This is a genomic window from Brachybacterium phenoliresistens (genome assembly GCF_039530785.1).
In the GTDB taxonomy this organism is placed as follows: domain Bacteria; phylum Actinomycetota; class Actinomycetes; order Actinomycetales; family Dermabacteraceae; genus Brachybacterium; species Brachybacterium phenoliresistens.
Map to the genome: position 1 here is coordinate 229,442 of NZ_BAAAOW010000001.1, position 55,510 is coordinate 284,951.

The following is a 55,510-nucleotide window of genomic DNA, read 5'->3' on the forward strand; positions in this document are numbered from 1 at the left end:
TCGACGCGGGGTCCCCGGGATCCCATGCGGCGATCGTCGCCCGGGAGCAGGGGATCCCGTCGGTGACGGCCACCGGGACGGGGACCCGCCTCATCGAGGACGGAGCGCTGGTGACCGTCGACGGCACCCACGGCCGGGTCACCCCCGCCGCCGGGTCCTGACCGATGCCCCGCCCCTTCCCCCGGAGGCGCCGGCGGCGGAGAATGGGGACGGCGGAGCGAGGCGGAGGAGGAGCCATGGGGGCCGTGGTGTGCGACGTGACCGTGTCCCTGGACGGATTCGTGGCCGGACCGGAGCAGAGCCGGGAGGAGCCGCTGGGCATCGGCGGCGAGCGGCTGCACCGGTGGCAGTTCGAGCGCCCGGAGGACAGCCCCGTCGAGCGGGAGCGCATCGTCGCCGCGGGCGCGTTCATCATGGGGCGCAACATGTTCGGGCCGGTGCGCGGGGAGTGGGACGAGCCCTGGGAGGGCTGGTGGGGCCCCGAGCCCCCGTACCGCGCTCCGGTGTTCGTGCTCACCCATCACCCGCGCGAGCCGGTGCGCCTGGAGGGCGGCACGACCTTCCACTTCGTCACCGACGGCATCGAGCAGGCGCTGCGGCGGGCCCGGGAGGCGGCCGGCGAGGAGGATGTGGCGATCTGCGGCGGGGCGCAGACCATCGACCAGTTCCTGCGCGCCGGGCTGCTGGACGAGCTGCGGCTGCACGTGGCCCCGCTCGTCCTCGGGGGAGGGGAGCGGCTGTTCTCCCGCACGCCCCATCTCGCGGCCCGGCCCGTGAGCTCGCGCACGACACCCCTGGCCACCCACGTGACGTACCGCTTCGACGTCTGAGCGGACCGCGGCGTGCCGCCACCCGCGGCGGCCGCGCCGGGGACGAGAAAGCCCCGGCGAGAGGATCTCTCGCCGGGGCTCGCTGTCGGGCTGACAGGATTTGAACCTGCGACCCCCTGACCCCCAGTCAGGTGCGCTACCAAGCTGCGCCACAGCCCGAAACCCTTCGCGGCGGAAGGGCCGAGATGAATACTAGCCCGATCCCGACCGCGGACGCGAATCGAGACGGGCGTGACCTGCGGCACCATCGTCGCCGTGAGCGCACCGCGCGGCCGGGGCGAGGTCCGGCCCGCCCCCGGACTCCGGACCTCGCCCACCCGGACCGGGGTGCGCCGGCGACCCGGGGGGAGAGGCCCCGGGGCGCGGGGACGGTCGCGTCGCCGACGCCCACGGTCAAGTGATCGTCAAATCCTCCCCGTCCAACCGTCCGGCGGCGCTGTCCGCCCAGCTGGGCGTGGGAAGATGGACGCGCACGCGTGCGGCCTCCGCCCCTGGGGCGGTCGTCGGCAGACCAGGACCACGGAAGGACGCGATCACCATGAGCGACAGCCAGCACAGCGATCGGCTCGATCAGACGTCGAAGCTCACCGCCATCTCCTTCCCGGACGCCGTCGAGGACGCCGAGTACGGCCTCAGCCCCCAGGATCGTGCGGCGATCGACGCGCTCCCCGAGGGCAGCGCCCTGCTCATCGTCCGCAAGGGCCCCAACCTCGGCGCCCGCTTCCTGCTGGATGCCGAGAGCACCGTCGCCGGTCGCGACCCCAAGAGCGAGATCTTCCTCGACGACGTGACCGTCTCGCGCAAGCACGCCGCGTTCGTCCGCGTCGGGGACTCCTTCGTCGTGCGCGACCAGGGGTCGCTCAACGGCACCTACGTCAGCAAGGCACGGGTCGAGGAGGCGACGCTCCAGGCCGGCCAGGAGGTCCAGATCGGGAAGTACCGCCTCACCTTCCACCCGTACCACGGGAAGGCCTGACCCGTGCCGGCCTCTGCATCCCGGCGGCAGGGTGCGGGCGGGGCGCGGCAGAGCATCGGTCAGGTCCTCGCGCAGCTCCAGGAGGAGTTCCCGGATCTGTCCCACTCCAAGCTCCACTACCTGGAGGCCGAGGGGCTGATCAGCCCCGAGCGCACCCCGAGCGGCTACCGGAAGTACTCCCGCGCGGACATCGACACCCTCGTGTTCGTCCTGCGGGCGCAGCGGGACCGGTTCTGGCCCCTCAAGGTCATCAAGGAGCATCTGCTCGAGCACGGCGCGGAGGGCTCCGAGGTCACCTCCATCGCCACGCGGCCCGGCCCCTCGGCCCAGCTGCGCCCGGTGCGCCTGGATCGTCGCGGTCTGGCGCACGAGGCGCAGGTCGACGACGCCTTCCTCGAGGAGCTCGAGCAGTTCGGCATGCTCGAGGACGGCCTGCTGTTCTACGGTCCGGCCGAGCTCGAGATCGTCCGGGCCGCGCGGACCCTGGCCGATGTGGGCCTGCACCCCCGCCATCTGGTCATGCTGCGCACCTCGGCCGAGCGCGAGGCGCACATGATCGACTCGGTGGCACGTCCGCGCACCCGCCACGGCGACGCCGCCTCGCGCGGAGGCGCCGAGGACCTCGCCCGGGACCTCGGCGAATCGATGAACGCCCTGCACAACGCGCTGCTGCGGACGGCGCTGCGACGATCCTGACCGCGCGACCGATACCTGTTCGTGATGTGACCTCGGCGCGCCACGGGACCGGCGGGGCCGTTCGGGGTTAGGCTGTCCATGCGCTCTCATCCTTCCCCCCGGAGAGCCGACACCTGGAGGCCATCGTGACCCACGAATCCCGAGAGGACCGCACCGCGCAGTCCACCGTGCCCGCCGAACCGGCGCAGGGCGTGCTCTTCGACGACGTCGTCGACACCCCCGGCGAGTTCGGCTACCGCGGCCCGGCCGCATGCAAGGCCGCCGGGATCACCTACCGCCAGCTGGACTACTGGGCGCGCACCGGTCTGGTCGAGCCCAGCGTCCGCGGCGCCTCCGGCTCCGGCAGCCAGCGGCTGTACGGCTTCCGCGACGTGCTCGTGCTGAAGGTCGTCAAGCGCCTGCTCGACACCGGCGTCTCCCTCCAGCAGATCCGCGTGGCCGTCGGCGCGCTGCGCGACCGCGGCATCGACGATCTCGCCGAGATCACCCTCATGAGCGACGGCGCCTCCGTCTACGAGTGCACCAGCGCCCAGGACATGTTCGACCTCATCCAGGGCGGCCAGGGCGTCTTCGGCATCGCCGTCGGGCGCGTGTGGCGCGAGGTCGAGACGGAGCTGTCGGTGCTGCCCAGCGTCGACCCGGCCGACGAGCAGGCCCTGTCCCTGCACGACGAGCTGGCGGCGCGGCGCCGCTCCCGCCAGGCGGGCTGACCCGCCGCCCCGGCATCGACGGGGCCCCGAGACCGGACGAGGCGAGCACCTGGGGAAGGGTGCTCGCCTCGTTCTTCGTCATGCGCGGTGCATCGGGCCCGCGCCGATCAGGCCGGAAGCAGGCCCGGCCCGAAGCAGACCGGCAGGCCCGGCCCGATGCGGACGGGCAGCCGGATCAGGACTGCTCGGGAACCATCTCGCGCGAGTCCAGGACCACCTTCAGCAGGGCGTCGAAGTCCTCGGTGAGCCGCTTGCCGCTGGCCCCCTCGTAGCGGTGCAGCGGCACCGCGCCGCCCTGCGCCTGCTGCAGACCCACGCGCTCCTCGATGACCGGCTCCAGAACCTTGTCGCCGAACAGCTCCCGCAGCTCGGCGAGGCGGTACTGGTGCTCGACCGAGCGCGGCCGGTAGCGGTTGACGACCAGGCCCAGCGGCTGCAGCGTCGGGGCGAGCTTCTCCTCGCGCATCTCGTAGGCGAGCTTCAGGGCGCGATCGGCCGCGGTCACGGCGAAGAAGCCGGGCTCGGCGACCACGAGGGAGCGGTCAGATGCCGCGAGGGCCATCTGCGTGAGCCCGTTCAACGAGGGCGGGCAGTCGATGATGACGAGGTCCCACTGGTGGGTGCGCTTGTCCAGCGCCTCCCGCAGCCGGCGGATGTCCTTGGGGCCCGGGGCCGGGGTATCGACCAGCACCGAGCGGTGACCGCCCGGGATGATGTCGAGATGGGAGGCGGCGCCCTGCGACCACGGGGTCGGGATGATCGCCCGGTCCACCGTCTCGGTGCGGGGCGAGGAGAGGACATCGGCGATGTCCGTCGTCGTCGCCGGCTCGCCCAGCAGCCCGAGCGTGGTGTCGCCCTGCGGGTCGAGGTCGATCACCAGAGTGTTGACACCCTGGTGGAGGGCGGCCGAGGCGAGCCCAAGAGTCACGGACGTCTTGCCGACGCCGCCCTTCAGGGAACAGACACTCACAGTGAACACGCTCGTCAGTCTACCGATACGCGAGCCCGGATCTGTGCCGCGCCGGGGAGCGGCGCGCCACACCGGTATCCTGGGGCGTCGGACGCCGCCCTGCGGCGCCTCGCCGCGTCCCGCAGCCGCCGGCGACCACCGCCAGCCCGCCCCGGACCGGAGGACCTGTGCCCCCTGACGACCTCGTGCTCGAGACCCTCGACGGATGCGGTCCCTTCGCCTCGCGGGAGGCCGCGGAGCTGGGGGAGGTGCGCACGGTCTCGCCCACCGAGCTGCGCGTGCGCACGGACGACCTCGCCGGCGCACGGCGCCTGCGGCGCACGGTCGCCGCCTATGCCACGCTCGGGGTCCCGGCCCGGAGGCCGCGCGAGCTGCTGGAGACCTCGGTGATGCAGCGCGTGGACGCCCTGGTCGGCGAGATCCGCCGGGCGAGGCCGAAGGTCGCCTTCACCGGGCTGCGGCTGGCCGCCGCCGGCGCCGACAGCGCCGACATGCGCCGCATCGCCGCGCGGATCGCCGAGGGCGCCGGCGTTCCGGTGGACGAGGAGGGGGATCTCCTGGTGCGGGTGCGTCGCGGCACCGCGGCCGATGCGCCCGGGGCCGGCCCGGGCGCGGGCTGGGAGATCCTCGTGCGCATCACCCCGAGGCCCCTGTCGACCCGGGCATGGCGCACCGTGGACTATCCCGGCGCGGTGAACGCGACCATCGCCGCCAGCGTGATGGACCTGCTCGAGGTCGGTCCGCAGGACGCCCTGCTGGACATGACCTGCGGCTCCGGCACGCTGCTCATCGAGCAGCTGCACTCCGCGATCCCCGCCCGTGCGGTGGGCGTGGACCTGTCCGCCGCCGCGATCGAGGCGGCCCGTGCCCATCAGCGGGCGGCACGTCGCCGAGGCCGCATCGACTGGCTCCAGGGCGACGTGCGCGAGCTCCCCCTCGAGGGCGGGTTCACGCGGATCGTCACGAACCCGCCGTGGGGCACCCTCCACGGCGAGCACGCGTCCAACGAGGCGCTGCTCGAGGATCTGCTGGCCCGGGCCCACGCGCTCGGCGTCCCGGGCGCCCGCATGGGCGTGCTCACCCACGAGATCACCCGGATGCACGCGGTGCTGGAGCGGACCGCGCAGTGGCGGCCGCTGCAGGAGCACCGCTTCTTCCAGAAGGGGCATCACCCCCGGCTCTTCCTCCTCGAGCGCCGCGAGGGCTGAGGCCGCGGGACGGCCTCGGGCGGCCGACCGCGCACCGGCCCGTGCGAGGGCCTCAGAATCCGCGGTCGGCCTCGCGCAGGGCCAGCAGCGCATCTGCCTCGCCCTCGAGGCGCACCCGGGCGACGCGGTCGCGGCCGAACGCCCACAGCAGCAGCTCGGTCGGTGCACCGTGCACGCGCACCGAGCCGTGGGACTGCCCGCCCCGGGCGGGGACCCGCAGGCCGCCGGACGGCCCCACCAGCACCACGTCCACGCCCGCTCGGATCAGCAGGCGCGACATCAGGCCCAGATACTTCCAGACCGTGCGCTCATCGGCCTCCGGCAGGGCGCGGGGCTCCCAGCCGGGCCGGGCGCGGCGCAGGTCCTCGTGATGGACGAGGTACTCGACGGTGTTCAAGGCGCGATCGGCCGCGTGCAGCGGAGAGAACCGGCGGTGCCCGGCCCGGAAGATCGCCACCTGCTGCGCCCAGGTCAGCTCGCCGAAGGATGCCAGCGCCTCCTGACCGCGGCGGCGCAGCGGCGCGAGGGGCGATCGGGCCGCGGCGGCGGCGAGGACCCCGTGCTCGCGCACCAGCAGGTGCTCGAGGAGCTCCGCCGCGCTCCAGCCGTCGAGGATCGTCGGGGCATCGGGCCCGAAGCCGACGAGGTCATCGGCCAGGGCCTCGCGCTCGCGCCGGACGAAGGGAGCAGGGGCGTCGATGCCGGGGGCGGGGGAGTCCATGGGGACATCCTAGGGAGCGCCCCCGGCACGCCGCTGGGAGGATCCCGGGGTCAGTCGCCCGCGGAGAACGCCGCGTCGAAGGACGTCTCCGAGGCCGGGTAGTCGAAGCGGCGGAGCAGCTCGATGGCCTCCGCCGCGCCGTGGAGGCGGTCCATCCCCGCGTCCTCCCATTCGATGGAGATCGGACCCTCGTAGCCGATGGAGCGCAGGGCCCGGAAGGCGGCGTCCCAGGGGACGTCGCCCCGGCCGAAGGAGACGAAGTCCCAGCCGCGGCGCGGATCGCCCCACGGCAGGTGGGAGCCGAGCCGGGTGTTGCGGCCCGTGGTGCGGACCCGGATGTCCTTGCAGTCCACGTGGTAGATCCGGTCGGCGAAGTCGGTGATGAAGGAGACCGGATCGATCTCCTGCCACATGAAGTGCGACGGGTCCCAGTTCAGGCCGAAGGCCTCGCGGTGGCCGATGGCCTCGAGGGTGCGCTGGGTGGTCCAGTAGTCGTAGGCGATCTCGGAGGGGTGGACCTCGTGGGCGAAGCGCACCCCGCACTCGTCGAAGACGTCCAGGATGGGGTTCCAGCGGTCGGCGAAGTCCTGGTAGCCCTCGTCGATGACCTCCTGCGGCACCGGCGGGAACATCGCCACGTACTTCCAGATCTTCGAGCCGGTGAAGCCGATGACGGTCTCCACCCCGAGCTTCCGGGCCAGGCGGGCGGTGTTCTTCATGTCCTCGGCGGCGCGCTGCCGCACGCCCTCGGGGTCGCCGTCGCCCCACACCGCGGACCCGACGATGGCCTGGTGGCGGAAGTCGATGGGGTCGTCGCAGATGGCCTGGCCCTTGAGGTGGTTGGAGATGGCCCAGCACTTCAGGCCGTGCTTCTCCAGGATGCCGAGGCGCTCGGCGATGTACTCCTCGTCGTCCCAGCGGGCGGCGTCCAGGTGCTCGCCGGACACGGCGATCTCGAGGCCGTCGTAGCCCCAGCCGGCGGCGAGCTCGGCCACCTCCTCGAGCGTGAGATCGGCCCATTGTCCGGTGAACAGGGTGTGCGGGTGAGGCATCGTGCTCTCCTTGTCAGCTGCAGGGGATCGGTCGATGGTCGGAAGGTCTGCGGAGGGTCGGGGCGCGGACGACGGGTCAGAGCGCGACGGTGCGGCCGTCCTGGGCGTCCGAGGCGATCACGGCGTCCAGCACGCGCTGCAGGGCCAGCCCGTCCTCGAAGGCGGGGGAGAAGGCTCCGGGGTGCCCGGCGGCGACCGCCTGCAGGAGGTCGCGCGCCTGGTGGGTGAAGGTGTGCTCCCATCCCAGCACGTGGCCCTGCGGCCACCAGCCGGCGAGATAGGGGTGCTCGGGCTCGGTGACGAGGATCCGGGTGTAGCCCTGCTCGGCGATCGGAGCGGTCGCGTCGAGGAACCACAGCTCGTTGGGGCTCTCGAGGTCGAAGCGCAGCGCCCCGCGGTTCCCGAACAGCTCGATGCGCAGCTGGTTCTTGCAGCCGGTGGCCACGCGGCTGGCCTCCACCGAGGCGAAGGCGCCGCCCTCGAGCTCGAGGGTCGCCCAGGCGGCGTCGTCGACGGTGACCGGTTCGGGGCCGTCCTCGCCGGGACGCTCGGGCACGAGGGTCGCCAGGCGTCCGCGCACGGCAAGGGTCCGCGCACCGGTGAGGTACTGCACCTGGTCGATGGCGTGGGAGGCGATGTCGCCCAGCGCCCCGGATCCGGCGGTCTCGCGACGCAGGCGCCAGGTCATCGGCGCCTCCTCGTCGACCAGCCAGTCCTGGAGGTAGGAGGCGCGCACCTGCCGGATCGTGCCCAGGCGACCGGCGGCGACGAGGTCGCGGGCATGGGCCAGGGCCGGGACGCGCCGGTAGTTGAAGCCCAGCGCTGCGACCTGGCCGCGCTCGGCGGCGGCGCGGGCGGCGGCGACCATGGCCTCGGCCTCGGCCGGATCGTTCGCCAGGGGCTTCTCGCACAGCACGTGCTTGCCGGCCTCGAGAGCCGCGATCGCGATCTCGGCATGGAGGAAGCCGGGGGTGCAGATGTCGACGATGTCGATGTCGTCCCGGGCGATGACGTCTCGCCAGTCGGTGGCGGACTCCTCCCAGCCCAGGCGCTGCGCCGCGGCGCCGACCCGCTCCTGGTCCCGGCCGACGATGACGCGGCGGATGACCGGTGGGGTCTCGAAGGCGGCGTTGACGGTGCGCCAGGCCTGGGAATGGGCGCGGCCCATGAACTCGTAGCCGATCAGGGCGACGGCGAGGGGGCGGTCGGCGGGATGGGGCACGGGATCCTCCGGAGCAGGACGAGGTCAGGACACGGGACGGATGGGGACGAGGGGACGGGGGCGGAGCAGGGGAGCGGACGGATCTGGGGCGCGTGCTGCCGGGTGCCCGGCCCCGCGGGATGCAGGGCCGGGCACCCGGCGGGCGGTGTCAGAGCGTCGCGACCGCGGGGTCGAAGTCCGCCGGCAGCGGCTCGGGGACGGTCGCGGTCGAGGCGACCTCGACGACGGCGCCGGACTCGACGGCCTCGCCCACGGAGACCATGACGTCCAGCACGTGCGCGGCGAGCTCGCCGGTGAGGCGATGGGGGACGCCCGCGCGGATCGCCCGGCCCATCTCGAGCAGACCGAGACCGCGGCCGAAGACGGGGCCGGTGGCCTCCTGCTCGCTCCAGGCGGGCTCCTCGGTGTTCTCCCGCAGCGCGACCTTGCTGGGGCCGTCGAACACGTTGGGGTCGGGCAGGGCGATGGTGCCCCGGGATCCCTGCACCTCGAGCACGTGCGGGTAGTTGGTGCCCGCGTCGAAGGAGAGCAGCACGCTCGCGTTGGACCCGTTCTCGAACTGCAGCAGGGCGGAGACCTGCGTGGGGACCTCGACCTCGAAGACGGTGCCGGCCTTGGGGCCGGAGCCGATGGTCCGCTCGGGCACGGACTGGGAGCCGACCGCGGAGACCCGGGCGACCGGACCGTGCGCGAGCACCAGGCTGGTGAAGTAGTACGGGCCGATGTCGAACAGCGGTCCGGCGCCGACCTGGAACAGGAACTCGGGGCTGGGGTGCCAGGACTCCGGGCCCGGGGTGCGGAACAGCGCCAGGCCCGAGCGGACCTCGCCGATCTCGCCGGAGGCCACGGCGCGCAGACCGCTCTGGATGCCGGCGCCGAGCACGGTGTCGGGCGCTCCGCCCACGCGCAGCCCCTTCTCCTCGGCGTAGCGCAGCAGCTCCTGCGCGCTCTCGCGATCCGTGGTCAGCGGCTTCTCGCTCCACACGTGCTTGCCGGCGTCGAGGATGGCCTTGGAGACCTCGAAGTGCGCGACCGGGATCGTCAGGTTGACGACGATCTCGATCTCCGGGTGCTCGAGGACGACCTCGACCCCGCCGTGCGCGGGCACCCCGAACTCCTCGGCGCGCGCGGCCGCGGCCTCGGGGACGATGTCCCCGATCGCGAGGACGCGCACGTCCGGGAAGGAGGAGAGGTGCTCGAGGTACTGGGTGCTGATGACCCCCGCGCCGATGATGCCGACGCCGAGGGGGCCGGTGGTGGTGGACTGGTTCATGTGCTTCTTATTCTCCGTTCGACTGAAGTCGTCCTAATGCTTCCCGGGACTGCCGGATTCCCTCCAGCACGTCTCCGGCGTAGTCATCGAACTCGATGACTCCGATCTCGAGCCACGGTGCGGCCTCGAGGATCGCGGGCACGTCCATCTCACCCTGTCCGATCGGCTTCTGCTGCGATGTCTCGCGATTCAGAGGGCCGTCCTTGAGGTGCGCGAGCTGGACCTGCTGGCCGAGGCGGCGCAGCAGCTGCGCCGGGTCCTGGCCGCCGACGGCGGCCCAGAAGGTGTCGACCTCGAGCACCACGCGCGGGTCGAGGTCCTCGGAGAGGACCTCCAGCCCCGTGCGGCCCTCGAAGTCCGTCTCGAGCTCGAACTCATGGTTGTGGTAGCCCAGGCGCACGCCCTCCTCGGCCGCGGTGCCGGCGAGGCCGTTGAGCAGATCGGCCGTGCGCCGGATGTCGTCGACCGACGTCCAGTGCGACCGGTCGCGGTGCGGCTCGATGACGGTGCGCACCCCGAGGTTCGCGGCCACGCCGAACAGCCGGGCGGGATCCGCCTCGGCGAGCACGCCGGCGTGCGTGGACGGGGCGGAGAGCCCGAGCTCGGGCAGGGCGGTGCGCAGGGTGTCGGCCCAATCGAGGATTCCGAAGGGCTCGACGCTCTCGAAGCCCATGTCGCGCAGGGACGAGAGGGTCGCGATCGGGTCGGCGGCCAGGGCCTCCCGGACGCTGTACAGCTGGACCGATATGAGCATCAGGGCTCCTTGGGGACGACGTTGTCGCGGTGCACGCGCGGAGGCACCAGCCTATGCCAGAACCCGTGGCGGTGGTCACCTCGACCAGGCTGCGCGTCCCGGGGCCGCATGCCCCAGACTGGTCGCATGACAGCACCCTGTTCTTCGGCAGCGCCGCTGCGCCGTTCGGTCTCCGCCCGCCTGCGTGCGCGGGTCGCCCAGGGCACCGATGTGGCGCTGCTCGTGGCCGCCGCGGCGCCGGGCTCCGCCCCGGAGACCCTCGAGGTCCTCGCCGGCGGCGTCCCCTGGGAGGTGGAGACGGGCAGCGATCCCTTCGGCAGCCGGGTGCACGTCCTGCGGGACCTCCCCGAGGGCACCGTCGAGATCGTGTACGCCGCGCAGGGCGTCGGCCCGGCCGCCGAGCCGGAGGTCTCGCCGATGGACGCGGTGACCTATCTGCGGCCCTCCCGCTACTGCGAGGTGGACGAGTTCGGGCGCATCGCCGAGGACATCGTCGACGGGCGCACCGGGGGCGAGGCCGCGCACGGCATCATCGACTGGGTCGCCTCGCACCTGGAGTACGTGCTCGGGGCGAGCACGGTGCAGGATTCGGCGCGCTCGACCTTCGTCTCGCGCCGCGGGGTGTGCCGGGACTATGCGCATCTGGCGACGACGCTGCTGCGCGCGGCAGGGATCCCCGCCCGCTGCGTGTCGGTCTACGCCCCGGGGCTGCACCCGATGGACTTCCATCTGGTGGTCGAGGCCCTCGTCGAGGGCCGCTGGCTGGTGCTGGACGCCACCCGGCTCGCGCCGCGCCGGTCGATGCTGCGCATCGCCACCGGCATGGACGCGGCCGACACGGCGTTCATGACGACGCTGACCGGGGACGTCCGCCTGGAGACGATGCAGGTCGTCGCGACGGTCGACCCGGTGCTCCCCGCGGAGGTCTGGGCCGAGGACGTCGCCCTGCGCTGATCCCGGGAGCGACCGGCGCGGGGACGGACCGCGTCTCAGGCGGGCGGCTCCATGTCCGGGCCGTCCTCCTGGCCCGTGTCCTTGTCGTCCTCGTCGCCGAGCCCCGCGAGGTACTGCTCGACCTCGGCGGCGATGTCCTCCGCGGTGGGCACCTCGACGCCGCCGCCCCCGGTGATCATGCGGTCGTACTGCTGCTCGAAGCCGGTGACGATCTGTCCCAGCTGCGGGGAGGCGGCGACCTGCGCGGCGACCGAGTCGCGGATGGGCCCGGCCTGAGCCTCGAGCGCGTCCACCGGGAGCTCCGGCCCCTGCTCCTCCTGCACCGCGCGCAGCAGCGAGATCGCGGCATCGGGGTAGGTGATGTCATGCAGGTACTGCGGCACGTGCGCGACCAGCCCGACGACGTCGTGGCCGGACTCGGCCAGACGCAGGGTGAGCAGCGCCGTGAAGGGAGCCCGGAGGCGGAAGACGCCCGGCATCGGCCGGCGCACCGAGATCACGTCGGGATCTCCGGCGAAGCGCGTGACCGGCAGCTCCCGGGTATGGGGGACGGGCGCGGGAAAGCTCTGCAGCATGAGCGTGCGCTCGATGCCCAGCTGCTCGACCACGATCTTCAGCGCGGCGGTCACGCGCTCCCACTGGAAGGACGGCTCCGGACCGGTGAGCAGGAAGAACGGCTCCCCGTCGGGTCCGGTCACCTCGTGCAGGAGGATCTGGGGGCGCTGGTAGTCCTGGAAGTGGTCCAGCTCGAGGGTGACCTCGGGGCGCCGGCCGGCGTAGTCGTAGATCTGGTCCATGTCCAGCCGACCGACCACGCGGCTGGGCAGCGAGTTGAGCAGATGGTCGTCGATGGTGGCCTGGGCGGCCGCCGCATCGCTGAAGGATCCCAGCGTCACCAGGAGGACGCGCGCCGACAGCGAGCGCGAGTCCACGTGGCGTTCGTAGCTGAAGAGCGTCGTCGGGTCCATGACTCCTCCTGGTGCCGGGGCCGCGCGCGGAGCGGGCGGCGACATGCTGATATCCCGAGGAACGCCCCGTGTCGCAGCGCTATTCCTGCGCACGGCGCGATGGGGGAGGCGCGCATCACATCGTCGCCGGGGGTGGGCAGGAGAGCCCGGCTGTGCCAGGGTCGGGGCCATGAGCACACACGGAAGCACACCGACAGGCCCGTCGCCCCGGGAGGCGATCTCCGGGGAGGCGCTGCGCGCCGCCCTCGCCGAGGCGGGGGCAGAGCAGTGGCGTGCGCAGGAGGACGGGCTGCGCGCCCGCTTCGCGACCGGCGACTTCGCCACCGGGCTGGACCTGGTCGCGCGGATCGGCCGGCTCGCGGAGGAGGCCGATCACCACCCCGACGTCCTGCTGACCTATCCCGCGGTCGAGGTCACGCTGATCAGCCATGACGTCGCCGCCGTGACGGGCCGCGACGTGATGCTGGCGGGCCGGATCGGCGACGCGGCCCGTGAGATGGGCGTCGCCCTCGACTGACGGCGCGCACAGCGGGACGAGCATGTACAGCGGGAATCCGCTGTGTCGATCAGATCAGCAGCTGCAGCGTGTCCCAGGCCAGACGCAGCGACAGCCCGCCGGTGACCACCAGGAACACCACCCGCACGAAGGCGGAGCCGAAGCGCAGCGCGAGGCGTGCGCCGAGGTAGCCGCCGGCGATGTTCGCGAGCGCCATCACGGCGCCCAGCAGCCACCACACATGTCCCTGCACGCCGAACACGAGCAGGGCCCCGAGGTTGGTGGTGAGGTTCGCGAGCTTCGCATGGACGCTGGCCTCGAGGAACCCGTACCCCAGCAGCGCGACCATGAGGATGATGAAGAAGCTGCCGGTCCCCGGGCCCAGCACCCCGTCGTAGACGCCCACGCCCAGACCGATCCCAGCGGTGCGCAGCACATGCGGCGCGCCGTGGTGGCGCGGTGAGTGCTCCAGGCCCATCACCGGACGGCGCAGCGTGTGGACGCCCACCGCCAGCAGCGCGACCAGCACGATGGGGGACATCCACGGCCTGGGGATGAAGCTCGCGATCATGGCGCCCGCAGCGCTGCCGAGCGCCGCGCAGACCACGAGGGGCACCACGGTGGCCAGCACCGGACGCACCCGCCTCATGTAGGTGAGGGAGGAGATCGCCGTCCCGGCGGCGCTGGCGACCTTGTTCGTCCCCAGCACCGTGCCGGTGCTCGTGCCCGCCGGCAGTCCGGTCAGCAGAGCGGGCAGCTGCACCAGGCCGCCTCCGCCCACGACCGCATCGACCCAGCCCGCCACGAAGGCGGCGCCGAGCAGGAACAGGAGGATCCAGGGGGAGAGGTCGTCGAGGACGGGCACGGATCCAGAGCCTACGGTCCGCGCGGCCCGCACTTCGCGGACACCCGGTGGTCGGCGCGCCGATAGTCTTCCCGGGTGGTCGATCGCACACTCACCCGCGCCCGCCTGGTCGCCCAGGGGCTCGTCGCGGCCGGCGCCGCGGACCCGGCGGAGCTGGCCGCCCGGTTCCTCGCCCTGCAGGGCCAGGACCTCCCCGGCGCCCTGTCCTCGGTGGCCCTGCGCCTGCGCTCCGGCACCGATCCGATCGGCCGCGTCCAGGACGCCTTCGCCCGGGGGGAGCTGGTGCGCGGCTACCCGATGCGCGGCACGATCTTCGTCATGGCCGCGCAGGACGCGCGCTGGCTCACCGAGCTCTGCGCGCCGGCCCAGGTGCGGGCCTCCCTCACCCGTCATCGGGAGCTGGGCATCGCGCAGCATCATCTCGAGCGCGCCCGCGCCCTCGTGCTGGAGGAGGCCGATGCCCCCGGCGGGATCGGCAGGGCGGGGCTGCTCGCGCTCTGGGAGGCGCACGGCATCCCGGTGGCCGCCGGCGCGGGGTACGCGGTCCTGCGCCATCTCATCCAGACCGGGGTGCTGGTGCACGGGCCGCTGGAGGAGGGGGAGAACCGGATCGTCCTGGCGCGGCGCGCCCTGCCGGAGGGCAGCGGGCTCGCGGAGCGCTTCGACGGGGACGAGGACGCCGCGGTCGCGGAGCTCCTGCTGCGCTACCTGCGCAGCCGGGGACCGGCGACGGTCCGCGATGCCGGCTGGTTCAGCAAGCTCCCGCTCTCGCGCCTGCGCGCCGCCCTGCCGCGGATCCGGGACCGGCTCGAGGAGGCCGGGACCGATGCCGCCGGGGAGATGCGCTTCCAGCGCCCGGGCCTGGCGGCCGAGATCGAGGAGGCGGGCGCCGCGGTCGATGCGACCTTCCTGCTGCCCGGCTTCGACGAGCTCGTGCTGGGCTACCCCGACCGCCGCAGCCTCATCGCCGAGGCGGACCATCCCCGCCTGGTGCCCGGCAACAACGGCATGTTCCAGCGGGGCGTGGTGCGTCGGGGGACGATGATCGGCCTCTGGCGGCGCGCCGGCAGGCCCGGTGCCCGCCGGCTGGAGACCGAGGAGTTCGCGCCCTGGCCCGCGATCGCGCGCCGCCAGGCCCGGGGCGCCTTCGCGCGATTCCCGTTCCCCGCGCCATGAGGGAGGATGTGCTCATGACCTCCTCCGCCGAGCTCACCGTCGCCCCGCTGTCCCTCGAGGACGCACCGCAGATCGCCGCGCTGCTGACCCATCTGGAGGCTGTCGACGGCATCGTCGAGACCTTCGACGAGGTCGATGTGCGCGAGATCCTCTCGAGCCCGGGCATGGACCCGGCCGCCGACTCCCGGGGCGTGCGGATCGGCGGCGACCTGGTGGCGATCGTCTGGGTCGGCGTGGGCTCCGCGGCCGATGCCGAGGGCTTCCACCGCGCCGAGGTCTCCGGCGGGGTCCACGCCGAGCATCGGCGCCGAGGGATCGGGGCGCGCCTGCTCGCCTTCGCCGAGGACCGCGCCGCGGCCCTCATGCGGGAGCGTCACCCGGGAGCTCCCCATCACCTGCGGATCAGCGGCGGAGTGGAGACGTCCACCGTGCGCCATCTCCTGCGCCGCGAGGGGTATGCGCCGGCGCGATCCTGGCTGGACCTGGCCCGTGACCTGCCGGGGGAGAGCCTGCCCGAGACGCTGCCGCCCGGCGTGGAGCTGGCGCCCGTCCGCCCGGAGGACAGTCGCGAGGTGCGCCTCGCCCACCTCGAGGCCTTCCGCGACCACTGGGGCAGCGCCCCCATCGACGAGGAGCGCTGGGCGAGCATGTGGGACTCGGCGAAGTCCCGGCACGATCTCGGCACGGTGGCCCGCGACGCCGCCGGGAAGGTGGTCGGCTACGTGCTCGCCGCGCAGTACGAGCCCGACAGCCTGTACGTCGCGCTGGTCGGGACGGTGCCGGCGGCCCGCGGGCGCGGGATCGCCCGGGCGATGCTGGCCAGCACGATCCGACGTGCCGCCGAGGTCGCAGGTCTGCACGAGGTGACCCTCGAGGTGGATTCCGAGAGCCTCACGGGCGCGACCCGGCTGTACGAGGGGCTCGGCTTCCGTCGCCGGCGCGAGCGCGTCACCTTCCAGAAGGACGTCCCGGCCTCGTCGGTCTGACGCGCCGCCGGGTGGCGGGGGAGAGGCCCGCGCCCGGGCCGAGGCGATAGCGTGGTCGCATGGCGATCATCCACCAGGCCCAGCTGACCCCGTCCAAGCCGGAGCTGCTCCGGTCCTTCCTGGACGCCCGTCCGTGGGGAGAGCCGGGGGAGATGGAGGTGCTCGGGGCGTACCGCTTCGACGATCCGGCGGGCGAGGTCGGCGTCGAATGCCATGTGGTCCGGGTGGGCGAGGTCGTGCTCCATGTGCCGCTGGCGTACCGGGGTGCACCGGTCGACGGCGCCGAGGAGCACCTGGTCGGCACGATGCAGCATTCCGTGCTCGGCGAGCGGTTCGTCTACGACGGCGCGCACGACGAGGTGGCGCTGGACTGCTTCCGCCGCGCGCTGTGCGGCGAGCAGGAGCAGGCACCGCTGGAGATCGTCGACGCCGAGGGCCGGCGCGTCGCCGCGCGGGAGCAGTCCGTCGTCCTGAGCCTGGAGGTGGACACGGGCGCCGAGCTCCCGAGCGCCGAGCAGATCCTGGGCGGCGAGCCGTTCAGCATCGCGCGCACCGTCGACCAGCTCGACGGCACGGTGCGCCTGCGGGCGACGTGGCACGACGGCGACGGCGTGGTCGCCGCCTTCGGGGACGGCTCGGAGAGCTGACGCGCCCGCCGCAGGGGTCCGGGCGCTCCGACGCCTCCGGATCCCGCGGCGCATCCCAGGGGAGTCCGCACCAGCGGCTCCGCCCTACTGACTTTACATAACGTACATTATCGGCGCAGTGCCCAGAAGCGCCCGGAGTGCGTCGCCCGCCCGGACCCGTCGCCGGCCGGGATGCGCCGTCGGCCCGGACGCGTCGCCTAGACGCTCATGACCGCAGCCGCTGCCGGGTCGCCTCGTAGAGCACGATGCTGGCCGCGTTCGCCGCGTTCAGGGAGCTCGCGGAACCGGTCATCGGGATGCTCACCATGAGGTCGACGGCTTCGCGCCAGGTCGTGCTGAGGCCGCTGGTCTCGTTGCCGATCACCAGCAGGGTGGGTCCGGTGAGATCGGCGTCGAAGACCTCGGCCTGGCCGTTCTCGTCGGTGCCGAGGATCTGGATGGGGTCGCCGTCCTCGCGGCGGGCACGCACCCAGGCCAGCACGTCCTTCGGCGAGGAGACGCGCACCGTCGGCGTGGCGAACAGCGACCCGGTGCTCGCCCGCACGGCGGCGCTGTCGTAGGGATCGGCCGCGTGTCCGGTCACGATCACGCCGGCGGCGCCGAAGGCATCGGCCGAGCGGATGATCGAGCCGAGGTTCCCGGGGCTCGACGGGCGGTCGAAGGCGACGCCCAGGAAGTCCGGGCCGACGCGGATCCGCGAGAGGTCGTCGCGCGGCATCCGCATCTCCACGATGAGCTCGGGGACGTCCTCGGTCTTCTCCCCCAGCTCCGCCATGAGCTCGGCCGACAGCGCGTAGCGGGGTGCGCCGGCGTCCTCGAGCACCTGGCGGGCCCACGACGAGAGCTCGCGCTCGGCGTCGTAGAGGACCGCCTCGGCGTACCAGCCGTGCTCGAGGGCGATCGTGATGGGACGCACCCCCTGGACCAGGAAGCCCCCCAGGCGCTGGCGCTTGGTGCGGTTGGCGAGCATCGCCTGCCACTGCTGGAAGCGGGCGTTTCGCGTGGTGACGGAGCGGGGTGCGGGCGACATGGGACCAGCGTAGTGCCTGGTCAGTCGGAGAAGGCGTGCCAGCAGATCGCATCGCGCCGGGCCTGGTCCTCCAGCACCAGCGCCCGGATCGCCGCGGGCAGCAGCTCCCGCTGCCAGTCGCGCTCGGCGCGGCCGGCCGACCGGTCCTCGCCGTGCGCGGCACGGACGGCCCGGATCGCGTAGGCGGCGGCGCCGAGGTCGTGCTCGGCGACATGCCCCACGCAGGCGGCCTGCCCTGCCGCGTACGCCGCGAAGCGGGCCGGACCGCGCAGGGGCCGGGCGGCGCCCATGGCGTGGCCGCCGGCGGCGCGGGCCCGCATCATGGGCAGCTCTCCCCCGGCCCAGGCGCGGGCGGCGGCTATCGCCTCGCGCGGGCGCGGATCCTCGGGCCGCTCGTCCTCGAACAGCGCGAGCACGTGCTCGGCGCAGTCGGCCGCCCACAGGGCCAGCAGGCGGTGGTCCTCGTCGCGCAGCGTCCCGCCGCGGCGGATCGTGATCAGGCGCGGGTCGCGCACGGCGGGCAGGATCACCTCAGGCCTCGTCCTCCCCGGCGACGAAGATGCAGAACGGATGGCCGGCCGGATCCGCGAAGACGTACAGGGGCTCCTCCTCGTCCTCGAAGCGGTCCAGCAGGACGGCGGCGCCCAGCGACAGAGCCCGGTCCCGCTGCCGGATCAGGGACTCGGGGTCCGGGACGGTCATGTCCAGGTGCAGCTGCTGGGGCACGGCATGGTCGGGCCAGGTGGAGCGGGCCATGCCGACGGCCTCCTGGATCGCCAGGCGGCGCACCCCGTCCTCGTCGACCAGGACCAGCCAGTCGGGATCGGGGAGGTCCGCGTCGCCGGGACGGTACCGCAGGCCCAGCAGCTGCCGGTAGAACTCGGCGAGGCCGCGGACATCGGGCGTGTCCAGGACGGTCTGCAGCAGGCGGGGATGCTCGCTCATCGGCCTCTCCCCTGCCTCAGATGCCGTTGGCGCCGTAGTCGACCTCGGCGACGAACCGGGCGAAGTCGTCCTCGCCGCTGTACCAGACGTTGGAGTCCCCGGCGAAGGGGCCGCTGGGCGAGTACTGCCACAGCTCCCAGCCCCACCAGCGGCCCGGGAGGGAGGCGATGGGGTCGTAGGAGTAGTTGGCGATGTGCAGCGGGGAGTTGCGCGGGGTCCAGCTGCCGACGTTGTCGTTCCACCAGTGGGCGTTGGTGTAGATCACGGGGCGCCGGCCGGTGTTCTCTCGGTAGTGCGAGGAGAACTGGGAGATCCAGGAGCGCAGGTCGCTGCGGCTGAGCCCGTAGTTCGCCGGGCGTCCGGGGCTGGTCTCGAAGTCGACCATGCCGGGCAGAGTGCGGCCGTCGGGCGTCCACCCTCCCCCGCCGTCGAGGAAGGCGTCGCACTGGGTGATCGGGTCCCCGGTGTCGGGCCGGGCGAAGTGGTATCCGCCGCGGGGCATGCCGACCCGGTCGGCGCCGCGGTACTGGGAGGAGAAGGTCGGGCTCTTCCAGGTGTTGCCCTCGGTCGCCTTGACCCAGGCGAAGCGGGAGCCCAGCTCCCACTGGCGGCCCCAGTCGACGTCGCCCTGCCAGGAGGAGACGTCCTGGCCATGGATCTCCTGATGCACGACGCCCTCGGCCATGGCCGAGGGCGCGGCGGCGAGGGCGGGGATGCCGACGGCGGCGGAGGCGCCGAAGGCTCCGGCGCGCAGCAGGTGGCGGCGGGTATGACCGCCTCCGGGGGCGGTCGAGGAGGTCTGCGGGGGCTCGGGCGTGCGGCGGTGCCGGGGACGGTACGGGGACACGGGATGCTCCTGGAGGTGGGGAAGACGCGACCTGGGAGCCGGCCGCACCTGCGCACACGCTAGCCTCCGGTGAGGCCGGGGTCACGCAGGTGCGGCCGCGTGTCGTCTCAGACGGCCTGCGCCGCGGGGTGCGAGATGCTGCGTCCGCTCCCCCGCCCGGCGATGACGAAGAAGACCATGGAGATGGTGCAGCCGACCACCATCGTGATCGCCATCGGCAGCGAGGAGTGGGTCCCGGCCAGGCCCACCAGCGGCGCCGCGAGCGACGCCGCGAAGGAGAAGCCCAGGCCCAGCATGGCGGAGCCGGTGCCGGCGATCTCGCGGGCCTGCTGCGAGGCCAGTGCCCCGCAGTTGCCGAAGATCATGCCCTGGGGAGCCACGGCCAGGAAGAAGGCCGGCAGCACGATCCAGGCCGGGGTGTCCAGGAAGAGGGCGCCGATCAGCAGGGCCACGCTGGCGCAGCTGACGATGATCAGGGCGACGCGGATCAGCGAGCGGGGATGGAAGGTGCGGGTCAGGCGCGCCGAGAGGAAGGACGCGGACATCATCCCCGCCGAGTTGATGGCGAAGCTGATCGAGTACTGCGTCGAGGTGAAGTGGAGCATCTCCTGGACCACGAAGGTCGATGCGGAGACGTATGCCATGACCGCGAACGCCGAGAACGCGTTGACCAGCAGGTACGCGACGAAGAGACGCCGTGAGAGCAGGGTGCGGCAGTTGTGCAGGAAGGTCCGGAACCCGCCTGCGTGCCGTCTCGAGGGCGGCAGCGATTCCGGGATGAGGAAGATCGTCCCCAGCAGGGACACCAGGGACATGGCCGCGATCACGAGGAAGATCTCGCGCCACTGCCCGAACACCAGGATGATGCCGCCCATCAGCGGCGCGACGATCGGGGCGATCCCGCCGATGCCCTGCATGATGTTCATGATCCGGAACAGCTCGGGGCCGTCGGTCATGTCGATCAGCACCGCGCGGCCCAGCACCATGCCGAAGCCGCCGCCGATGCCCTGCAGCACGCGCAGCACCATGAGCATCTCGGCGCTGGAGGCGAAGGCGCAGCCCAGGGAGCCCAGCAGGCAGAGCACGATGCCCAGCAGCAGCGGGGCGCGCCGTCCGAGCCGGTCCGAGAGGGGGCCGGCGACGACCTGCCCGCTCGCCGTGCCCAGGAAGAACGCGGTGAGGCTGAGCTGCATGCGCGCCGCGGTGGTGCCCAGCTCTCCGGCGACCTCGGGGAAGGCCGGCACGTACATGTCGGTGGCCAGCGGGCCGATCGCCCCCAGGGTGGTCAGGACCACGATGACGAGGATCGTGACCTTGCTGCGGGTGCCGGCGAGCTCGCGCTGCGAGGGCAGATGGGCGAGATCGCGGTCGGCGGCGTCCTCGAGGACGGGGATCGCCCCGGTGATGGTGGGGATGGCACCGGTGGTGGTGGGGATGTCGTCGCGTCCGGGGTCGGAGCGGTGGGGGTCGTGGGCGGCGGGGGCCACGGAGGTCCTCTCTGGATCGGCGGGGAACGAGCCGGGCGGACCCGCAGTGGGTCCGCCCGGCTCGTGCATCCCATCCTAGGGAGTGCCTCAGGGGGTTTGGGAAGGGGACAGGTCCGATCTCTCCGGAGAGCTGGACCACGTCCGTGCCGGATCCGCGGCGCGGCGACGCCGCTCGAGGAGCCAGACGATGCCGACGGCGGCCAGGTCCATGCCGATGAACACGAGCATGAACGGTCCGCCCGCCCCGGCCGAGCGGTCGATCACCAGGCCGCCGCCGCCCGAGAGCAGCGCCGCCAGCACCATGCTGATGAGGTTGTTCGTGACGTGGAAGGCGATCGGCGCCTCGAGCCCGCGGCTGATCAGCGCCATCAGCGCCATGGAGAGGCCGAAGGCGATGTAGTACGCGATCAGCCAGGGGTCGCCCGCGCCGTGGGCGAGGCCGAACAGCACGCTCGAGGCCGCGATGCCCACCGGAAGGGCCACGGCCGCGGGGCGGATCCACGAGGCCACGGCCGCGGTGGTGACGCCGCGGAAGACGACCTCCTCCGCGGCGGCCTGCAGCGGGGTGGTCAGCAGGGCGACCGCGATCAGCCCGAGGGTCGTGGCGGTGATCATCGGCGCGTGCTCCCCCATCGGCACCCAGATCGCCGAGATGCCGTAGACCGCCCCGATGAGCAGGGCGAACAGGCCGAAGTAGCCGGCCATGCGACCCCATCGGAAGCTCCGGCCCACGCGCAGCACCGCCCGCCACGGCACCCCGCCGATCCAGACCGCGAGCAGCAGCGCCAGGGGTGCGAGGACCGCGAGGGAGATGTTGGTCGACAGCAGCAGCAGGGGGCTGAGGCTCATGTCCGAGGGATCGCGGCCGAAGGCGACGGTCTCGAACACCACCACGACGATGGTCAGGGCGATCTGCAGGCCGAACATGGCCACGGCGAGGATCGGGAGGATCACCAGCGGGCGCCACCAGCGCATCCGCAGGTGCGCTCCGAAGGGCCGCGAGGGATCCACGGGCTCGGGGCGGGCGGCGGGACCGGGGGCGGGACCGGCGACCCGGTGGGCGACCGGTTCGGCGACCGGGCCGGCGGCGGGGAGGGGGACGGGATGCTCGCTCATGCTCCCATCGTGGCCCGGCCCGCCGCCGGGCGCCTCGGCCCATCGCCGCTGCCGCCCTCGACGTTCGTCGGGGCGCGGGGCGACGGAGGTCGTCAGGCCTGTGCGGGCAGGTTCCCCCGGCTCGCGCGCAGGCGCTCCTGGTAGGAGGGGTCGGTCCGCTTGATCCATCGGATCACTGCGGAGGTCACGGGGATCGCGGCGTACTGGACGAGCACCTTGTAGAGGAAGCCGAGCACGGTGTACTGGGCCCACTGCTCGACGGTGGTGATGCCGATCGCGGCCGCGGCGATCGAGCAGAAGACGATCGTGTCCACCAGCTCGCCGAGCCCGCTGGAGGTGAGCAGGCGGCCCACCAGGCCGCGCTCGCCGAAGCGGCGCTTCATGCGGCTCATGACGAGGGTGTTCAGGCTCTGCCCGGCGAGGAACCCGAGCAGTCCCGCGAGGACCACGATCCACACCGGCCCCAGCGCGAGCTCGAGGGCCTGCTGCTTGGCGGTGCCGAAGTCATCGGTGAAGCCGGGCAGCTCGATGACGATCTGGTAGGTGATGACCGCGAGGATGTTCATCGCGAAGGCGGTGATCAGGGCGCGGCGGGCGGCGCGGACGCCGTAGATCTCGGTGATGACGTCGCCGAGGATGTAGGCCAGGGGGAAGAGGAAGAAACCGGCGTCGGTGATGATCTCGAAGCCGATGCCGGGCACGGTGCCGAAGAAGACGCCCTTGGAGGCGCCGATCCCCGAGAGGATGACCACCACGGCCATGAGGACCGCGAGGATGTCGTAGTGGGAAGCACCCCGGTCGGCGTAGACCGGGCCGACCGGGCTTCCAGAGGCGAGGGGGACGGATGCTGGGGGTGCGCTGTGCGTAGTCACCCCGGAACCTTACAAGGGCTCAGGCGTCGGGCTCGACGAAGGCCCGCATGGTCCGCAGGATCGTCACGGAGGCGAGGTTCGAGGTGTCCGTGCCCTCGAGATGCTCGATCACCATGAGGTCCACGAAGCTGCCCACGAGCATCTGCGCGAGGTCGCTCACGGCGATCACGCTGTGCTCGCCCTTCGCGCGCATGCCGCTCTCGAGGATCTCGGCGATCACCTCCCGCAGCCGGGTGCGCTGCTCGGTGAGCTGCTCGCGGGCCGTCTCGTTGCGCAGGGAGTAGGCGACCGCCTCGGAGTACAGCAGGTACCACTGCCGGCCGTGGGGGCGGATCGCCTCGAACACGCGCAGCATCATGCCGGCGTCGTCGAGCGCGGCGGCGTCCCCGGGCGCGGCGGCGATCTCCTCGAGCATCTCCCCCACCGAGGCGGTGATGATCGCGATCACCTGGTCGGTGACGTCGGCGAACAGCTCGCCGAAGACCTCGAGCTTGGTCGAGAAGTTGGAGTAGAACGCCCCGCGCGTGTACCCGGCGGCGCTGACGAGGTCGTCGATGGTCGCGCCGTCGATACCCTTGTCCACGAACACGCCGAGGGAGGCGCGCACGAGGCGCTGACGGGTGTTCTCCTTGCGGCGGGTCGTCGAGTCCGGGAGGGGATCGAACAGCTGCTGCATCTCGCCTCCAGGTGCGGGTGGTCGCGTCCGGGCACCCCGCTGCTGTCCAGGGTGCTCGGATATCATCGCGCTCGATACGTTCGTGTATTGAGACTACCGCATGCGGCGCCGTCCGGGGAGACCCGCGGATGTCGGCCGTCGCACATCCGAGGGGAGACCGCGTGTCCTCGTCCCTGTACCGACTCGGCCGCGCCATGGCGCGGGCGCGCTGGAGAGCCGTGGGAGCCTGGGCGCTCCTCATGATCGTGATCGGCGGCCTCGCCCTCGGCCTCGGCGGCGCCTTCTCGACGCAGTTCGAGATCCCCGGCACCCCCTCGCAGGAGGGGCTGGACGAGCTCTCCACCCGCTTCCCGCAGATGAGCGGCACCTCGGGCCAGCTGGTCTTCGTCACCACCGACGGCAGCACCGTCGAGGCCCACCGCGAGGACATCGAGCAGGTGATGGAGCAGGCCGCCGAGGTCGACGGCGTCGAGGCCGCGCCCAGCCCCTTCGAGGACACCAGCCCCGGCACCCGCAACGACGAGGGCACCGCCCTCATCGGCACCGTGCAGATGGCCGGGGCCGTCGGCAGCTTCCCCGAGGGGTCGATCCAGACCCTGGAGCAGATCGCCGAGGATGCCTCCCACGGATCGCTCGAGGTGCACCTGGGCGGGCAGATCCTGCAGAGCTCGGAGGTGCCGATGGGCGCCTCCGAGGTGATCGGCGTCGTCGCCGCCCTGGTCATCCTGGCGCTCGCCTTCCGCTCGCTGATCCCCGCCTTCATCCCGATCGTCACGGCGATCATCGGCGTGGGCGTGTCCATGATGGCGGTGATGGCGCTCGCCGCCGGCATCGACATCCCCGAGGTGACGATCTCCCTGGGGGCGATGCTGGGCCTGGCGGTCGGCATCGACTACGCCCTGTTCATCCTGTCGCGGCATCGGGCGCAGCTGGCCCGCGGCGAGGACGTCGAGGAGTCCATCGGCGAGGCGATCGCGACCTCGGGCAGCGCCGTCATCTTCGCGGGCCTGACCGTCGTGATCGCCCTGGTGGGCCTGTTCGTCACCGGCATCCCCTTCCTGACCATGATGGGCCTGGCCTCGGCCGGGACCGTCGCGCTGGCCGTCGTGGTCGCGCTGACCCTGCTGCCGGCGATCATGGGGCTGCTGGGCGAGCGGCTGCGGCCCCGGAAGGTCCGCCGCGAGATGGCCCGCCACGGCGGCGTGCTGCCGCCCCCGGATCCGGACGCCCCGGTGCGCCGGCCCTTCGGGACCCGCTGGGTGCGCCTGGCCACCAGGGTCCCGGTGCTGACCGTCCTGGTGGTCGTGCTGGTGATGGGCGCCCTCGCCGTGCCGGTCAAGGACCTCCGCCTGGGACTGCCGGACCTCGGCACGGAGAAGCCCGACACCCTCGCCCGGCAGACCTACGACCTCGTCGCCCAGGAGTTCGGCCCCGGCTACAACGGCCCCCTGCTGGTGACCGCGGACATCATCAACAGCGACGATCCGCTCGGCGTGGTCGAGGATCTCGAGTCGCGGGTGGCCGGTCTCCAGGACGTCCAGGAGGTGCAGCTGGCGACTCCCAACGAGGGCGCGGACATGGCGGTGGTCGTGGTGATCCCCACCGGGGCGCAGACCGACGAGTCCACCGCCGACCTGGTCCGCCAGATGCGCTCCCTCGCCCCGGACTGGGAGTCCGAGCTGGGGATCTCCGACATCCGCGTCACCGGGCAGACGGCCGTGGCCATCGACATCACCGACCAGCTCTCGCGCGCGCTGCTGCCCTTCGCGATCTTCGTCGTCGGGCTCTCGCTGATCCTGCTGACGCTCGTCTTCCGCTCCCTGTGGGTGCCGCTCAAGGCCTCCCTGGGCTATCTCATCTCGGTGGGCGCCGCCTTCGGCGTGGTCGCCATGGTCTTCGAGTACGGCTGGGGCAACGCGGCGCTGAACGTGCACGTGGTCGGGCCGGTCATCTCGTTCATGCCGATCATGTGCATGGGCGTGCTGTTCGGGCTCGCGATGGACTACGAGGTCTTCCTCGTCTCGCGGATGCGCGAGGAGTACGTCCACTCCGGGCAGGCGCGGGCCTCCATCGAGCGCGGCTTCACCGGCAGCGCCCCCGTGGTGATCGCGGCGGCGCTGATCATGTTCGCGGTGTTCGCCTCCTTCATCCCCGAGGGCTCCTACATGCTGCAGCCGATCGCCGTCGCCCTCGCCGTCGGCGTGCTGGTGGACGCGTTCGTGGTGCGCATGACGCTGGTCCCGGCCGTGCTCGCGCTGCTCGGCGACCGGGCCTGGCGCCTGCCGGCCTGGCTGGACCGGATCCTCCCGCGCATCGACGTCGAGGGCGAGGGGCTGGTCCGCGTGCTCGAGCACCGCCGATGGACCCAGGCGCACGGACCGAGCGCGATCCGCCTCGAGGGCGCCGTGCTGCCGCTGCTGCCCACCGGCGCCGCCGGCGAGGACCTCGAGGGACGGCTGGGCCCGCTCACCGGCGCCGTCGCCCCCGGCACGCTGCTGCTGGTGCGCAGCGAGGACGCCCCGGCGCGTCGCGCCCTGCTCGCCGCCGTCGGCGGCCGCGCGCGCCCGCTCGCGGGCGTGCTCGCCGTCGGCGACCGCCTCTCCCCCGAGGACATCTCGGCCATCCAGTCCCGCACCCACTGGATCGGGCCCGATGCGGATGTCACCGCCCGGCTCGCCGGCATCTCCCCGCGCACCGCCCGCGGCCGCGTGATCGTGCTCGAGGACGCGACCGCCCTGCTGCGCGCCGGCGAGGACGCCGCGGCCCGGCTCGAGGAGCTGCTGGCATCCGGGGCCTGCGCCGTCGTCGGCGCCCCCGACCCCGATCCCTCGGCCGACCTCTCCGCCCGGCTCCGCGACCCCTCCGTGCTGCGGGCCCTGCGGGTCCACCGCACGCGCGGCGCCGAGGCGGCCCCGCCGGCGCAGCCCGACCGGCCCGACCCCCGCCCGTCGTCCGATCCCGCCCTGGAAGGAGCCCGGTCATGACGGCGCTTCGCAACATCCGATCCCTCCTCGTCGTCCTGCTGCTGCCCCTGCTCGTGGTGGGCGTGGGGATGTGGGCCCTCGCCGGCCGCGTCGACCGGCTGGACGCGGTGCCGGCCGCGGTCGTCAACCTCGACGAGGGCGCGACCATGGAGGTCGACGGCGAGGAGCAGACGGTGCCCTTCGGCCGCATGCTCGCCGGCGGCCTCACCCAGCCGACCACCGTCGCCGACGCCGAGCAGGATGCCACCGCCGGGCTCGACTGGCGCCTGACGGACCTCGAGGACGCGGAGTCCGGCCTGAAGGAGGGCACCTACGCGGCCGTGGTCGTCATCCCGGAGGACTTCTCCGCGAACCTGGTCACCCTCGGCACCCCCGAGGCGGCGCAGGCGCAGCTGACCGTGTACTCCGATGACGCCTCCGGCGCCCTGACCTCGCTGGTCTCCGCCTCGATCGCCGATGCCTCCGCGGCGACCATGAACACCGAGCTCACCCAGCAGTACCTCGACGGCATCTACGTCGGCTTCGGCGACATGAAGGACGGCTTCACCGAGGCCGCCGACGGCGCCGACGAGCTCGCCGACGGCACGGAGGAGCTCGCCGACGGCACCCGGCAGACCGCGGAGGGCGCCGGGCAGCTGGCCGAGGGCACGCAGCAGCTCTCCGGCGGCGCGGGCGAGCTGGCCGACGGCGCCGGGCAGCTCGCCGAGGGCACGGATGCGCTGGCCACGGGCACCGGAGACCTGGCCACCGGCCTCGATCAGCTGGCCACCGGCACCGAGGGCGTCGCCGGCGGCACCCAGGACCTCGCCACCGGCCTGGACCAGCTGGCCACCGGCACCGACGGGGTGGCCGGCGGCTCCCGCGACCTCGCCACGGGCCTGGACCAGCTGGCCACCGGCAGCGAGGGGGTCAGCAGCGGGATCATCGGCGTGCAGCAGGGTCTGCGCGGCACCGACGAGCAGCCCGGCCTCGTCGACGCCACCGGCGCGCTGCGCTCGGGCGTGGAGGGCGACGGCACGGCCGAGAACCCGGGCCTGGTCGCCGGCACCGAGCAGCTGGCGCAGGGCGCCGAGGACTATGCGGCCGGCATCGGCCAGGCGTCCCAGGCGGTCAGCGGCGACGGCACCGCGTCGAACCCGGGTCTCGTCACCGCCGCCGACCAGGTCGCCGGAGGGACGCAGCAGCTCAGCGACGCCCTCGAGGGATCGGGGACGATGGACGACCCGGGGATGCTCGCCCTCGCCCAGCAGATCGAGGACTACTGCGCCGGCAGCGGGGCGGCATCGGACGCGCAGGAGGAGCCCGCCGCCTCGGACGGCGGCGGTACCGCGGCATCGGACGGCGGCGGGCAGGAGGCTCCGGCCGCGGCCGGGCCCGATCCGCAGCTGTGCGCCATGGCCGGCGGCCTCTCCCAGTACGCCTACGGCGTGGACACCGCACTGCACGGCGACGAGGACTCCGGCCGGGCCGGCCTCGTCGAGGGGACGCAGGGCGTCTCCGCCTACGCCCACGGGGTCGAGACGGCCTTCACCGGCGACGGCACCGACCAGAACCCCGGCCTGGTCGCCGGGGCCGAGGACCTCGCCACCGGTGCCCGCACCCTCGCCGACGGCATCCCCGCCCTCGCCGAGGGCATCGCCCAGGTCGACGACGGGACGGTGGCCCTGGCCGGGGGCGTGGACCAGCTCGCCGACGGCTCCGGACAGCTCTCGACCGGGTTGCGGCAGAGCGCCGACGGCGCCGGGTCCCTCGCCGACGGCACCGGCCAGCTCGCCGACGGCGCACGACAGAGCGCCGACGGGGCAGGACTCCTCGCCGACGGCACGGGCGAGCTGGCCACGGGCACCCGCCAGAGCGCGGACGGCGCGGGGCAGCTGGCCGAGGGCGCCGACGAGCTCGCCACCGGCACCGACGGGCTCGCCACCGGCGCCGGGTCCCTCGCCGACGGCACCGAGGAGCTCGCCACCGGCGCCGGGGACCTCGCCGACGGCACCGACCAGCTGGCCGACGGCGCGGGCGAGCTGGCCGACGGCACCGACGAGCTCGCCTCCGGGCTGCGCGACGGCGCCGAGGACGTCCCCCGGTACACCGAGGCCGAGCGCACCCGCATGGCGCAGATGGCCGCGGAGCCGATCACGACCGTCGCCGAGCGGGAGAACGCGGCCGACGGTGCGGCGACGGCCACGTTCCCCTTCGTGGTGGGCCTGGCGCTGTGGCTCGGCGCGTTCAGCGTCTTCCTGCTGCTGCCCGCCCTCTCGCGCCGGCTGCTGGACGCGGCGATGCCCATGTGGCAGGTGGTGCTGCGCAGCCTGCTCCCGGCGTTCGCGGTCGGCATCGTGCAGGCCGTCGCGGTCCTGTCGATCGTGACGTTCCTGGGGGTCTCCCCGGTCTCGCCCCTCGCGGTGGGGGTGATCTCCCTGGCCGCGGCGCTCATGTTCGCCGCCTTCCATCAGGGGCTGCTGACGGTGCTCGGGGAGCGCGTCGGCCGGATCGTGTCGATCGTGGTGATGGTGCTGCAGGTGGTGGCACTGGTCGGGGTGCTGCCGCTGGAGACCGCTCCCCCGCTGCTGCAGTCGATCAGCGCGCTGATGCCGCTGTCGATCGTCTCGCAGGGGCTGGTGCACGCCTCCCTCGGCGGTTCGCTCGTATCGACGTCCAGCACGCTGCTCGGCATCGGCGCCTGGCTCGCGGCCTCGCTCGCGGCGACGCTGATCGCCTCCCGCGGGGCGCGCCTGGCCGATCCGCCGTCGATGCTGCGGCCGCTTCCCGCCTGACCGGCCGCCGGTCCCCCGTCGGAGGACCCGCCCGTGCCCTGTGCGCACGGCGCGGGTCCTTCGGCGTTCCGGGCCGGCTCCCGCGGCGTTCCGGACCGGCTCCCGCGGCGTTCCGGACCGGCTCCCGCGGCGTTCCGGACCGGCTCCCGCGGCGTGAGGTGCGAGTCGCGGGATGCGTCCGAAAAGGTCAATTCGGGTTCAGATCCGTTCCCGTGCGGGTCAAGGACGCCGTGGGCGACAAACCGTCGGTCAAGGTCCCTGCCCTGTGTGTTCAGGCCCCTGGGATCCGCCCTCGGCGCCTCCTAGCGTGGTGGTCGTGAGCGGATCCCGGACCTCCCCGGATCGCGGATCCGCATCGGACCAGACATCGCAGCACCGCCCGCTCCTGCGGACGGAACGGAAGGAATCACCGAGAATGGCGAAGCACAGCACCCACCGCGTCCCCGGCCGAGCAACCTACGGCGCGACCCGTCTCGCATTCCGCGGCCTGGGCGGCGCGGCGATGCTCGGCACGGTCGTGATCGGCTCGGCCTTCGCGGCGCAGAGCGCGACGGCGGCGCCCGCTGCCGAGACGGCCGCTCCCGCCGAGATCAGCGCCGTCGCCCCGGCCCATCCGGTCGCGACCGCGAACCAGCTCACGGCGGACGGCGGGACGCTCTACGAGGGCGTGCGCGGCGATCGGGTGGCGACCCTGCAGACCATGCTGAACACCCATGGCGCCGATCTCGAGGTCGACGGCAGCTTCGGCCCGCTGACCCTCGCCGCGGTCCTGGACTATCAGGAGAGCAACGGCCTTCAGGTCGACGGCCGGGTCGGCCCGGAGACGCGCGGCTCCCTCAACGGCGGCTCCGCCGAGGTCAGCGCCTCCGCCGGCACCGCGGTCGCGACGAGCTCCGAGGAGTCCTCGTCCTCGAGCGGCCAGGCGATCCTGGATGCCGCCCGCTCGCAGATCGGCGTGCACTACTCCTGGGGCGGCGAGTCCGCGAGCACGGGCTTCGACTGCTCCGGCCTGACCCAGTACGCGTACGCGCAGGCCGGGATCGATCTGCCGCGCACCTCGAGCGCGCAGGCCTCCGCCGGCACGCAGATCTCGCAGTCGGAGGCCCAGGTCGGCGATCTGGTCGTGTGGCCGGGCCACATCGGCATCTACGCCGGGGACAACACGGTCGTGGACGCGGGCTCCTCGAAGGGCTCCGTCTCCGAGCGCACCATCTGGGGCGACCCCACCTTCGTCACCTACCGCTGATGCTCGGCACCTGATCGTCCCCTGACCCGCGGCGCCGCCGCACCGGGGTCGACGTCGCGCAGGGCACCATCCTCCCGGGGATGGTGCCCTGCGCGTCGTCTGATGTCCTGGAGCCCGATGAGGTCCGCGGGCCTCAGGCGGTCCGAGCTGCGCGGCCCCGGGTCGCCGAGCCTCGGGCCGCTGAGCCCCGGGCGGCCGAGCCCCGGGCAGCACGCCGCCGGGCGGCGCGGGTGCGGCCGACGACGGCACGCTCCTTCGCCCGGGCGGAGAGGCGCTCGCGGCGTCGGGCGGTGCGGCGCTCGGCCCGATTGAGGGTCGGCGGCCGCTGCGAGGGCGGGGTGGGCGAGGAGCCGACCGCACCGTAGGGGCTGACCCAGACGACCCGGGTCGCGCCGGGCCGCTGCGCATCGGCGACCACCTCGACGCGCCAGCGCCCCGTCTCCTTGTCGTAGTTGCCTGCCGCGCACAGGCCCTGCCCGTTCGAGAAGGCCGTGGCCCCGCCCTGGGCGTGGGCGTGGATGTGGTCCAGGTGCCGCGGGCCCGCGTTGCAGTACGGGACGCGGCAGACCCGGTCGCGGCTCAGCAGCATCCTCCGGGTGTTCACGGGGAAGGCGCGCGAGGTCGAGTCCATGGCGACGAGCTCGCCGCTGGCGGGGTGGGTGTACAGCCGGCGGTACACCATGCGGGCCGCGAGCGCCTCGGCCCGGGCGTCGGCCTCGGCGTCGCTCGCGCCGAAGTCCCCGTAGGGCGAGCCGGCGAGGGCGTTGGTCACCGCGCGCGAGGGCGCGAGCCCGTACCCGGACAGGGCCGCGTGCTCGGTTCCGTCGTCGAGGTGGAACAGGGCACGGTCGGTGATGGTGACGAGCAGCTCGATCCGGGGTCCCCTCGGCGGCGCCGCCGGCCGGGCGATCCGGGACCGCCCCGGAGGGAACAGGCTGTCGGGCATCGGCCCGCCGCGCGGCGGGAGGGGACCCGGCGGCGCGGCCCCGAGGGGCGCCGGCGAGGAGAGCTGCGGCCCGCAGGCGGAGCCGAGCGGGCCCGGCGGCCAGGACGGCTCGCCGCGGGGCGCGTCCTGCCGGGATGCCGCGGGAGCGCCGACGACGGGCGCGATGATCTCGCCGGTGCCGAGGTCGAGGAGGGGGCTGTCCTCCTCGATCCATTCCGGCATGCAGGGGGCGACCTCCACGGGAGGATCCCCGCTCAGCGCGTCGCAGTAGTAGTTCACGGCCTCGACCAGCACGTCGACCCGCGCCGCGCCGACCGGGGCGCTGCCTCCGGCGGCGCGCGCGGATTCCGCCGCGGCCTGGACGACGGCTTCGATCTGCACCGCGCCGAGCGCAGGGAGCACCGCGGTCAGCCGCGCCATGCCGTGGCGCTGGGGCGTGATCTTCAGGTACCGCCTCCGGGCGGCGCGGACGGCGCGCTCACGGGAGGCGATCGGGTCGGACCGCTTCTGCACGATCTCCTCGACGTGCTCGCGCACCGCGGTGATCCCGAGGCCGTCCAGCTGGGCGAGGTCGCGGCCGATCTCGGCGTCGACGGCCTCGCACACGGCGGGCGGCTCGTCGGCGAGCACGGCGCTCACCGCGGCGACGGTCGCCTCGGGGAGGCGGGCCGTGGACTTCGCCTCCTGCAGCACCGGCATCGAGGTGCTGAGCCGGCGGGCGGCCGTGAGGGCGGCGGAGGCGGAATGGCGGCTGGTGCGGCGGGCGACGGCGATGTTCGCGGTGACGCCGGCGTCCAGCCGGCGCCCCGACGCCCCCGCGGTCCCGTTCTCCCGGCGGATCCTCGCGGCCGCCTCCAGCATCCACGCGTCCTCGACCGCGCCCAGGCTCGTGCGGGTCTGGGACAGCATGGCCAGCATCGCCAGCGCCTCGTCCGGCGTGCCCGGCTCGACGTCGACCACGGCCCGCTGCGTCGACCGGGAGAGCCCTGCGGCCCTCGCCGCACCGCCGACCAGGTCCACCACCGCCGACAGCGCCGGCGTCCCCGCCAGCGGCTCCAGCGCCGCACGGATCACGGCGACCGCGCCGTCGAGACCCGCGGGCGATGCCGCGTCCTGCTGCTCCGGAGCGGTGCGCTGCGGCACGGCCGGGACGGCGGCGCCGTCCTGGCCGATATGCTGCGGGACCCCTTCATCCATAGCCCATATCCTACCCCGGAAAACGGACATATGGGGGCTCCCGCCGGAGGTTCGGCGGATTCTGTGGATGATTCCGCCTTGGGGAGGAGAAGCAGGTCCGGGTGCAGTCCTCGGCCCGCTCCCTCGGACGTAGGACCTCGTCCCCCGAGCGTCTCCCGAGGTCTGCTCCGACCGTGCGCCGCTTGCAGGAGAGACGTGATGACCTGCCGCGACACATCGACGATGCTCGCCGCTCTCCCGGTGCCATGCGCGCGCCGCCGCGGCGGGGCACCGCCGGACCGGCATGGCGGGCAGGGGCGGGACATCGGCCGCAGACGTCCCGCAAAATTCCCGTCATCGGCCCGGGGATAGCCCGACCCGCATTTCCATGCCGCGTGTCATTGGAAATCCCGTGATCTCCCGGCGGCCGGCAGGGCGATCTGCCGGACACCGTCGGCGACCAGGTTGACCGCCCCGGTGCGGTTCTCGACCACGCCCCGCAGGACGACCGCCCGGCTGGTGCGCAGCACGGCGCGGTGGCGCATCCAGAACCCCTTCGAGCAGACGACGTTGAGGATCCCCGTCTCGTCCTCCACCCCGAGGAAGGTGATGCCGGTGGCCGTCGCCGGCCGCTGCCGATGGGTGATGACGCCGGCGACGTGCACGCGGGAGCAGTCCTCGGCGGTGCGCATCGAGGCGATCGTGCCGATCCCCTGCGCGGCGAGCTCCTCGCGCACCAGCGCCATCGGGTGCTCGCCCGGCGTGATGCCGGTGGCCCAGGAGTCCGCGGCGGCGAGCTCCGCATCGCTCATCCCCGGGAGCATCGGCGCATCGGCCCCGACGGCCAGGTGCGGCAGGGTGTCCGGGGACTCCTGGGCGGCGGCGCCCGCCGCCCACAGCGCCTGGCGCCGGGAGGAGGCGAGGCCGTCCAGCGCCCCGGCGGTCGCGAGGGCCTCGAGCTGGCGCGCGCTCAGCCGCACCCGCCGGGCGAGGTCCGGGATCGAGGCGAAGGGGCCCTCGCGCTCCCGGGTCTCGACGATCTTCTCCGCGACCTTGTCGCCGATGCCGCGCACCTGCGTCAGCCCCAGGCGGATCGCCGGGCCGGCGGCGGCCCGCTCCCCCTGCACCTGCGCCCCGGGCCGGTCGCCGATGCGGTAGGGCCGATGCTCCTCGTCGAGCTCGAGGGTGGTCTCCACGTCGCTCACGGCCACGTCGACCCCGCGGGTGAGGACGCCGTGGCGGCGGGCGTCGGCCACCAGGGACTGCGGCGAGTAGAAGCCCATCGGCTGGGAGCGCAGCAGGGCGGCGGTGAAGGCCGCCGGGTAGTGGCACTTGAGGTAGGAGCTCGCGTAGACGAGGTAGGCGAAGGAGTAGGCGTGGGACTCGGGGAAGCCGTAGTTGGCGAAGGCGAGCAGCTTGCGGTGGATGGCCTCGGCGTCCTCCCCCACGATCCCGTGGCGGGCCATGCCGGCGAAGAGGTCGTCGGACAGCGCCATCATCCGCTCGGTCGAGCGCTTGGCGCCCATGGCGCGGCGCAGCTGATCGGCCTGGGCGGGGGTGAAGTCGGCGACGTCCACGACCATCTGCATCAGCTGCTCCTGGAACAGCGGCACGCCGAGGGTGCGGTCCAGGGACTTCTCCAGCAGCGGGTGGATGTAGGTGACCTCCTCCTCCCCGTTGCGGCGGCGGATGTACGGGTGGACGGAGCCGCCCTGGATGGGGCCGGGGCGGATCAGGGCGACCTCGACGACGAGGTCGTAGAACTCGCGCGGCCGCAGCCGCGGAAGGGTGGAGATCTGGGCGCGGGACTCGACCTGGAAGACGCCCACGCTGTCGCCGGCGCACAGCATGTCGTAGACGGCGGGGTCCTCCTGCGGGAGGGTGCGCAGCTCGAAGTCCTCGCCGTGGTACTCGGCGACCAGGCGCAGGCAGTGGTCAAGGGCGGTGAGCATGCCCAGGCCCAGCAGGTCGAACTTCACCAGGCCCGCATCGGCGCAGTCCTCCTTGTCCCACTGCAGGACGGTGCGGTCCTCCATGGCGGCCCACTGCACGGGGCACAGCTCGATCACGGGCCGATCGGCCAGCACCATGCCGCCGGAGTGGATGCCCAGGTGGCGCGGGGCGTCGCGCAGCTGCATCGCGAGGTCGACGACGTCGGCGGGGATGTCGGTGCCCTGCAGGGAGGTGAAGGAGCGCTCGATCTGCTTGGACCAGGCGTCCTGGCGGCCCACGTCATGGCCCAGCGCCCGGGCGGCGTCACGCACGGCGAGCTTGGCGCGGTAGGTGATGACGTTGGCGACCTGCGCCGCGTTCTCACGGCCGTAGCGCTGGTAGACGTGCTGGATGACCTCCTCGCGGCGGTCGGAGGCGATGTCGAGGTCGATGTCCGGCGGGCCGTCCCGCTCCGGGGCGAGGAAGCGCTCGAACAGCAGGCCGTGCTGCACGGCGTCGACGGCGGTGATCCCCAGGGCGTAGCAGACGGCGCTGTTGGCGGCGGAGCCGCGGCCCTGGCACAGGATCCCCTCGCGGCGGCAGAAGTCGACGATCTCGTGGACGATGAGGAAGTAGCCCGGGAAGTGCAGGTCGATGATGACCTTCAGCTCGTGGTCGATCTGCGCCCAGGCGCCGGGCACCCGCTCGGGACGGCCCGGCGCGGGGCGGGGGCCGTAGCGCTCGCGCCCCTCGACCTCGACGAGCTCGACCAGCCAGCTCGCCTCGTCATGGCCGCCGGGCACCGGGAAGGGCGGCAGGTCGGGGGCGAGCAGCTGCAGGTCCAGGGCGCAGTCGCGGCCCAGGCGCGCGGCCTCGGCCACGGCGCGGGGGTAGCGCGGCAGCAGGCGCGCCATCTCCTCGCCGCTGCGCAGATGCGCCAGGCGAGCGGCGAGATGCGGATCGGCCTCCTCGAGGCTCACCCCGGCGCGCAGGGCGGCGTGGGCATCGGCCAGGCGCTTGTGGCCGGGATGGGCGTAATGGGCACCCGTGGTCGCCACCACCGGCAGGGTGATCTCGTCCAGGCCCGTCTCCTCGCGGACGATCCGCGCACCCTGGACCAGGGCGTCGTGCAGCTCGTCGTCCAGCGGCCCCTCCCCCGCGCCGAGCTCGACGGCGACGTTCCCGGCGCCGAACAGCTCGATCAGACGGCCGATGCCGGCTGCCGCGGCATGGGCGGCCTGCTCGAGATCGCCCTCCTCGAGCAGGGGGCGCACGGCGCGCTGCACGGCGCCCTTGCGGCAGCCGGTGAGGATCAGCCAGCGGCCCTCGCGGGCGATCCGCGAGAGCTCGGCGAGGCGGTAGCGGGGGGCGCCCTTGGTCCTCCCCTCGAGGTGGGCGCGGGCGATCGCGGCGGACAGCTCCCGGTAGCCGGTCTCGTCGCGCACGAGGACCAGCAGGTGCTCTCCCGCCGGATCGGGGACGCCGGTGCGGGCGGGGGTGAGCACGGGCGTCGCGCTCGCGATGTCGGCGCCGGGCTCGAGGCCCAGCGTGAGCTCGGCCCCGAAGACGGTGCCGATGCCGTGCTCGCGGGCGGCGCGGGAGAAGCGCACCGCCCCGGGCAGCCCGTCGTGGTCGACGATCGCGAGGGCCTGCAGGCCCAGCCGGGCGGCGGTGGCGACCATCTCCTCGGGGCTCGAGGCGCCGTCCAGGAAGCTGAAATGGGAATGAGAGTGCAGCTCCGCATAGGGGACCTCGGCGCGGGGGCGGTAGCCGTCCGTGGCGCGGCGGCCCGTGCGCACCACCTCGATGGGCGGGTCCACGAGCGCCGCGGGACGGTCCGACAGCACCGCCTCGAGGTCCTTCCAGGCCGGGGGACCCAGGAACCAGCGGCTCATGGCGCGGCACCTCCGGCCGCTCCGGGCATGCTCGCCTCAGTCATAGATCCCCTCCACCTCCCAGCGGCCCTCGCGGGACAGCGCCAGCAGCGCGATGTGATCGCCGCCCGCCGCGTCCTCCTCCCCGATCACCAGCTGCAGCCGGGCGGCGCGGCGGCCGTCGGGGCGCCACCAGCGCTCGTCCAGCAGCACGGGAGCGCCGTGCCCGAGCACCCGATGGCGCGACCCGGCCCGCAGCCCGCGCGCGACGAGCCCCTGCGCCCCCTCGGCGGGCACGCGCAGGAGCGCGGGGGCCTCGCTGAGCAGGCCGCGCGCGGTGACGACGACGGCCTCGCCGCGCGCGTCCTCGAGCAGCACCGGCGGCGGGGTGCGGAAGACGGTCGCGGGCAGGGGCCGGGGAAGGCTGCCGGGCCAGGGACCGGGGCGGGACGCGGGCTTCTCCGCGCGCCAGGGCACCAGGCGCACCTGATCGGCCAGCAGGCGCCCGCCCACGGGGGCGGGGACCAGCACCGCGCCCTCCCCCGCCAGGCCCTGGGCCCGGGCGAAGGCGCGCCCGGCGCGCTGGGCGGCCTCCCCGGCGCTGCCCCACAGGGCGGCGGCACCCTCCCCCGCGGGCATGAGCTGCAGCGGCTGCAGCAGCAGCTGGGTGATCGCGCCGGTCTCCCCGCGGCCCAGCCGTGCCCGGGTGAGCCAGCCGTCGCACTGCCAGCGCACGCGGTCCACGACATCGGCGGGCGTGAGCTCCCCGTCGTGGCGCCAGGTGCGCTCCATCTCCTCGCCCTGCTCGGTGCGGCCGATGATCCGCAGCCGGGTGCAGATCAGCCCGCGTGCGACGAGCATGCCGTGCAGCTCCTCGGCCATCGGCCGGGCGGCGAAGGCGGCCTGGTCCGAGCGCACCAGCGGAGGATCCAGGACGCGCAGCACCTCCACGGGCTGCTCGGGATGGTGCATGGCCGGCGGGGTGGACTCCCCGCCGCGGGCCAGCAGGTGCAGCTGGGCGACGTCGGGGCCGAAGCGGTCCTGCACGGAGGTCGCCGGCAGCGCGGCGAGCTCCCCGAGGGTCCGCACGCCCAGACGGGTGAGCAGGTCGATCACCTCGGCGAGATCGAGGCGGCCCGAGCCGACGGCGGCCGGGCGGTCGCGGTGCCCCCAGCCGGGGCCGACGGGCGCCTCGCGCAGGGCGGCGATGTCGTGGGGGGCTAGGTACTCGGCGCTGCGGCCGGGCCGCACGATCCGCCCGGCGCGGGCGGCCAGCAGGGCGGCGAAGGGGCCGTCGGCGATGCCGACCTGGGCCTCCCAGCCGGTGAGGTCGGCGACGGCGTCGAGGATCCGCTCGGCCAGGCGCTCCTCCCCGCCCTGGTGCCGGGCGGGACCGCGGGCGGCCATCAGCACCACGCCGGGGCGCAGCACGTCCACGCCCGCGGCGACGGTGTCCACCGCGGCGGAGACCAGCTCGAACAGCCCGGCCTCGTGCTCGCGGTCGGTCTCGAGCACGAGGGCGTCGGGGCAGGCGGCCTGGGCGGAGCGGCGGCGCATCCCCACGGCCACCCCGGCCGCGGCGGCCGCCGCATCGGCATGGACCACCCGATGGCGCTCGAGGAGGATCACGGCCGGGGCGTCCTGCGCGTCGTCGCGGCGGTCCAGCGCGGCCAGCAGGCTCCACCGCGGCACGAGCACCGCGGCGGTGCGGGTGGCCGCCGGGACCTCCTCCCCCGGCGGCAGCAGCGCCTGCGCGGGCATCGTCCCCGCGGCCATCAGACGGCCCTGCGCAGCGTGGGGAGGACGGACGCCTCGCGGGCGCCGCGGGCGGCCGGCGTCGTGGCGAGGGCGCCGCGCACGTCGGGCAGCAGCACCTCGACCTCGCGCCGCCCCGCGATGCCGCGGCCGGCGGAGCTCACCCGCACCCGCCGCCCGCGCAGGCGGCCCGAGCCGGCGCCGAGGCCGTGCCAGCGGGCGCCGTGCGCCTCCAGGCGCAGGTCCGCACGGTCCGGCGGGGAGGCGGCCAGCACCAGCGCGTCCCGGGTGCGGGCGCGACCGGTCAGGGTGCGCCACAGGGCCGGGGTCAGCCGCAGGTCCGGGCCGATGACCACCACTCCCACGCCGTCGACCAGGGCGGAGAGCACCTGCGGAAGCTGCGGGAGATCCTCGACGTCGGTGCCCGGGACGATCGCGAGGCGGCTCGGATCCGCCCCGGCGTCCAGCAGGCCGCGCAGGCCCAGGTCCGGCATGCCGGCCACGGCGCACCAGGAGTCCTCCCCCATGGCGGCGACGGCGAGGGCCAGCAGCAGGGAGGAGCTCGCCTCGCCGGTGACCGCGACGCTGCTGCCGGCGCGCAGCGTGCCGGAGGGGATCAGCGGGGCGAGGGCGGGCGGGACCGGGAGGCGGCCGGGGGCCTGCGCCGGGGCGACCTCGACGGGGTCGTCGGCCGGGGGCGCGGGGGCCCTCCCGGGAGCATCGGGCCGCCCGGGCGGCGGGAGCAGGCGCATCGGGGCCCGCACGGCGGCGCCCTCGGGCCCGGCGGCGCCCTCGGGCCCGGTGGGGCTCTCGGACGCGGTGGGGCTCTCCCGCAGGGCGGTGCGGTCGATCCGCCCGCCCCAGCGCGCGGCCGAGAGCTCTGCCGCGCCGAGCGCGCGGCGGGCGCGCGCGAGCCTGTCGGCCTTCTCCTCGCGCTTCTCCTCGAGCTGCACCGCGGTGCCCATGGTCCCCTCCGCCTCCTTCCGCGACCTCACCGCCGGGACCCCACGGACCCGAACCGTCGTCGAACGCGTGTTCGACTGTACGCCTGGATCCGGTGAGTCCGTCAAGCGGGCAGGTCACCGCTTCGAACATCTTTGCGAATCCTGTCGGAGGGGTCCGACAGATCTCCGGGGGATGCCGGGCGGGCGCGGCGTGCCGATCCCAGGCGATGCATGGAAGTATCAGAAAGTCGGACCGGGGAGGCTGGATCACGCCGTGGGGTTCCGGGCAGACTCGAGCCACCGTCGCCCCCGATCGTCGTCGCGTCGCAGAGGACGCGCCCGTACAGAAGGAGAAGCACCGCATGCGAGCACTCGTGCTGCAGGAGAAGGGTCGGATGTCCATCGAGGAGATCCCGGACCTGGGCTCCCCCGGCCCCGGCGAGGTGAGGATCGCGATGCACACCGTGGGCATCTGCGCCTCGGACGTGCACTACTACACCGACGGGAAGATCGGCCCCTTCGTCGTGAACGCCCCCATGGTGCTGGGCCACGAGGGCGCCGGCACCGTGGTCGAAGTCGGCGAGGGCGTCACGCACCTGGCTCCCGGGGACCGCGTGGCCATGGAGCCGGGCGTGCCGAACCCGGCCTCCCGCGCGGTGAAGGAGGGCAACTACAACGTCGACCCCGACGTGCGGTTCTGGGCGACCCCGCCGGTGCACGGCTGCCTGGCCGACGAGGTCATCCATCCCGCCGCGTACACCTATGCGCTGCCGGAGTCGCTGAGCTTCGCCGAGGGCGCGCTCATCGAGCCCTTCTCCGTGGGCATGTACGCCGCGACCACGGCGCAGATCTCCCCCGGCGACGTCGCCGCCGTGATCGGCAGCGGGACCATCGGCATCATGATCGCCCTCGCCGCCCGCGCCGGCGGGGCGAGCCGCGTCTACGTGAGCGACGTGCTGCCGCAGAAGCTGGGCCTGCTGGAGGGGCTCGAGGGGATCATCCCCGTGGACGCCACCCAGGAGGATCTGGGCGAGCGCGTGCGCGCCGAGACCGACGGCTGGGGTCCCCAGGTCGTCTTCGAGGCCTCCGGCGCCGCCCCCGCCTACAAGGGCCTGTGGTCGCTGCCCGCCCCCGGCGGGCGCATCGTCCTGGTGGGCATGCCCACCTCCGACGTGCCCTTCGACGTGTCCACCGCCGCCGCCCGGGGCCTCAGCATCGAGACGGTGTTCCGGTACAAGAACGTCTACCAGAAGGCCATCGACCTGGCCGCGACCGACGCCGTGGACCTGGGCCGCTTCGTCACCGACACCTTCGCCTTCGACGACTCCATCCAGGCCTTCGAGCGCTTCCTCGAGGGACGCCCGACGGATGTGAAGCTCCAGATCACGCTCTGAGCCGGACGGGCCTGCCGGCCCCGGAGCTCCCTGGTCTCCTGGGCCGGCGCCGTCTACCGTCGAGCCATGCGCGTCACCCTGCAGCCGCTGCGTCCCTCCGACGCGGCCGCCGTCGTCGCCGCCGAGGACGAGGCGACGGTGCGCTGGCTCAGCGGCGGCCGGAGCACCGTGGAGGGGACCGCCGACTTCGTGCGGCGCCTGGACCGGGAGGCGGAGCAGGGAGCCGCCAAGCGGGCGTTCGGGATCTGGCTCGACGGCGCATGCGTCGGGACCGTCGACTACGACCCCGATGTGACCGACGGCCTGGAGCCGGGGGACGTCAACATCGCCTACGGCGTCGCCCCGCGGGTCCGCGGGCGCGGGATCGCCGTCCGGGCGGTCGAGCTCCTCTGCGAGGTCGTCCGCGAGCGTGGGATCGGGGGCCGCGCGGTGATCCGGGCCGACGTCCGGAATCCTGCCTCGACCCGGGTCGCGGAGAAGGCCGGATTCACGTACCTGCGCGACGTGACGAGCTCGACGGAGCGGCAGGACGACGGGGCTCCCGTGACCCTGCGGGTCTACGGCCGAGAGCTGGTGCACGGGTCGCGGCCCGGCGGCGGTGCCACGGATCCCGAGGGCGTGTCATGTCGCCTCGCCGCCCCGGGCGATGACGAGATATTGAGGCGCGCGCTGCATATGGCATGGCGCTGGGACAGGGAGTGGGACGAGGCCGACTTCCGGCACCATGTGTCGCGAGATGCTCCCGATCTGTACGTGGATCATTTCGGGATGCGGGCCGGGGACACGGGCATCCTCGCCATGGCCACCGGCCCGGACGAACGCCCGATCGGAGCGGCCTGGTACCGCTACTTCTCGAACGACCGGCACCGTGAAGGGTTCGTGGACGAATGCACTCCCGAGATCGTCCTGGCGGTCGGGCCGGAGCATCGAGGACAGGGAATCGGCGGTCTGCTGCTCGAGCGCCTGCTCGACCTGGCTCGCCGACGCGGAGTCGCTCGCCTCAGTCTTCACGTCGATCTGGGCAACGACCGGGCGCTGTCCCTCTACCGATCCCGAGGCTTCGCTCCCGTATCGCAGACGAGGAAAGGACTCGTGATGAGTCTTCAGATGCAGCTCGACAGCGACGCGGGTGCGCACGACTCGGCGTAGCAGCCGCCCCGAGGACGAGCCCAGCCTAGGCATCCCCGTCCTCGCGCGCGTTGAACCCGAAGATCGCCTCCCCCACCACGGCCCACACCGAGAACAGGGCGACGCCCACACCGAACGCCCCCAGGTCCGCACGCTCCGGGGCGCCGCGGCGCCCCCGGCGTCCGATGATCAGGAGGCCGGCGGCGAGATTGGTCGCGCCCCAGAGGGCGTTGATCGTCGGGGGCGACTGGCGTCCCGCGAGCGGGGTGAGCATCCGCCGTCCTGCGGCTGCGGCGGCGAGATGGGGAAGGCTGTTCGCGCACAGCACCCCGGCCGCGACGGCGATCGCGATCGGGCCCGTCTCTCGGGTCTTCTCGGGCTCGGACATGGGGACCTCCTGGGGTCGAGGGGGACGGTCGCGGGCGACAGCGCCATCGAACCTGCGGCGCCGCGAGATCGGGAGAGACCTTCGTCGATCGGAAGGTCGGGGCCCGTCCGACCCCTGGGGACGACGCGTCCGGAGGCGTATCCTGAAAGGCGGGAGCGGCCCGGTGACGTGGTCGCGATCGGCGGGCCTGCTTCTGGTGCGCTCCACCTCGCGACCTCGACCTCGGAGGTCTGTCATGAAGGTTCTCGGAATCATCCTTCTCGTCGTGGCCGGGATCCTGCTGTTCCTCACGCTCAGCTCGTTCTACTCGACGACCATGACCGCGTACCGCAGCCATATCGCGCGATGGGCCCTCGTGATCGGCGCGGTCGCGGTGGGCCTCGGCATCGTCGGGATCGTGCTCCTGGTCTGAGCACCGGCCCGCGCCCGCATCCGCACGCGGCGCGCCACCCTCGCCCACGGCCAGCAGATAATCCGTGTTCCACCACGAACAGCATTCTTCTGCTGTCCGGCCAGCCGGGGCGGAGGCCTGCGGCGTCCGCCGCGCTGGTACCGTTCTTCGCGCGCGGAGCATGCCGAGCTCCCGCAGGGACATCGGCGGCGATCTGCGGATCGCGCGGTGAGGAGATGGGCATGAGGCCTCTCCCGGGAGCACCCCCGGAGGACCTGGGCGACGGCGTGGTGACGCTGCGCCTGCGCCGCGAGAGCGACGCCCCGCAGATCACGCGGGGGCGCCGCGACCAGGAGGCGCGGCGATGGCTCGGGGATGCCGGAGCCGTCGACGCCTCCCCGGCGGCCGCCGTCGAGAGGGCCCGGATGCAGTGGAGCACCGGCCGGAGCGCCCCGTTCGTGATCGCCGACGCCCGCACCGACGAGCCGCTCGGTCAGATCCGGCTCATGATCCACGACGATGCCGCGCGCCTGGTCTACATCGTCTATCCCGAGATCCGCGGGCTGGGGGTCGCGACCCGTGCGGTCCGGCTCATCACCCGCTGGGCGCTCCAGGAGCTGGGGCTGCGCACCATCGTGCTCGAGGCCGATGTCCGCAATGCCGCCTCGATCCGCGTCGCGGAGAAGGCGGGCTACCGGCGCCGCGCCGATCGTCCCGAGCCCCATGACCGGGACCGGGACGGGGACCGGTCGCCGGAGGCCGGCAGGTCCCCGGCCCCGGGGGATGCCCCCGTGGTGGCGGTCTTCGAGTCCGGGCCCGAGCCCTCGCTCGAACCGGAGGAGTGAGCGGATGAGACGCGCACGGCCGGGCTCCGGCGCAGGGGTGCCCGAGCCGGTGCGGGAGCACATCGTCCCGGATCACGCCAGCGCGATCCGCTGGTTCGAGCACGACTACCCGCATCCGCTGGCGCGCTGGCACCACCATCCCGAGATCGAGATCCATCGGATCCGCGCCTCGAGCGGCACCGCCCTGCTCGGCGGCGCCGCGCGGGCGTTCGGCCCGGGCGATCTCGCCTGGATCGGACCGGATGTGCCGCACGACTGGGTCAGCGTCCTGGACCCCGGGGAGACCGTCCCCGGCCGCGATGTGCTCATCCAGGTCGGTGCCGCGTCCCTGGACGGCCTGGTCTCCGCGCTCCCGGATCTCGCGGGGCTGGCCGGGCTGCTCGAGGACGGCCGCGGGGCGATCGTCTTCCACGGCCGCACTGCCGAGGCGGGCGGGGAGATGATCGAGCAGCTGGGGGCCCTGCACGGGACCCGGCGGGCGATCGGCGTGCTGCAGCTGCTGGAGGTCCTGGCCGCAGCCCCGCCGCACGAGGCGGAGCGCATCGACACCACCTCCGTGCAGCTGCCCGCGGAGGACGCGGACCGGTTCGCGGCCGTGCTCGCCCACATCCACGACCACCTCGCCGCGCGTCTCACCCTGGGCGACGTGGCCGCCGCCATCGACGTCTCCCCGTCCACGGCCTCGCGGCTGTTCACCCGCGCCACCGGGGCGGGGTTCTCCCGCACCCTGAACCGCCTGAGGATCTCGGAGGCGACCCGGCTGCTGCTGACCACGGAGCTGCGGGTCGCGGACATCGCCTGGCAGGTCGGCTACACCAACCTCTCGAGCTTCAACCGGCGCTTCCTCGAGGAGGTCGGCACCACTCCCCTGCGCTACCGGCGCACCCGGACGCGGCCGGGGCATGATGGGCGGCACGAGCACCCCCGGTCCCCGGCGCAGGAGGCACGATCATGACGGTCGACGAGGAGCAGAGCGTCCTGCTGCTGCGCGTCCCGGCGGCGGAGGCCGCCGTCGGAGAGCATCGGCGCCGCCTCGACGCCGCCGCGCAGGACGGCATCCCGGCGCACGTGACGATCCTGTTCCCGCTGCCCGCCCCGTCGCGGCTGCGGGAGGAGGACGAGGAGTCCCTGCGCACGATCTTCCGGCGCACGCCGCCGTTCGACCTCGCCGGGACGTCGACGGCCTGGTTCGCGCAGCGCGTCCTGTATGTCGCCCTCGAGGACGACGCGCCGGTCCGCGCTCTCACCGCCGAGGTCGCCGCGGCGTTCCCCGAGCATCCTCCCTACGCCGGGGCGGTCCCGCTGGCGGACGTCGTCCCGCACCTGACCATCGGCCATGACGCGCCGGCGCCGCAGCTGCGCGCCGCCGAGGCGGCGGTGCGCGAGCGGCTCCCGTTCTCCCAGAGGATCGATCACGCGGAGCTGTGGGCCGGGGCCGACGGGCCCTGGCGACACTGCCGCTCGTACCCTCTCGGCGGGAGCCGATGATGGCTTGCGCCGTCCGGGCCGTCCGGGCCGCTCGGGTCGTCGCGTCGTGCGCCGCGAGCGCCGTGCTCGTCGCCCTGCCGGCGTGCTCGATGCCCGCCGAGGAGCGCACCGTCGCGGCATGCCCCGGGTATGTCGCCTACGACTCGCCGGCCGACAGGGCTGCGGCCTCGGACCTGGTCGCCCGCGCGACCGTGCGCGCTCCGGGCAGCCCCTCCGAGGACGGCGAGCTCATCGCGCACGTCGAGGAGGTCGTGCGGGGTGAGGCGGAGCTCCTCGGCGCCGAGCTGGAGATCGATCTCAACGGCGAATGCGGCGACACCCCCAGCAGCGTGCTGCCCGCGGACTTCGACCCGGAGGATCCGATGATCGTCTTCCTCGTCGGCTCGCAGGAGACCGCCTGGCGCCTGCTCACCCCGGTCGACGGCGTCATGCCCTACGACCCGGCGATCGCGGACGAGCTCGAGCAGCCGTGACCGGCGGGCCCTCCTCCCGGCGCATCCACCTGCTGCGACATGCGATGCCTCTGACGGATCCGACCGTCGAGCCCTCACGGTGGGAGCTCAGCGGGCCGGGAAGGCAGGCGGCGCGCCGCATCGCGGGAGAGATCCCCGTCCACGCCCGGCTCCTCAGCAGCTCCGAGACGAAGGCGATCCAGACAGCTCGCCTCGCCGCGGCGCGGGAGCCGGTCATCGACGGCCGGTTCGACGAGGTCCGGCGGCCCGGCGAGCCGTTCGACGATCGTGCCCGAGAACGCCGACGGGCCTGGGTCCTGGGCGAGCTCGATGCCCGGCACACGGGATGGGAGAGCGTCACGGAGGCCGGTGCTCGGTTCGACAGCGCCGTCCGGGAGCACGACGCCGACGATCTGGTGATCGCCACCCACGGCATGGTCATCACCGCCTGGCTCATCACCACGAGGCGTCTGAGGAGCGGGGCCGAGGCTGCCGACTTCTGGGCCCGCCTCCCGTTCCCTGCGCTGATCAGCATCGACCCGAACGGCAGCTGAGCGCGCCGTCACGCTGCTCGGGCCCGGCAACTCCACGCCTGGCACGTTCTGCCACCGGCGCACGAGGTCGGATCGACCCCATCAGCTCGCAGCTCCGGCGAGAGAGCGCTCAGGCGGCCAGCGCCACCGGCGCGCGGAGATGCCGGTACCCGTCCCCGCGCTGGAGGACGGTGATGTGGCGGTGCCCGATGTGCTGGACGGTGCTGCGGGCGGTGGTGATGTTGCAGGAGCCGCTCGCCCGAACGGCGACGCGGCCCACGTGGGTCCCCGCTCTCCTGCCGCTGGGGACCACGGCGCGCACCAGGTCGCCGGTGATCAGCCCGTGGTGCATCTTGCGCCGGGTCAGGCGGAGCCGGGGGAAGCCGTACCGGTCCATGCGGGTGCGGGAATAGGAGCCGCGCCCCATGGAGACGGCGACATGCTGCAGCGCCGGCAGGGACGCGATCGCGTCGACGCGGCCCACGCACAGCGCATCGGTCACGTGGTCCCAGGGCAGGCCGGCCCGGGAGCGGTTCCACTTGGTGCGCCCTCCCGAGTGGGTGCGCACCTCGGGGCCGACGGACTGCAGCGCGCGGCAGAGGGCGCTGCGGGAGACGGACACCGAGAGGTCCTGCTGCACCACGGAGGCGAGGCTGCGGCGCACCCGGGCGAGCACGGCGGGCCGGCGGGCGAGGTACTCCTCCACCTCGCGGTCGCCCTTGTCGCGGTTGCAGGGGACGCAGGCGGCGACGAGGTTCGCCGGCGCGTCCGGCCCGCCGTGCGCCCGGGCACGCACATGGTCCAGCGTGAGCGGGACGGAGGCGGCGCCCAGGCCGCTCGCACCGCAGTACACGCAGGTCCGGCCGTCGCGCTCCAGGACGTATTCGCGCACCTCGGTGCCGTGCAGGGTGCCCTGGCCGCGGTCGCCCACGGCGGCGTCGGCCCGGTGCAGGGCACGGGCGTCGAAGCGCGGGACCTCGAGGTCGATCCGCGTCACGGGGGCCCAGGCGGCCAGGCGGCGCGCCCAGGTCACGGTGGTCTCCGCCCGATGGCGGATCGACGGGGCGAGCCAGCCCGCGGCACGGGCGCGGTTGTCGAAGCGCGGCGCCCGGTAGCGGAGCTTGCGCGAGCGCCGGCCGCGGCGCAGGGCGGAGCGTGCCGAGAGGCGGTCGCGGATCACGGCGCCGCGATGGTCCACCCGCAGGAGGAAGAGGCCGTGTCGGATCGTCGTCGCCCGGCCGCTGCGGGGGTCGGGGACCTCCTGCTCGCGCGCCAGGGCGACGCCGGTATGTCGGAATCCCGGGTCGATGCCCAGGACGAGGGGCTCTGTCTCCGAGTCCTCGACCCTGCGGTCGACGATCCGGAGGACGAAGGGCTGCACCCGATGCACTCGGGCGCGGCCGGAACGAAGCAGCTGACGCGCACGACGCGGAGTCGTGGGCATGAGCGGCTTCCCGCGCCGATCCAGGACGAGCACCCGTGCCTCGGCGCGGCGAGGCGCATCCGAGGTCCCACCCTCGGATGCCGGTTGCTCGTGGGTGACGGGATCACTCCCGCCGTCCGGGGGCGGGAACGAGCCCTTCCCCGGTGACGCCGCGGACGGAGCCGCGGTCTCCCCTCGCCCACGGTGCACACCCGTGTCCTGGATGGTCCCAGGCTCGACGCCCCGTTTCGTCCCTGCCCCGGGGTTGTCTGCTGACGTCGATTCCAGAGCAGGCCGCTGAGGAAGCACGGCCTGGTGGGTCTTCTCGCGTGTGTGCAACGTAGTCACCTCCCTCTGAGCGGTGTCTCGAGCTGGTCAGACTCGACATCCACCGATGTGCCCTGGGGCCCGTCGATGTCTGTGGTGGGGCGCCTGACTCACCACCATCAAGAGAACGCACCGGCCCGATCCTCGGATCGATGCGTTCGCCGCCCGCGGTTCTCCCGCGCGGACGGGCATGACGATTCGGTCAGACGTCCACGATATGACGTCAGCCTGGGGAAATCGCTGGACACGCCGCCCGGCGCGCGGGCTACTGTCGCGGGATGAGCACGCACGAGCACACCCGGCAGGCCTGGGACGAGGCCTCCCGCAAGCACGTCGACGAGTACGCGGAGCTGCGGGACGAGGCGCGCACGGCACGTCTGCTCCCCATCGAGGAGGAGCTGCTCGCGCCGCTGCTGCCGGGGGCGCGGGTGGTGCACCCGCAGAGCGGCCACGGGATCGACGACCACGCCCTCGTGCGTCTGGGCGCCGCCTCGGTGCACGGCCTGGACTACAGCCCGACGGCCGTCGATGCGGCGGCGCGCCGGGCCCGGGATCTCGCCGTCCCCTGCACCTACGAGGTCGCCGAGCTGCCGCACACGCCGGCGCCCGCGGGCATGGCGGATCTCGTCTACACCGGCAAGGGCGCGCTGATCTGGATGGAGGACCTCGACGCCTGGGCCGCGGAGATGCACCGCCTGCTGCGGCCCGGCGGGCACCTGTTCGTCTACGAGGCCCATCCGCTGGTCCCGCTGTGGACCTGGGACGCGGATGCGCCGCGCGTGCGCGAGGACCGCAGCTACTTCGGCGCCTCCCATGTCAACGACACCTTCCCCGCCCGGGGCGCCGTCGAGCACCAGAGCACGCTCGCGGGTCTGGTGATGACCGTGCTCGGGGCCGGGTTCGAGCTGCTGCACCTGGCCGAGCATCCCGAGCCGTTCTGGCGCCCCGAGGGCGAGGCCCCGGCCGCCGCCTGGGACGGACGGCTGCCCAACGCCCTCAGCCTGCTGGCCCGGCGCGGCTGAGCGCGCCCGTGCGCCTGCTCCTGGACCTCGACAACACCCTCGTCGACAGGGATGCCGCGTTCTCCCGCTGGGCGGCCGCGGCGATCGCGGCGGCCGGCGGCGGCGATGCGCAGCTGCAGCGGCTGCTGGCCGCCGATGCCCACGGCTATGCACCGCGGGCGCAGCTCCTGCCGGTTCTGCGGGAGGTCCTGCGGGCCGAGGAGCTCGACGATGCGGCGCTGCGGGAGATGCTGATGATGGATCACGTCGCCCAGGTGCGCCCGGCGCCGGGCGTGCTCGAGCAGCTCGACCGGGCGCGCCGCCGCGGCATCGGCCTCATCGCGGTCACCAACGGGATCTCCGCCCAGCAGCGGGCCAAGATCGCGCGCACCGGGCTGGAGCCGCTGCTGGACCGGGTCGTGATCTCCGAGGAGGTCGGGGTCGCCAAGCCCGACGAGGCGATCTTCCGCATCGCCCTGGAGGGGCCGGTGCCCGATGCCGCGACGTGGATGCTCGGCGACCATGCCCGCTCGGACATCGGCGGCGGTCGCGGCGCGGGGCTGCGCACGGGCTGGGTCGCGCACGGACGCCCCTGGGACCCGGCCGACGGGCCCGTGCCCGATGCGGTCGCACCGAGCTGCGCGGAGCTGCTGGCGCAGGTGATCGACGCCTGAGCGCCGGGCGGGTCAGCCGATGAGCATCCCGGCGATCGCGGCGCTCATGAGGTTGGCGAGGGTGCCGCCGAGGATGGCGCGCATGCCCAGCTCGGCGATCTCGGAGCGCCGCGAGGGGGCCATCCCGCCCAGCCCGCCCAGCAGGATGCCGAAGGAGCTGAGGTTCGCGAACCCGGTCAGGGCGAAGGTGATGATCGCGGCGGTCTTGGGGCTGAACGCCTCGACCTGGGGCCCGAAGTTCGCGAAGGCCACGAACTCGTTGAGCACGATCTTCTGGCCGATGAAGCTCCCGGCGGAGACGGCCTCGCTCGGCGGCACGCCCACCAGCATCATGAACGGCGCGAACACCCAGCCCAGGATCGCCTCGAAGGTGAGCCCGTCGGCGCCGAACCAGCCGCCGACCGTGCCGATCAGCAGGTTCAGCAGGGCGATGAGGGAGATGAAGGCCAGCAGCATCGCGCCGACGGTGACCGCCAGGCGCATGCCGTCGGCCGCGCCGGAGGCGGCGGCGTCCACGACGTTGCGGTGACGGGGCACGTCGGGATCCTCCGGGGCGGCGTCCCCGGAGGCGGCGTCCCCGGAGGCGTCGGCCGCGGGAGCATCGGCCGAGGTGGCATCGGCCGCGGCGGCATCGGCTCCCGAGCCGCCGCCGGCCATGCGCCGGAAGCGCTCGGCCAGAGGCAGGGACTCCCCCGCCCGGCGGTGCGCGGAGGCGTCCACCCGCTCGCGCTCGCGGGCGACCGCCTCCGGGTCGTCCTCGGGGACGAGGATCTTCGCCATCAGCAGCGCTCCGGGGGCCGCCATGAAGCTGGCGGCGATGAGGTACTCCAGCGGCACCCCCAGCAGCGAGTAGCCCACCAGCACGGAGCCGGCCACGGTCGACAGACCCCCGACCATCACCGCGAACAGGCCCGATCGGGACATGCCGCGGATGTAGGGGCGGATCACCAGGGGCGCCTCGGTCTGTCCGACGAAGATGTTCGCGGCCGCGTTGACCGATTCGGCGTGGCCCGTGCCGAGCACCTTCCCGAGGATGCCGCCCAGCAGCGCGACGACGCGCTGGAGGATGCCCCAGTGGTAGAGCACCGCGGTGAGGGAGGCGAAGAAGACGATCACCGGCAGCACCTGCAGCGCGAAGACGCTGCCGTCCTCGGGGATCAGCGGGCCGAACAGGAAGGAGATGCCGGCGCCCGAGGTGTCGATGACGGCCTGGAACGCGGCGGAGAGCTTCTGCAGCAGCCATCGGCCGGGGGCCCAGTACAGGACCAGCACCCCCAGGCCCAGCTGCAGGGCCAGCGCCCCGAGCACGGTGCGCAGGCGGATCGCCCGCCGGTCGCTGGACAGGGCCACGGCGATGACCAGGAGACCGAGGATCCCGCCGATCCCCCAGAGCACGTCGATCATCGCGCTCACCTCGCAGACGTTCTCGATTCCAGGGCGTGATCGCCGGTCAGTGTACGGGGCGCGGCCCGTGACCGGTCCGCCGCCCCGCCGCCGCCCAGAACGTCAAGAGCGGGCGTCCGGGACCTCCAGGATCTCCAGGAGCGCCCGTGCGGCGGGCGGGACGTGGAACGCGCTCCATGCCAGGTGCACGACCCGGGCCGGGCCGTCGCGGACCGGGATCGTGCGCAGCTCCTCGTCCGCGGGGACCACGGCGGGCGGCAGCAGCACGACGCCGAGGCCGTGCCGGACCAGCGCGAGCATGGTCTCCGGGCTCATCACCTCGAACGCGACCTCCCGGGAGATCCCGGCGGCGCGGAACGCCAGGTCCGAGGGCGCCCGGCCCGGCGCCCCCGCGGGGAAGTCGATGACGGCGGCCTCGGCCAGGTCCTCGAGGTCGAGCAGGCTCCGGCCGGCGAGCGGGTGGTCGGCGCGCATCACGGCGACCAGGTGCTCCCGTGCCAGGACCCGGGAGCGCACGCCGCGGGGAGGCGCCGTCTCCGGGAGGCCGAGGACCGCCACGTCCATCCCGCCCTGGCCGATGGCGGTCATGAACTCGTCGCTGCCGCCGCTGCGCAGCCGGATGCGCACCGCCGGGTGGGCCCGCCGGAGTGCCCCGAGCGCGGCCGGGAGGTCGATCGCGGTCACCGTGGGGATCATGCCGAGGGTCAGGACGCCGCGGATCTCCCCGTCCGCGGAGGCGGCATCGGCCGCGGCTCGATCGGCGGCCGCGAGGCTCTCCCGGGCGGCGACGAGGAAGGCCTCCCCCGCGGCCGTGATCTCGACGCGGCGGCTGCTGCGGGCGAACAGGGCAGTGCCCAGCTCCCGCTCCAGCGCCTTGATCTGGTGGCTGAGCGCGGACTGCACGACATGGCACCGCCGGGCGGCGCGCGTGAAGCTGCGCTCCTCGGCGACGGCCACGGCGTACCGCATCTGCTGGAGCTCCATGGATCCATGATCGCTGTGCATGCATGGGATGACAACGATGTGTTGGACTCATGAACGCGGGCCGATGAGGATCGGGCCATGACCACGACCACCATTCCGGGGACCGCCCCCGCCGCTCCGTCGCCGGTTCCCGCCGGGCCCGCGCGCTGGGGCCTGACGGCCCTGACCGCGATCGCCCCGGCCGTCTGGGGGACGACCTACGCCGTGACCACCCTGCTGCTCCCCGAGGGCCACCCCCTGTTCGCGGCGATGGTGCGTGCCCTGCCCGCCGGGCTGATCGCCCTGCTCATCGCCCGCCGCCTGCCGCGCGGGGCGTGGTGGTGGCGGAGCCTGGTGCTGGGCACGCTGAACATCGGCGCCTTCTTCCCGCTGCTGTTCCTCGCCGCCCAGAATCTGCCCGGCGGGGTCGCGGCGACGCTGGGGGCCTCGCAGCCGATCCTCGTCGCCCTGCTGGCCGTCGCGATCCTCCACGAGCGGCTGTCCGCCTGGCGGGTCGGCTGGGGAACGGTCGGCCTGCTGGGCGTCGCCCTGGTGGTGCTGGGCCCGGACGCCGCGCTCGACCCGATCGGCCTGCTCGCCGGCCTGGCCGGCGCCGCGTCGGTCGGCGCCGGCATCGTGCTCACCAGGAGATGGGGCCGACCCCCAGGGGTCTCCGCCATCGGCTTCGCCGGATGGCAGCTGACCGCCGCCGGCCTGGTGCTGCTGCCGCCGGCCCTGCTCCTGGACGGCGTGCCGGCGGGCATCGACGCAGCGGCCGTCGTCGGGTTCCTGTGGCTGGGGCTGGCCGGGGCGCTGCTGGCCTATGCCCTGTGGTTCTCCGGGGTGACCCGCCTGCCCGTGACCGCGACCGCGCCGCTGGTGCTGCTGTCGCCGCTGGTGGCCGCGGGCCTCGGGGCGGTCGTCGCCGACGAGGTCCTGGGCCCGGTGCAGCTGGCCGGCTTCGCCCTCGCCCTCGCGGCGATGGTCAGCGCGCAGCTGCCCGCACCGGCGCGCCGCACCCCGCCCGGCCGCCGCATGCACGCCGTCCCGTCCGCCGGGGCAGGCCGGGAGCGGTGACGCCGGCCACACCGACGGCGTAGGGTCTGCCCATGGCCATCGCACTCGAGAACGTCGGCATCGCGGTCCGTGACATCGACGCCGCCATCGCCTTCTTCACCGACCTGGGCCTGTCCCTCGTCGGCCGGGACACCGTCAGCGGGGAGTGGGCCGACACCGCCGTCGGCCTGGACGGCAACCACGCCCGCATCGCCGTGCTGCAGACGCCCGACGGGAACGGCCAGCTCGAGCTGTTCGAGTACATCCATCCGGAGGCGATCGAGACCGAGCCGACGCTCCCCCACGAGATCGGCATGCACCGGGTCGCCTTCTCCGTCGACGACCTGGACGCCGCCCTGGAGATCGCGGCCCGGCACGGCTGCCACCCGCTGCGCGGCGTCGCGACCTACGAGGACATCTACCGCCTGACGTACCTCCGCGGCCCCAGCGGGATCCTGGTGATGCTCGCGCAGGACCTGCGCACCCCCTGACGGGGGACGCTCCCCCGGTCAGCGCGGGGCGCGGCGGGTCCTCGGGCGGGGCCGCCGTCGTCGCGGGGCGTCCGGGGAATCCGCCGGCGAGGCCGCCATGGTCGGCGGGATCAGGTGGCGCCCCTGCGGCGGCCGGGAGACGAAGGCCTGGACGGCCGCCTCGATGCGCTGGTCCGCGGCGGTGAGACGGTCGCGGTGCTGGGCCTGGTGCTCCTCCCAGGTGTCGACCATGAAGGACTCGACGAAGACCTCCGGGGTCTCGGCGACGCGGTAGAGCTCCCACCGGCTGGCGCCGTTGCGCAGCCGGGAGCGGCGCAGATCGGCGGTGGTCGCGAGGAACGCGGCATCGTCGGCCGCGGGCACCCGGTACTCGACGCTGACCACGATCGGCCCGTGCGTGGGCTGGATCTCGATCGGGACGTTCACATCGCCCCAGAACGGCATGCTGCGCGGATCGGCGTCGCGGACGTCCGGCATCCGCAGCAGCACGCCGGAGACGGAGGTCAGCGCCAGCAGCACCCCGGCGGTGAGGAACGCGGCGACGACCCCGGTCCACGCGGCGAGCTGACCCCAGAGGATCGAGGCGATCGCCTGCGATCCCGTGAAGGTGACCAGGTAGACCGAGAGGCCGCGGGCCCGCACCCAGGACGGCAGCACGAACTGGAGCTCCGCGTTGAGCGTGGAGATCACGGCGGTCCAGGCGGCGCCGGCGAGGATCAGCGCGGCGAGGGCGACGACGAACACCGGCACCAGCACCAGGATCGCGAGCACCACGGCGTACAGCAGACCGGACAGGACCAGGAGTGTCCCGGTGGCCATCACCCCGCGCAGCCGGCCGACGGTCAGCGCCGCGAGGATCGCCCCGAGCCCGAGCGCCCCGAACAGCGCGCCGTAGGCTCCCGCGTCCACGCCCAGGCGCTCCGTCGCCACCAGCGGGATCAGCGCCCACAGGATCGTCGCCGGGGCGATGAACAGCACCGCGCGCAGCAGGATGCGACGGACCATCGCATCGTGCCGGACGTAGCGGACCCCGGCGCGCAGCGCCGGCAGGAACCGCTCCCGCGCCGGCGGGGCGAGGGTCCGCGCCGGGCGCCGCCAGGTCAGCAGGGTGCCGGCGAGGATCAGGGCCGTGGCCGCGGTGAGCACGAACACCCACGGGACCCCGGCCGCGCCGATGAGCACGCCGGCGATCGCCGGTCCTGCGGCCCGGCCGAAGTTGACCCCGACCATGTCCAGGCGCGTCGCCGCCCCGAGCTCGTCGCGCGGGACGATGTCCGGCAGCGAGGACTGCCAGGCGGGGATCTGGAACGCCGTGCCGATGGCGAGCAGGAAGGTGAAGGCGAGCACCACCGGCGGGGAGGCGAGACCCAGCGCCGTGACCACGGCCAGGCTGAACGCCCCCACCGCCATGTACGTCTGCACCACCACGATGATCCAGCGCTGGTCGAAGCGATCGGCGACCACCCCGCCGGGCAGGGTGAACAGCATCATCGGCAGCGTCGCGGCGGTCTGGATCAGGGCGACCGTGACGCTCGCGTTCGGGCCGTTGACCAGCAGCCACTGGGCGCCGACGGTCTGCCCCCAGAAGCCCACGTAGCTCACGACGATCGCGGGCCACAGCCAGCGGAATCCGGAACGGCGCAGCGGCGCGAAGGCGCCCGGCTCCCCCGATCCCGGGGATGGGTCCGTCGTCATGGTTCGGGTCGCCTCGGTCTCTCTCGGGCGCCGCGTCGGCGCGGCCGCCGATGGTCTGCTCCATCGTGAGCTGCAGGATAGGGCGCGACAGGGCCCGGTGGAAGCGGGCGCGACCGCTCCGCCCCCCGCACGTCGCGGCGCGGTGGGACAATCACCCTCGTATCCGCCTGACGATGCTCGCCTCCCCGGGGAAGGGGTCCGATGAGATTCACCGTCCGCCTCGAGATCGCTCTGCCCCGCGAAAAAGTCCTCGACCTGCTCACCGACCCGGCGCAGCGGCCGAAGTGGCTGCGCGGCCTGGTGCGGCACGAGCCGGTGCACGGGCGCGAGGGGCAGGTCGGGACGGTCTCCACGGTCGAGCTCCGCTCCGGGAAGGGGACCATGCAGTGCACCGAGACCATCACCCGTCGTGAGCCGGAGGACCTGGGCCAGGCCCGTCCGGAGCAGGTCGTCCGGTACGAGCGCGAGATCCTCGCCCCCGGCATGTGGAGCGCCGCCCGGGAGCGGCTGAGCGTGGCCGGGCCGGAGCGCACGCTGTGGGAGAGCGAGAACGAGTACCGGTTCACGGGAGCGATGCGATGGTTCGCGCCGTTCCTGCGCCGGGCCTTCATCGCGCAGACGCGCTCGCACATGGAGGACTTCCGGGCCTTCGCCGAGCACGGGACGGACGTCCGCGCCCAGGACCGCTGACCCTCGCCCCGGGGGACGGTCGGGTCGCGTGGGCCGGGCGCGCCGAGCGGGGCGATCCC

At 73.8% G+C, this 55,510-nt stretch carries 52 protein-coding genes and 1 tRNA gene (1 of these 53 only partly in view); 27 read left to right on the top strand and 26 right to left on the bottom strand.

Translation table 11 applies throughout. The annotated features are described in order from the left end of the window. A protein-coding gene (locus ABD234_RS01010) for a PEP/pyruvate-binding domain-containing protein (protein WP_038370245.1) crosses the window boundary here: on the top strand, positions 1 to 161 show its final stretch. Its footprint begins 2,314 nt before the window's first position; 161 of the gene's 2,475 nt are visible here — the last part of the coding sequence; the start codon falls outside the window, past its left edge; its stop codon occupies positions 159 to 161. 75 nt (positions 162 to 236) lie between these two features. Further along, entirely contained in the window at positions 237 to 830 is a 594-nt protein-coding gene (locus ABD234_RS01015; protein WP_038370243.1) for a dihydrofolate reductase family protein, read from the top strand. 85 nt (positions 831 to 915) lie between these two features. On the opposite strand, the gene ABD234_RS01020 is transcribed toward ABD234_RS01015, so the two are convergent. Continuing rightward, positions 916 to 989, bottom strand: a tRNA-Pro gene (locus ABD234_RS01020). Positions 990 to 1,368: 379 nt separating this feature from the next. Here ABD234_RS01020 and ABD234_RS01025 point away from each other — a divergent pair. The 3 genes from ABD234_RS01025 to ABD234_RS01035 all read left to right on the top strand — a co-directional run bounded on the left by ABD234_RS01025 (position 1,369) and on the right by ABD234_RS01035 (position 3,212). After that, on the top strand, positions 1,369 to 1,806 hold the full coding sequence (locus ABD234_RS01025; protein ID WP_038370242.1) for an FHA domain-containing protein: 438 nt from the start codon (positions 1,369 to 1,371) through the stop codon (positions 1,804 to 1,806). Between the two features lie 3 nt (positions 1,807 to 1,809). Beyond that, entirely contained in the window at positions 1,810 to 2,502 is a 693-nt protein-coding gene (ftsR, locus tag ABD234_RS01030; protein ID WP_038370241.1) for a transcriptional regulator FtsR, read from the top strand. Between the two features lie 125 nt (positions 2,503 to 2,627). Beyond that, positions 2,628 to 3,212 carry a MerR family transcriptional regulator gene (locus ABD234_RS01035; protein ID WP_038370240.1) on the top strand — a complete coding sequence of 195 codons (585 nt, stop codon included), beginning with the start codon at positions 2,628 to 2,630 and terminating at the stop codon, positions 3,210 to 3,212. A gap of 175 nt (positions 3,213 to 3,387) precedes the next feature. Here ABD234_RS01035 and ABD234_RS01040 read toward each other — a convergent pair whose 3' ends face one another. After that, positions 3,388 to 4,191, bottom strand: a complete 804-nt coding sequence (locus ABD234_RS01040; RefSeq protein ID WP_038370239.1) for a ParA family protein — start codon at positions 4,189 to 4,191, stop codon at positions 3,388 to 3,390. Between the two features lie 158 nt (positions 4,192 to 4,349). Here ABD234_RS01040 and ABD234_RS01045 point away from each other — a divergent pair, with 158 nt between their 5' ends. Next, positions 4,350 to 5,390, top strand: a complete 1,041-nt coding sequence (locus ABD234_RS01045) for a methyltransferase domain-containing protein (protein ID WP_038370238.1) — start codon at positions 4,350 to 4,352, stop codon at positions 5,388 to 5,390. Between the two features lie 52 nt (positions 5,391 to 5,442). On the opposite strand, the gene ABD234_RS01050 is transcribed toward ABD234_RS01045, so the two are convergent. The 5 genes from ABD234_RS01050 to ABD234_RS01070 form a co-directional block, all read right to left on the bottom strand. After that, the gene (locus tag ABD234_RS01050) at positions 5,443 to 6,111 is read right to left on the bottom strand and encodes a TIGR03085 family metal-binding protein (protein WP_051486406.1); all 669 of its coding nucleotides are present in this window, start codon (positions 6,109 to 6,111) and stop codon (positions 5,443 to 5,445) included. A gap of 50 nt (positions 6,112 to 6,161) precedes the next feature. After that, positions 6,162 to 7,163: a sugar phosphate isomerase/epimerase family protein gene (locus tag ABD234_RS01055; protein ID WP_038370236.1), complete on the bottom strand. Its 1,002-nt coding sequence runs from the start codon at positions 7,161 to 7,163 to the stop codon at positions 6,162 to 6,164. Positions 7,164 to 7,239: 76 nt separating this feature from the next. After that, the gene (locus ABD234_RS01060) at positions 7,240 to 8,385 is read right to left on the bottom strand and encodes a Gfo/Idh/MocA family protein (RefSeq protein WP_038370235.1); all 1,146 of its coding nucleotides are present in this window, start codon (positions 8,383 to 8,385) and stop codon (positions 7,240 to 7,242) included. 148 nt (positions 8,386 to 8,533) lie between these two features. Next, positions 8,534 to 9,658, bottom strand: coding sequence for a Gfo/Idh/MocA family protein (locus tag ABD234_RS01065; RefSeq protein ID WP_038370234.1), 1,125 nt, complete (start codon positions 9,656 to 9,658; stop codon positions 8,534 to 8,536). Between the two features lie 7 nt (positions 9,659 to 9,665). After that, positions 9,666 to 10,412 carry a sugar phosphate isomerase/epimerase family protein gene (locus tag ABD234_RS01070; protein ID WP_038370233.1) on the bottom strand — a complete coding sequence of 249 codons (747 nt, stop codon included), beginning with the start codon at positions 10,410 to 10,412 and terminating at the stop codon, positions 9,666 to 9,668. Positions 10,413 to 10,538: 126 nt separating this feature from the next. Here ABD234_RS01070 and ABD234_RS01075 point away from each other — a divergent pair, with 126 nt between their 5' ends. Continuing rightward, complete coding sequence (locus tag ABD234_RS01075) at positions 10,539 to 11,366, top strand: transglutaminase-like domain-containing protein (RefSeq protein WP_051486405.1); 828 nt, start codon at positions 10,539 to 10,541, stop codon at positions 11,364 to 11,366. 35 nt (positions 11,367 to 11,401) lie between these two features. Here the strand turns inward: ABD234_RS01075 and ABD234_RS01080 are convergent, their stop codons facing one another. Continuing rightward, a complete protein-coding gene (locus tag ABD234_RS01080) occupies positions 11,402 to 12,334 on the bottom strand; it encodes a PAC2 family protein (protein WP_051486404.1) in 933 nt (310 codons plus the stop codon). A gap of 169 nt (positions 12,335 to 12,503) precedes the next feature. Between ABD234_RS01080 and ABD234_RS01085 the strand changes: the two genes are divergently transcribed. Continuing rightward, complete coding sequence (locus tag ABD234_RS01085) at positions 12,504 to 12,851, top strand: 4a-hydroxytetrahydrobiopterin dehydratase (RefSeq protein WP_084148179.1); 348 nt, start codon at positions 12,504 to 12,506, stop codon at positions 12,849 to 12,851. Between the two features lie 49 nt (positions 12,852 to 12,900). Here the strand turns inward: ABD234_RS01085 and ABD234_RS01090 are convergent, their stop codons facing one another. Beyond that, positions 12,901 to 13,695 carry a sulfite exporter TauE/SafE family protein gene (locus ABD234_RS01090; protein ID WP_038370232.1) on the bottom strand — a complete coding sequence of 265 codons (795 nt, stop codon included), beginning with the start codon at positions 13,693 to 13,695 and terminating at the stop codon, positions 12,901 to 12,903. Between the two features lie 75 nt (positions 13,696 to 13,770). Between ABD234_RS01090 and ABD234_RS01095 the strand changes: the two genes are divergently transcribed. Genes ABD234_RS01095 through ABD234_RS01105 form a run of 3 tightly spaced genes read left to right on the top strand, consistent with a single transcriptional unit; the run spans position 13,771 to position 16,504 of the window. Beyond that, positions 13,771 to 14,871, top strand: a complete 1,101-nt coding sequence (locus ABD234_RS01095; RefSeq protein WP_038370231.1) for a winged helix DNA-binding domain-containing protein — start codon at positions 13,771 to 13,773, stop codon at positions 14,869 to 14,871. Positions 14,872 to 14,885: 14 nt separating this feature from the next. Continuing rightward, the gene (locus ABD234_RS01100) at positions 14,886 to 15,857 is read left to right on the top strand and encodes a GNAT family N-acetyltransferase (protein ID WP_038370230.1); all 972 of its coding nucleotides are present in this window, start codon (positions 14,886 to 14,888) and stop codon (positions 15,855 to 15,857) included. Between the two features lie 59 nt (positions 15,858 to 15,916). Further along, complete coding sequence (locus ABD234_RS01105) at positions 15,917 to 16,504, top strand: CG0192-related protein (RefSeq protein WP_038370229.1); 588 nt, start codon at positions 15,917 to 15,919, stop codon at positions 16,502 to 16,504. A 205-nt stretch (positions 16,505 to 16,709) separates the two neighbouring features. On the opposite strand, the gene ABD234_RS01110 is transcribed toward ABD234_RS01105, so the two are convergent. The 8 genes from ABD234_RS01110 to ABD234_RS01145 all read right to left on the bottom strand — a co-directional run bounded on the left by ABD234_RS01110 (position 16,710) and on the right by ABD234_RS01145 (position 23,477). Continuing rightward, positions 16,710 to 17,534: a TrmH family RNA methyltransferase gene (locus tag ABD234_RS01110; protein WP_038370228.1), complete on the bottom strand. Its 825-nt coding sequence runs from the start codon at positions 17,532 to 17,534 to the stop codon at positions 16,710 to 16,712. A gap of 20 nt (positions 17,535 to 17,554) precedes the next feature. Beyond that, on the bottom strand, positions 17,555 to 18,064 hold the full coding sequence (locus tag ABD234_RS01115; RefSeq protein WP_038370227.1) for a putative immunity protein: 510 nt from the start codon (positions 18,062 to 18,064) through the stop codon (positions 17,555 to 17,557). A gap of 1 nt (position 18,065) precedes the next feature. Then, a complete protein-coding gene (locus tag ABD234_RS01120) occupies positions 18,066 to 18,479 on the bottom strand; it encodes a VOC family protein (RefSeq protein ID WP_038370226.1) in 414 nt (137 codons plus the stop codon). Positions 18,480 to 18,495: 16 nt separating this feature from the next. Further along, complete coding sequence (locus ABD234_RS01125; RefSeq protein ID WP_038370225.1) at positions 18,496 to 19,326, bottom strand: GH25 family lysozyme; 831 nt, start codon at positions 19,324 to 19,326, stop codon at positions 18,496 to 18,498. 107 nt (positions 19,327 to 19,433) lie between these two features. Further along, positions 19,434 to 20,813: a multidrug effflux MFS transporter gene (locus ABD234_RS01130; RefSeq protein WP_051486402.1), complete on the bottom strand. Its 1,380-nt coding sequence runs from the start codon at positions 20,811 to 20,813 to the stop codon at positions 19,434 to 19,436. 87 nt (positions 20,814 to 20,900) lie between these two features. Continuing rightward, positions 20,901 to 21,929, bottom strand: coding sequence for a CPBP family intramembrane glutamic endopeptidase (locus tag ABD234_RS01135; protein ID WP_344353449.1), 1,029 nt, complete (start codon positions 21,927 to 21,929; stop codon positions 20,901 to 20,903). Positions 21,930 to 22,021: 92 nt separating this feature from the next. Further along, positions 22,022 to 22,801 (bottom strand): queuosine precursor transporter, encoded by a 780-nt coding sequence (locus ABD234_RS01140; RefSeq protein WP_038370224.1) that lies wholly within the window; start codon positions 22,799 to 22,801, stop codon positions 22,022 to 22,024. Positions 22,802 to 22,820: 19 nt separating this feature from the next. After that, positions 22,821 to 23,477, bottom strand: a complete 657-nt coding sequence (locus tag ABD234_RS01145; protein ID WP_344353452.1) for a TetR/AcrR family transcriptional regulator — start codon at positions 23,475 to 23,477, stop codon at positions 22,821 to 22,823. A gap of 161 nt (positions 23,478 to 23,638) precedes the next feature. Here ABD234_RS01145 and ABD234_RS01150 point away from each other — a divergent pair, with 161 nt between their 5' ends. The 3 genes from ABD234_RS01150 to ABD234_RS01160 all read left to right on the top strand — a co-directional run bounded on the left by ABD234_RS01150 (position 23,639) and on the right by ABD234_RS01160 (position 30,481). Further along, positions 23,639 to 26,461 (top strand): MMPL family transporter, encoded by a 2,823-nt coding sequence (locus tag ABD234_RS01150; RefSeq protein ID WP_344353454.1) that lies wholly within the window; start codon positions 23,639 to 23,641, stop codon positions 26,459 to 26,461. After that, positions 26,458 to 29,235 (top strand): YhgE/Pip domain-containing protein, encoded by a 2,778-nt coding sequence (locus tag ABD234_RS01155; protein WP_038370222.1) that lies wholly within the window; start codon positions 26,458 to 26,460, stop codon positions 29,233 to 29,235. The genes ABD234_RS01150 and ABD234_RS01155 overlap by 4 nt, the downstream gene beginning before the upstream one ends. A 415-nt stretch (positions 29,236 to 29,650) precedes the next feature. Continuing rightward, entirely contained in the window at positions 29,651 to 30,481 is an 831-nt protein-coding gene (locus tag ABD234_RS01160; protein WP_038370221.1) for a C40 family peptidase, read from the top strand. Positions 30,482 to 30,614: 133 nt separating this feature from the next. On the opposite strand, the gene ABD234_RS01165 is transcribed toward ABD234_RS01160, so the two are convergent. From ABD234_RS01165 to ABD234_RS01180, 4 genes are all read right to left on the bottom strand, one after another. Then, positions 30,615 to 32,624 (bottom strand): HNH endonuclease signature motif containing protein, encoded by a 2,010-nt coding sequence (locus tag ABD234_RS01165; protein WP_051486401.1) that lies wholly within the window; start codon positions 32,622 to 32,624, stop codon positions 30,615 to 30,617. Between the two features lie 377 nt (positions 32,625 to 33,001). Then, complete coding sequence (locus tag ABD234_RS01170) at positions 33,002 to 36,430, bottom strand: error-prone DNA polymerase (protein ID WP_038370220.1); 3,429 nt, start codon at positions 36,428 to 36,430, stop codon at positions 33,002 to 33,004. Positions 36,431 to 36,466: 36 nt separating this feature from the next. Further along, complete coding sequence (locus ABD234_RS01175; RefSeq protein ID WP_051486400.1) at positions 36,467 to 38,185, bottom strand: DNA polymerase Y family protein; 1,719 nt, start codon at positions 38,183 to 38,185, stop codon at positions 36,467 to 36,469. Beyond that, positions 38,185 to 39,129, bottom strand: a complete 945-nt coding sequence (locus ABD234_RS01180; protein ID WP_038370219.1) for a hypothetical protein — start codon at positions 39,127 to 39,129, stop codon at positions 38,185 to 38,187. Before ABD234_RS01180 ends, ABD234_RS01175 begins: the two co-directional genes overlap by 1 nt. Positions 39,130 to 39,470: 341 nt before the next feature. On the opposite strand from ABD234_RS01180, the gene ABD234_RS01185 reads away from it, so the two are divergent. Next, the gene (locus tag ABD234_RS01185) at positions 39,471 to 40,502 is read left to right on the top strand and encodes an NAD(P)-dependent alcohol dehydrogenase (RefSeq protein ID WP_344353462.1); all 1,032 of its coding nucleotides are present in this window, start codon (positions 39,471 to 39,473) and stop codon (positions 40,500 to 40,502) included. A gap of 66 nt (positions 40,503 to 40,568) precedes the next feature. Then, positions 40,569 to 41,651, top strand: coding sequence for a GNAT family N-acetyltransferase (locus ABD234_RS01190; RefSeq protein ID WP_051486399.1), 1,083 nt, complete (start codon positions 40,569 to 40,571; stop codon positions 41,649 to 41,651). A gap of 25 nt (positions 41,652 to 41,676) precedes the next feature. Here ABD234_RS01190 and ABD234_RS01195 read toward each other — a convergent pair whose 3' ends face one another. Next, positions 41,677 to 42,018, bottom strand: a complete 342-nt coding sequence (locus tag ABD234_RS01195; protein ID WP_051486398.1) for a hypothetical protein — start codon at positions 42,016 to 42,018, stop codon at positions 41,677 to 41,679. Between the two features lie 235 nt (positions 42,019 to 42,253). Here ABD234_RS01195 and ABD234_RS01200 point away from each other — a divergent pair, with 235 nt between their 5' ends. The 6 genes from ABD234_RS01200 (at position 42,254) to ABD234_RS01225 (ending at position 45,748) form a co-directional block, all read left to right on the top strand. After that, positions 42,254 to 42,430, top strand: coding sequence for a hypothetical protein (locus ABD234_RS01200; RefSeq protein ID WP_198025321.1), 177 nt, complete (start codon positions 42,254 to 42,256; stop codon positions 42,428 to 42,430). A 221-nt stretch (positions 42,431 to 42,651) separates the two neighbouring features. Next, positions 42,652 to 43,254 (top strand): GNAT family N-acetyltransferase, encoded by a 603-nt coding sequence (locus ABD234_RS01205; RefSeq protein ID WP_051486397.1) that lies wholly within the window; start codon positions 42,652 to 42,654, stop codon positions 43,252 to 43,254. 4 nt (positions 43,255 to 43,258) lie between these two features. Beyond that, positions 43,259 to 44,209, top strand: a complete 951-nt coding sequence (locus ABD234_RS01210; protein WP_051486396.1) for an AraC family transcriptional regulator — start codon at positions 43,259 to 43,261, stop codon at positions 44,207 to 44,209. Beyond that, positions 44,206 to 44,742, top strand: a complete 537-nt coding sequence (locus ABD234_RS01215) for a 2'-5' RNA ligase family protein (RefSeq protein ID WP_051486395.1) — start codon at positions 44,206 to 44,208, stop codon at positions 44,740 to 44,742. Before ABD234_RS01210 ends, ABD234_RS01215 begins: the two co-directional genes overlap by 4 nt. After that, positions 44,742 to 45,215: a hypothetical protein gene (locus ABD234_RS01220; protein WP_038370217.1), complete on the top strand. Its 474-nt coding sequence runs from the start codon at positions 44,742 to 44,744 to the stop codon at positions 45,213 to 45,215. Before ABD234_RS01215 ends, ABD234_RS01220 begins: the two co-directional genes overlap by 1 nt. Beyond that, a complete protein-coding gene (locus ABD234_RS01225; RefSeq protein ID WP_198025320.1) occupies positions 45,212 to 45,748 on the top strand; it encodes a histidine phosphatase family protein in 537 nt (178 codons plus the stop codon). The genes ABD234_RS01220 and ABD234_RS01225 overlap by 4 nt, the downstream gene beginning before the upstream one ends. Positions 45,749 to 45,857: 109 nt before the next feature. Here ABD234_RS01225 and iscB read toward each other — a convergent pair whose 3' ends face one another. After that, positions 45,858 to 47,498 (bottom strand): RNA-guided endonuclease IscB, encoded by a 1,641-nt coding sequence (gene iscB, locus ABD234_RS01230; RefSeq protein WP_344353474.1) that lies wholly within the window; start codon positions 47,496 to 47,498, stop codon positions 45,858 to 45,860. 257 nt (positions 47,499 to 47,755) lie between these two features. Here iscB and ABD234_RS01235 point away from each other — a divergent pair, with 257 nt between their 5' ends. Continuing rightward, a complete protein-coding gene (locus ABD234_RS01235; RefSeq protein ID WP_038370215.1) occupies positions 47,756 to 48,499 on the top strand; it encodes a class I SAM-dependent methyltransferase in 744 nt (247 codons plus the stop codon). 8 nt (positions 48,500 to 48,507) lie between these two features. Next, on the top strand, positions 48,508 to 49,152 hold the full coding sequence (locus ABD234_RS01240; protein WP_344353478.1) for an HAD family hydrolase: 645 nt from the start codon (positions 48,508 to 48,510) through the stop codon (positions 49,150 to 49,152). Positions 49,153 to 49,164: 12 nt separating this feature from the next. On the opposite strand, the gene ABD234_RS01245 is transcribed toward ABD234_RS01240, so the two are convergent. After that, entirely contained in the window at positions 49,165 to 50,556 is a 1,392-nt protein-coding gene (locus ABD234_RS01245) for a NupC/NupG family nucleoside CNT transporter (protein WP_038370214.1), read from the bottom strand. 102 nt (positions 50,557 to 50,658) lie between these two features. Then, positions 50,659 to 51,540 (bottom strand): LysR family transcriptional regulator, encoded by an 882-nt coding sequence (locus tag ABD234_RS01250; RefSeq protein ID WP_038370213.1) that lies wholly within the window; start codon positions 51,538 to 51,540, stop codon positions 50,659 to 50,661. A 78-nt stretch (positions 51,541 to 51,618) separates the two neighbouring features. Here ABD234_RS01250 and ABD234_RS01255 point away from each other — a divergent pair, with 78 nt between their 5' ends. After that, positions 51,619 to 52,596 (top strand): DMT family transporter, encoded by a 978-nt coding sequence (locus ABD234_RS01255; protein ID WP_084148171.1) that lies wholly within the window; start codon positions 51,619 to 51,621, stop codon positions 52,594 to 52,596. A 32-nt stretch (positions 52,597 to 52,628) separates the two neighbouring features. Beyond that, positions 52,629 to 53,066, top strand: a complete 438-nt coding sequence (locus ABD234_RS01260; protein ID WP_038370212.1) for a VOC family protein — start codon at positions 52,629 to 52,631, stop codon at positions 53,064 to 53,066. Between the two features lie 18 nt (positions 53,067 to 53,084). On the opposite strand, the gene ABD234_RS01265 is transcribed toward ABD234_RS01260, so the two are convergent. Beyond that, on the bottom strand, positions 53,085 to 54,761 hold the full coding sequence (locus tag ABD234_RS01265) for an MFS transporter (protein ID WP_084148170.1): 1,677 nt from the start codon (positions 54,759 to 54,761) through the stop codon (positions 53,085 to 53,087). Between the two features lie 201 nt (positions 54,762 to 54,962). Here ABD234_RS01265 and ABD234_RS01270 point away from each other — a divergent pair, with 201 nt between their 5' ends. Then, positions 54,963 to 55,451 (top strand): SRPBCC family protein, encoded by a 489-nt coding sequence (locus tag ABD234_RS01270; protein WP_038370211.1) that lies wholly within the window; start codon positions 54,963 to 54,965, stop codon positions 55,449 to 55,451. The last annotated feature ends 59 nt before the right edge of the window (positions 55,452 to 55,510 follow it).

Excerpts from the sequence above, each read along its gene's own strand:
- ABD234_RS01065 (WP_038370234.1), bottom strand. The coding sequence starts at position 9,658 with ATGAACCAGTCCACCACCACCGGCCCCCTCGGCGTCGGCATCATCGGC.
- ABD234_RS01085 (WP_084148179.1), top strand. The coding sequence starts at position 12,504 with ATGAGCACACACGGAAGCACACCGACAGGCCCGTCGCCCCGGGAGGCG.
- ABD234_RS01105 (WP_038370229.1), top strand. The coding sequence starts at position 15,917 with ATGGCGATCATCCACCAGGCCCAGCTGACCCCGTCCAAGCCGGAGCTG.
- ABD234_RS01195 (WP_051486398.1), bottom strand. The coding sequence starts at position 42,018 with ATGTCCGAGCCCGAGAAGACCCGAGAGACGGGCCCGATCGCGATCGCC.
- ABD234_RS01270 (WP_038370211.1), top strand. The coding sequence starts at position 54,963 with ATGAGATTCACCGTCCGCCTCGAGATCGCTCTGCCCCGCGAAAAAGTC.
- ABD234_RS01080 (WP_051486404.1), bottom strand. The coding sequence starts at position 12,334 with ATGGACCCGACGACGCTCTTCAGCTACGAACGCCACGTGGACTCGCGC.
- ABD234_RS01050 (WP_051486406.1), bottom strand. The coding sequence starts at position 6,111 with ATGGACTCCCCCGCCCCCGGCATCGACGCCCCTGCTCCCTTCGTCCGG.
- ABD234_RS01180 (WP_038370219.1), bottom strand. The coding sequence starts at position 39,129 with ATGGGCACCGCGGTGCAGCTCGAGGAGAAGCGCGAGGAGAAGGCCGAC.
- ABD234_RS01175 (WP_051486400.1), bottom strand. The coding sequence starts at position 38,185 with ATGGCCGCGGGGACGATGCCCGCGCAGGCGCTGCTGCCGCCGGGGGAG.
- ABD234_RS01160 (WP_038370221.1), top strand. The coding sequence starts at position 29,651 with ATGGCGAAGCACAGCACCCACCGCGTCCCCGGCCGAGCAACCTACGGC.
- ABD234_RS01055 (WP_038370236.1), bottom strand. The coding sequence starts at position 7,163 with ATGCCTCACCCGCACACCCTGTTCACCGGACAATGGGCCGATCTCACG.
- ABD234_RS01120 (WP_038370226.1), bottom strand. The coding sequence starts at position 18,479 with ATGAGCGAGCATCCCCGCCTGCTGCAGACCGTCCTGGACACGCCCGAT.
- ABD234_RS01070 (WP_038370233.1), bottom strand. The coding sequence starts at position 10,412 with ATGCTCATATCGGTCCAGCTGTACAGCGTCCGGGAGGCCCTGGCCGCC.
- ABD234_RS01145 (WP_344353452.1), bottom strand. The coding sequence starts at position 23,477 with ATGCAGCAGCTGTTCGATCCCCTCCCGGACTCGACGACCCGCCGCAAG.
- ABD234_RS01255 (WP_084148171.1), top strand. The coding sequence starts at position 51,619 with ATGACCACGACCACCATTCCGGGGACCGCCCCCGCCGCTCCGTCGCCG.
- ABD234_RS01155 (WP_038370222.1), top strand. The coding sequence starts at position 26,458 with ATGACGGCGCTTCGCAACATCCGATCCCTCCTCGTCGTCCTGCTGCTG.
- ABD234_RS01265 (WP_084148170.1), bottom strand. The coding sequence starts at position 54,761 with ATGACGACGGACCCATCCCCGGGATCGGGGGAGCCGGGCGCCTTCGCG.
- ABD234_RS01025 (WP_038370242.1), top strand. The coding sequence starts at position 1,369 with ATGAGCGACAGCCAGCACAGCGATCGGCTCGATCAGACGTCGAAGCTC.
- ABD234_RS01235 (WP_038370215.1), top strand. The coding sequence starts at position 47,756 with ATGAGCACGCACGAGCACACCCGGCAGGCCTGGGACGAGGCCTCCCGC.
- ABD234_RS01205 (WP_051486397.1), top strand. The coding sequence starts at position 42,652 with ATGAGGCCTCTCCCGGGAGCACCCCCGGAGGACCTGGGCGACGGCGTG.
- ABD234_RS01215 (WP_051486395.1), top strand. The coding sequence starts at position 44,206 with ATGACGGTCGACGAGGAGCAGAGCGTCCTGCTGCTGCGCGTCCCGGCG.
- ABD234_RS01075 (WP_051486405.1), top strand. The coding sequence starts at position 10,539 with ATGACAGCACCCTGTTCTTCGGCAGCGCCGCTGCGCCGTTCGGTCTCC.
- ABD234_RS01245 (WP_038370214.1), bottom strand. The coding sequence starts at position 50,556 with ATGATCGACGTGCTCTGGGGGATCGGCGGGATCCTCGGTCTCCTGGTC.
- ABD234_RS01135 (WP_344353449.1), bottom strand. The coding sequence starts at position 21,929 with ATGAGCGAGCATCCCGTCCCCCTCCCCGCCGCCGGCCCGGTCGCCGAA.
- ABD234_RS01220 (WP_038370217.1), top strand. The coding sequence starts at position 44,742 with ATGGCTTGCGCCGTCCGGGCCGTCCGGGCCGCTCGGGTCGTCGCGTCG.
- ABD234_RS01165 (WP_051486401.1), bottom strand. The coding sequence starts at position 32,624 with ATGGATGAAGGGGTCCCGCAGCATATCGGCCAGGACGGCGCCGCCGTC.
- ABD234_RS01250 (WP_038370213.1), bottom strand. The coding sequence starts at position 51,540 with ATGGAGCTCCAGCAGATGCGGTACGCCGTGGCCGTCGCCGAGGAGCGC.
- ABD234_RS01110 (WP_038370228.1), bottom strand. The coding sequence starts at position 17,534 with ATGTCGCCCGCACCCCGCTCCGTCACCACGCGAAACGCCCGCTTCCAG.
- ABD234_RS01200 (WP_198025321.1), top strand. The coding sequence starts at position 42,254 with ATGAAGGTTCTCGGAATCATCCTTCTCGTCGTGGCCGGGATCCTGCTG.
- ABD234_RS01185 (WP_344353462.1), top strand. The coding sequence starts at position 39,471 with ATGCGAGCACTCGTGCTGCAGGAGAAGGGTCGGATGTCCATCGAGGAG.
- ABD234_RS01100 (WP_038370230.1), top strand. The coding sequence starts at position 14,886 with ATGACCTCCTCCGCCGAGCTCACCGTCGCCCCGCTGTCCCTCGAGGAC.
- ABD234_RS01190 (WP_051486399.1), top strand. The coding sequence starts at position 40,569 with ATGCGCGTCACCCTGCAGCCGCTGCGTCCCTCCGACGCGGCCGCCGTC.
- ABD234_RS01170 (WP_038370220.1), bottom strand. The coding sequence starts at position 36,430 with ATGAGCCGCTGGTTCCTGGGTCCCCCGGCCTGGAAGGACCTCGAGGCG.
- ABD234_RS01210 (WP_051486396.1), top strand. The coding sequence starts at position 43,259 with ATGAGACGCGCACGGCCGGGCTCCGGCGCAGGGGTGCCCGAGCCGGTG.
- ABD234_RS01260 (WP_038370212.1), top strand. The coding sequence starts at position 52,629 with ATGGCCATCGCACTCGAGAACGTCGGCATCGCGGTCCGTGACATCGAC.
- ABD234_RS01015 (WP_038370243.1), top strand. The coding sequence starts at position 237 with ATGGGGGCCGTGGTGTGCGACGTGACCGTGTCCCTGGACGGATTCGTG.